Annotated in this window: 36 protein-coding genes and 4 pseudogenes; 19 read left to right on the plus strand and 21 right to left on the minus strand. The window is 71.1% G+C overall.

Annotated elements, in window-relative coordinates; genetic code table 11:
• Positions 1-78: 78 nt before the first annotated feature.
• Together ACWFR1_RS31570 and ACWFR1_RS31575 are read right to left on the minus strand one after the other, a co-directional pair.
• Positions 79-1,005, minus strand: a complete 927-nt coding sequence (locus tag ACWFR1_RS31570; protein ID WP_453557252.1) for a universal stress protein — start codon at positions 1,003-1,005, stop codon at positions 79-81.
• A gap of 181 nt (positions 1,006-1,186) precedes the next feature.
• A complete protein-coding gene (locus ACWFR1_RS31575; RefSeq protein ID WP_453557254.1) occupies positions 1,187-1,978 on the minus strand; it encodes a sigma 54 modulation/S30EA ribosomal C-terminal domain-containing protein in 792 nt (263 codons plus the stop codon).
• Between the two features lie 448 nt (positions 1,979-2,426).
• Here ACWFR1_RS31575 and ACWFR1_RS31580 point away from each other — a divergent pair, with 448 nt between their 5' ends.
• Positions 2,427-4,826: a phosphoketolase family protein gene (locus ACWFR1_RS31580; RefSeq protein ID WP_453557256.1), complete on the plus strand. Its 2,400-nt coding sequence runs from the start codon at positions 2,427-2,429 to the stop codon at positions 4,824-4,826.
• 237 nt (positions 4,827-5,063) lie between these two features.
• Here the strand turns inward: ACWFR1_RS31580 and ACWFR1_RS31585 are convergent, their stop codons facing one another.
• Positions 5,064-5,774, minus strand: coding sequence for a CBS domain-containing protein (locus ACWFR1_RS31585; protein WP_453557318.1), 711 nt, complete (start codon positions 5,772-5,774; stop codon positions 5,064-5,066).
• A 124-nt stretch (positions 5,775-5,898) separates the two neighbouring features.
• Positions 5,899-6,909 (minus strand): zinc-dependent alcohol dehydrogenase, encoded by a 1,011-nt coding sequence (locus ACWFR1_RS31590; RefSeq protein ID WP_453557258.1) that lies wholly within the window; start codon positions 6,907-6,909, stop codon positions 5,899-5,901.
• A 239-nt stretch (positions 6,910-7,148) separates the two neighbouring features.
• Between ACWFR1_RS31590 and gap the strand changes: the two genes are divergently transcribed.
• The 4 genes from gap to ACWFR1_RS31610 all read left to right on the plus strand — a co-directional run bounded on the left by gap (position 7,149) and on the right by ACWFR1_RS31610 (position 13,369).
• Positions 7,149-8,177, plus strand: a complete 1,029-nt coding sequence (gene gap, locus ACWFR1_RS31595; protein WP_453557260.1) for a type I glyceraldehyde-3-phosphate dehydrogenase — start codon at positions 7,149-7,151, stop codon at positions 8,175-8,177.
• A gap of 38 nt (positions 8,178-8,215) precedes the next feature.
• The gene (locus tag ACWFR1_RS31600) at positions 8,216-8,776 is read left to right on the plus strand and encodes an Rv1733c family protein (RefSeq protein ID WP_453557261.1); all 561 of its coding nucleotides are present in this window, start codon (positions 8,216-8,218) and stop codon (positions 8,774-8,776) included.
• Positions 8,777-8,916: 140 nt separating this feature from the next.
• The gene (gene adhE, locus ACWFR1_RS31605; protein ID WP_453557263.1) at positions 8,917-11,577 is read left to right on the plus strand and encodes a bifunctional acetaldehyde-CoA/alcohol dehydrogenase; all 2,661 of its coding nucleotides are present in this window, start codon (positions 8,917-8,919) and stop codon (positions 11,575-11,577) included.
• 67 nt (positions 11,578-11,644) lie between these two features.
• The gene (locus ACWFR1_RS31610; protein ID WP_453557265.1) at positions 11,645-13,369 is read left to right on the plus strand and encodes a GAF domain-containing protein; all 1,725 of its coding nucleotides are present in this window, start codon (positions 11,645-11,647) and stop codon (positions 13,367-13,369) included.
• Between the two features lie 176 nt (positions 13,370-13,545).
• Here the strand turns inward: ACWFR1_RS31610 and ACWFR1_RS31615 are convergent, their stop codons facing one another.
• Together ACWFR1_RS31615 and ACWFR1_RS31620 are read right to left on the minus strand one after the other, a co-directional pair.
• Positions 13,546-14,010 (minus strand): pyridoxamine 5'-phosphate oxidase family protein, encoded by a 465-nt coding sequence (locus ACWFR1_RS31615; RefSeq protein ID WP_453557267.1) that lies wholly within the window; start codon positions 14,008-14,010, stop codon positions 13,546-13,548.
• A gap of 149 nt (positions 14,011-14,159) precedes the next feature.
• The gene (locus tag ACWFR1_RS31620) at positions 14,160-14,486 is read right to left on the minus strand and encodes an STAS domain-containing protein (protein WP_453557269.1); all 327 of its coding nucleotides are present in this window, start codon (positions 14,484-14,486) and stop codon (positions 14,160-14,162) included.
• Positions 14,487-14,870: 384 nt separating this feature from the next.
• Between ACWFR1_RS31620 and ACWFR1_RS31625 the strand changes: the two genes are divergently transcribed.
• Complete coding sequence (locus ACWFR1_RS31625; protein ID WP_453557271.1) at positions 14,871-15,596, plus strand: response regulator; 726 nt, start codon at positions 14,871-14,873, stop codon at positions 15,594-15,596.
• 300 nt (positions 15,597-15,896) lie between these two features.
• Here ACWFR1_RS31625 and ACWFR1_RS31630 read toward each other — a convergent pair whose 3' ends face one another.
• A complete protein-coding gene (locus ACWFR1_RS31630; RefSeq protein ID WP_453557273.1) occupies positions 15,897-16,769 on the minus strand; it encodes a universal stress protein in 873 nt (290 codons plus the stop codon).
• Between the two features lie 344 nt (positions 16,770-17,113).
• On the opposite strand from ACWFR1_RS31630, the gene ACWFR1_RS31635 reads away from it, so the two are divergent.
• The 4 genes and pseudogenes from ACWFR1_RS31635 to ACWFR1_RS31650 all read left to right on the plus strand — a co-directional run bounded on the left by ACWFR1_RS31635 (position 17,114) and on the right by ACWFR1_RS31650 (position 20,903).
• Entirely contained in the window at positions 17,114-17,983 is an 870-nt protein-coding gene (locus tag ACWFR1_RS31635) for a universal stress protein (protein ID WP_453557275.1), read from the plus strand.
• A 312-nt stretch (positions 17,984-18,295) separates the two neighbouring features.
• Positions 18,296-18,577 (plus strand): annotated as a pseudogene (locus ACWFR1_RS31640) (formate acetyltransferase); the annotation flags it as partial.
• Between the two features lie 82 nt (positions 18,578-18,659).
• Positions 18,660-18,890: pseudogene (locus ACWFR1_RS31645) on the plus strand (PEP/pyruvate-binding domain-containing protein); the annotation flags it as partial.
• Between the two features lie 279 nt (positions 18,891-19,169).
• A complete protein-coding gene (locus tag ACWFR1_RS31650; protein WP_453557277.1) occupies positions 19,170-20,903 on the plus strand; it encodes a SulP family inorganic anion transporter in 1,734 nt (577 codons plus the stop codon).
• Between the two features lie 416 nt (positions 20,904-21,319).
• Here the strand turns inward: ACWFR1_RS31650 and ACWFR1_RS31655 are convergent, their stop codons facing one another.
• On the minus strand, positions 21,320-21,913 hold the full coding sequence (locus ACWFR1_RS31655) for a TetR/AcrR family transcriptional regulator (protein WP_453557279.1): 594 nt from the start codon (positions 21,911-21,913) through the stop codon (positions 21,320-21,322).
• A 109-nt stretch (positions 21,914-22,022) separates the two neighbouring features.
• A complete protein-coding gene (locus ACWFR1_RS31660) occupies positions 22,023-22,709 on the minus strand; it encodes an NADPH-dependent F420 reductase (RefSeq protein WP_453557281.1) in 687 nt (228 codons plus the stop codon).
• 396 nt (positions 22,710-23,105) lie between these two features.
• On the opposite strand from ACWFR1_RS31660, the gene ACWFR1_RS31665 reads away from it, so the two are divergent.
• Positions 23,106-25,466, plus strand: coding sequence for an alpha-amylase family glycosyl hydrolase (locus tag ACWFR1_RS31665; protein WP_453557282.1), 2,361 nt, complete (start codon positions 23,106-23,108; stop codon positions 25,464-25,466).
• Between the two features lie 169 nt (positions 25,467-25,635).
• Positions 25,636-26,387, plus strand: a pseudogene (gene ppk2, locus ACWFR1_RS31670) (polyphosphate kinase 2).
• Positions 26,388-26,538: 151 nt separating this feature from the next.
• Here the strand turns inward: ppk2 and ACWFR1_RS31675 are convergent.
• The 3 genes from ACWFR1_RS31675 to ACWFR1_RS31685 all read right to left on the minus strand — a co-directional run bounded on the left by ACWFR1_RS31675 (position 26,539) and on the right by ACWFR1_RS31685 (position 31,497).
• The gene (locus tag ACWFR1_RS31675) at positions 26,539-29,475 is read right to left on the minus strand and encodes an ABC transporter permease (RefSeq protein ID WP_453557284.1); all 2,937 of its coding nucleotides are present in this window, start codon (positions 29,473-29,475) and stop codon (positions 26,539-26,541) included.
• A 2-nt stretch (positions 29,476-29,477) separates the two neighbouring features.
• The gene (locus ACWFR1_RS31680) at positions 29,478-30,224 is read right to left on the minus strand and encodes an ABC transporter ATP-binding protein (RefSeq protein ID WP_453557286.1); all 747 of its coding nucleotides are present in this window, start codon (positions 30,222-30,224) and stop codon (positions 29,478-29,480) included.
• 112 nt (positions 30,225-30,336) lie between these two features.
• Positions 30,337-31,497 carry an MFS transporter gene (locus ACWFR1_RS31685; protein ID WP_453557288.1) on the minus strand — a complete coding sequence of 387 codons (1,161 nt, stop codon included), beginning with the start codon at positions 31,495-31,497 and terminating at the stop codon, positions 30,337-30,339.
• A gap of 300 nt (positions 31,498-31,797) precedes the next feature.
• Here ACWFR1_RS31685 and ACWFR1_RS31690 point away from each other — a divergent pair, with 300 nt between their 5' ends.
• From ACWFR1_RS31690 to fdhF, 3 genes are all read left to right on the plus strand, one after another.
• Positions 31,798-32,055: an SHOCT domain-containing protein gene (locus ACWFR1_RS31690; protein WP_453557320.1), complete on the plus strand. Its 258-nt coding sequence runs from the start codon at positions 31,798-31,800 to the stop codon at positions 32,053-32,055.
• Between the two features lie 89 nt (positions 32,056-32,144).
• The gene (locus tag ACWFR1_RS31695; RefSeq protein ID WP_453557290.1) at positions 32,145-33,803 is read left to right on the plus strand and encodes an NAD(P)H-dependent oxidoreductase subunit E; all 1,659 of its coding nucleotides are present in this window, start codon (positions 32,145-32,147) and stop codon (positions 33,801-33,803) included.
• Entirely contained in the window at positions 33,800-36,493 is a 2,694-nt protein-coding gene (fdhF, locus tag ACWFR1_RS31700; protein ID WP_453557292.1) for a formate dehydrogenase subunit alpha, read from the plus strand. The genes ACWFR1_RS31695 and fdhF overlap by 4 nt, the downstream gene beginning before the upstream one ends.
• Before the next feature lie 10 nt (positions 36,494-36,503).
• Here fdhF and ACWFR1_RS31705 read toward each other — a convergent pair whose 3' ends face one another.
• The 8 genes from ACWFR1_RS31705 to ACWFR1_RS31740 are packed head-to-tail and all read right to left on the minus strand — an operon-like array spanning position 36,504 to position 44,244.
• On the minus strand, positions 36,504-37,358 hold the full coding sequence (locus ACWFR1_RS31705) for a universal stress protein (protein WP_453557294.1): 855 nt from the start codon (positions 37,356-37,358) through the stop codon (positions 36,504-36,506).
• Positions 37,355-38,035, minus strand: coding sequence for a CBS domain-containing protein (locus tag ACWFR1_RS31710; RefSeq protein WP_453557296.1), 681 nt, complete (start codon positions 38,033-38,035; stop codon positions 37,355-37,357). Before ACWFR1_RS31710 ends, ACWFR1_RS31705 begins: the two co-directional genes overlap by 4 nt.
• Positions 38,035-38,304 (minus strand): phosphopantetheine-binding protein, encoded by a 270-nt coding sequence (locus tag ACWFR1_RS31715; protein WP_453557298.1) that lies wholly within the window; start codon positions 38,302-38,304, stop codon positions 38,035-38,037. The genes ACWFR1_RS31710 and ACWFR1_RS31715 overlap by 1 nt, the downstream gene beginning before the upstream one ends.
• Complete coding sequence (locus ACWFR1_RS31720; protein WP_453557300.1) at positions 38,301-39,695, minus strand: dihydrolipoamide acetyltransferase family protein; 1,395 nt, start codon at positions 39,693-39,695, stop codon at positions 38,301-38,303. Before ACWFR1_RS31720 ends, ACWFR1_RS31715 begins: the two co-directional genes overlap by 4 nt.
• A gap of 1 nt (position 39,696) precedes the next feature.
• Positions 39,697-40,707, minus strand: coding sequence for an alpha-ketoacid dehydrogenase subunit beta (locus ACWFR1_RS31725; protein ID WP_453557302.1), 1,011 nt, complete (start codon positions 40,705-40,707; stop codon positions 39,697-39,699).
• Positions 40,704-41,768: a pyruvate dehydrogenase (acetyl-transferring) E1 component subunit alpha gene (pdhA, locus tag ACWFR1_RS31730; protein WP_453557304.1), complete on the minus strand. Its 1,065-nt coding sequence runs from the start codon at positions 41,766-41,768 to the stop codon at positions 40,704-40,706. The genes ACWFR1_RS31725 and pdhA overlap by 4 nt, the downstream gene beginning before the upstream one ends.
• Positions 41,768-43,570 (minus strand): acetate--CoA ligase, encoded by a 1,803-nt coding sequence (acsA, locus tag ACWFR1_RS31735; RefSeq protein ID WP_453557306.1) that lies wholly within the window; start codon positions 43,568-43,570, stop codon positions 41,768-41,770. Before acsA ends, pdhA begins: the two co-directional genes overlap by 1 nt.
• Positions 43,567-44,244, minus strand: a complete 678-nt coding sequence (locus ACWFR1_RS31740) for a CBS domain-containing protein (protein ID WP_453557308.1) — start codon at positions 44,242-44,244, stop codon at positions 43,567-43,569. Before ACWFR1_RS31740 ends, acsA begins: the two co-directional genes overlap by 4 nt.
• Positions 44,245-44,491: 247 nt before the next feature.
• Between ACWFR1_RS31740 and ACWFR1_RS31745 the strand changes: the two are divergent.
• Positions 44,492-44,671: pseudogene (locus ACWFR1_RS31745) on the plus strand (DUF1918 domain-containing protein); the annotation flags it as partial.
• 43 nt (positions 44,672-44,714) lie between these two features.
• Here ACWFR1_RS31745 and ACWFR1_RS31750 read toward each other — a convergent pair.
• The gene (locus ACWFR1_RS31750; protein ID WP_453557310.1) at positions 44,715-45,314 is read right to left on the minus strand and encodes a CBS domain-containing protein; all 600 of its coding nucleotides are present in this window, start codon (positions 45,312-45,314) and stop codon (positions 44,715-44,717) included.
• A 371-nt stretch (positions 45,315-45,685) separates the two neighbouring features.
• On the opposite strand from ACWFR1_RS31750, the gene ACWFR1_RS31755 reads away from it, so the two are divergent.
• The 3 genes from ACWFR1_RS31755 to ACWFR1_RS31765 form a co-directional block, all read left to right on the plus strand.
• Complete coding sequence (locus ACWFR1_RS31755; RefSeq protein ID WP_453557312.1) at positions 45,686-46,585, plus strand: universal stress protein; 900 nt, start codon at positions 45,686-45,688, stop codon at positions 46,583-46,585.
• Entirely contained in the window at positions 46,585-47,292 is a 708-nt protein-coding gene (locus tag ACWFR1_RS31760; protein WP_453557314.1) for a helix-turn-helix domain-containing protein, read from the plus strand. Before ACWFR1_RS31755 ends, ACWFR1_RS31760 begins: the two co-directional genes overlap by 1 nt.
• A gap of 234 nt (positions 47,293-47,526) precedes the next feature.
• Positions 47,527-49,633 (plus strand): heavy metal translocating P-type ATPase (locus ACWFR1_RS31765; protein ID WP_453557316.1); only part of this gene is annotated, 2,107 nt, incomplete at its 3' end.

The raw sequence follows: 49,633 nt of genomic DNA on the forward strand, positions 1-49,633 counted from the left end.
GGCCGCCTCCCCTCAGGGGAAGCGGCCACACCGGGCCCCGGCAGACTCCAGCGAGGTCATGCCGACCGCGAGCGACGGTCAGAGGTGCTGCACCACCGCCACAGGCGCCGCAGCATGGTGCAGCACCGCGTGCGTGACCGGGCCGATGCGCGGGCCGATCGCCGAGCGGCGCACACGCCGTCCCACGACCAGCAGTGAGGCGTCCTTCGAGGCGTCCACGAGGTGGTCAGCCGCCCCGCCCACCACACACTGCTCCATGACGTCGACCTCCGGGAACTTGCCCCGCCACGGCCGCAGCACGTCGGTGAGCACGCTTGCTTCACGCAGTCCCATCGCGACGCCGTGTCCGGGATCGACGGCTTCGGGGTCGTGTCCGAAGACGATCGGTACGTCCCACCCGTGGACGACCCTCAGGGCGGCCCCGCGTGCGGCGGCGGCGGAGAAGGCGAACTCGATCAGCTCGTCGCACGGCCGGGTGAGGTCGAGCCCCAGCACCACATCGAGGTACCGCGCCCGGTCGATCGGGCCGTCCCCGGGCTGCTTCTCGTCCTCGGCCCGCTCGCCGGCCCGCACGACGACGACCGGGCACTCGGCGTGCGCGATGACGGGCAACGACACCGATCCGGCCAGAAGGCCACCCAGGGCGCTCAGCCCTCGTGAACCCAGAACCAGGACCTCCGCCTTGTTCGCCGCGGCGAGCAGCACCTCGACGGGACGGCCGAAGACCTGCTCGACGCTGACCCGCAGACCGGGATGGTTCTCTCGCACCCGCTCGGCCACCTCGCGCGGGACACGCTCGGCCCAGTGCGGGGTGATGGTCGTTTCGCCGGGTGCGGTGTCCGCACCCATGAACGGAGCGTGGGTGAAACCCGGCGACCAGTCCTGCCAGGCGTGGACGATGTGCAGGGGCAGATCCCGCAGCAGCGCCTCTCGGGCAGCCCACAGCGCGGCAGCTTGCGACTCCATCGAGCCGTCCACAGCGGCGATGACCGTACCTTGTGACATGAAATCCTCCATGTGAGGGGGCGTTTCGATCGGGGAAGTAACCGCGGACCAGGCGAAGGCCGGGCCCCTCCGCAGGGGCGCGGTACTTGTCGGCGGTGAACAGGCCGGCTGTTCACGACGGCCGGCAGGGAAGCGAGGGGTGGGGCGGAAGCGGGGTGCTTCCGGCCAGAGGGTGAGAGCTCTACCGGGCCGGGGTGATCAGCCCGTAGTGGCCGTCGTAGCGGTGGTAGAGCACGCTGCCCCGACCGGTGGCCGTGTCGGCGAAGAAGACGAACGGCAGTCCGGTGAGGTTCAGCCGCTGAACGGCCTCGGACACCGTGCTCACAGGCACGGGGACCGTGCTCACGCTCAGCAGCCCCTCGGCCTCCAGCTCCTGGCCCACGGGCCCCAGCGATGCCAGGCGGTGGTGGCCGGTGGGGACGTCGCGGTAGACCACGCTGTCGTACCCGGAGGTCAGATCCGTGAAGACCCAGAAGTCGTAGTCCATGGCCTCCAGGTCGATCACGGCGTCCTCGGGCGTCTGCCGGGTCTGGCTGAACGACTTGTACCGCTCGACGCGGCGCTCCTCGGCCGGCAGGTGCTGACGGTGCGGACGGTGCACGTGGCCCGCGCTGTCCCACCACGCCTCCTGCACGGTGCCGGAGAGCCCGCGCGGCCCGTACCGTCGTGCCCGGGCCAGCCGCACGGTCAGATGCTCCCGCAGGAGGTCGACCGCTTCGAACATGGTGCTCGCGGCCACGTGGGCACGTACCGGCCGGCCGCTCACATCGACCACGGCCTGGGCGATGGCGGGGCGAGCCGCCGAGCAATGGACCGCCTGGGTGAGCTTCACCTGGGCGGCCAGCACCGGCTCGCTCACGTGGCCGAGGGTCGCGAGCACCTTCTCCCGTGCGTAGGTGGCCGCGCCTCGAGGCACCTGTCCTCGGCTGCGGACCTGGACGGCGACTGCCTGGCTGGTCTTGAGACCGCTCATGGGAACTCCTCCTTGATCGCTCTCAGCCTGTCCGGCGCCGACCGCTCCCGGCAGAGCCGACGGGGCTGTCGCCGCGGGGCGACCGGTCCCCCTCACCGCCCATCCATCCGGGACGTACGGGCATCCGCGAAGGGCCGTTCGGTCCAGGGCCAGGCCAGGGAACGGAGCCAGGGACAAGTGCAGGACAGGCACGTGGCCGTGGTCAGCCGGGACAGCGCAAGGGAACTGCTGAAGGGACCCGTCCGGCCCTTACTACGACGCTCTTGCTGTGTCAGCGTCTTGGACGGCAGGACTGTTCACGGCCATGGGGCCCAGGACCCCTGGAACCGCGAGGGGCACGTGCCTCCGGGCGGTCTTGAGGCGGTTCGCGTTCCCGCTACGCGGGACGTCACGCGCTTCGGCCCCGCCGGCCCGCTTGCCGCCCGCGACCACACACGACGGAGGAAGCATGCGAGAGGACGAGCGCTCTGAAGGCGTACCGCTGACCGACGAGGAGCTCGGTGCGCTCGACGCGCACTGGAGGGCCGCCAACTACCTGTCGGTCGGCCAGATCTACTTGATGGACAACCCGCTGCTGAAGAAGCCGCTGGAGCCGGCGCACATCAAGCCGCGCCTGCTCGGGCACTGGGGCACCTCCCCGGGCCTCAACCTCGTGCACACCCACCTCAACCGCGTCATCAAGCGGCACGGCGTCGACGCGCTGTGCGTCTGGGGGCCCGGACACGGCGGGCCGGCCGTCCTCGCCAACTCCTGGCTGGAAGGCAGTTACAGCGAGACCTATCCCGATGTGAGCCGCGACGAGCACGGCATGGCCCGGCTGTTCCGGCAGTTCTCCTTCCCCGGCGGTGTGCCGAGCCATGTGGCGCCCGAGACCCCCGGATCGATCCACGAGGGCGGCGAACTGGGCTACTCCCTGTCGCACGCCTACGGCGCCGCCCTGGACAATCGGGACCTGCTGGTGGCGTGCGTCATCGGCGACGGTGAGGCGGAGACGGGACCGCTCGCCGCCTCCTGGCACTCCAACAAGTTCCTCGACCCCGTCCACGACGGAGCGGTCCTGCCCATCCTCCACCTCAACGGATACAAGATCGCGAACCCCACCGTGCTCGCACGACTGCCGGAAGCGGAACTCGACCAGCTGCTGCGCGGCTACGGCCACGACCCCCTGCACGTCACCGGAGACGACCCGCACCAGGTCCACCGGGCCATGGCGGCGGCCATGGACACGGCTCTGGACCACATCCGGCGCATCCAGCAGCAAGCCCGGACCGGCGCCCCCGTCGGACGGCCGCGCTGGCCGGTGATCGTCCTGCGTACGCCGAAGGGCTGGACCGGACCCGCCACGGTCGACGGCGTCCCCGTCGAGGGCACCTGGCGTGCCCACCAGGTGCCCCTGGCGGGCGTCCGTGACGACGACGGCCATCGGGCCCAACTGGAAGCGTGGCTGCGCTCGTACCGTCCCGAGGAGCTCTTCGACGAGACCGGCCGGCCGAGCCCCCAGGTGCTGGAATGCGTCCCGGAGGGCGTACGGAGGCTCGGTGTGACCCGCCACGCCAACGGCGGCCTGCTCCTGCGGGACCTGCCTCTGCCCCGGCTCGAACGCTTCGCTGTCCCGGTGGACAAGCCCGGCGAGACCCGCCACGAGCCGACCGGGGTACTCGGAGAGCTACTGGAGAACGTCATGGCCGCCACCGGCGAGCGCCGCGATTTCCGCCTCGTCGGTCCCGACGAGACCGCTTCCAACCGCCTCCAGGCCGTGTACGGAGCGAGTGGCAAGGCCTGGCAGGAATCGCTCCTGGCCACCGACGAGCACCTCGACCGGCACGGCCGGGTCATGGAGATCCTCTCCGAGCACACCTGCCAGGGCTGGCTGGAGGGTTACCTGCTGACCGGCCGGCACGGGCTGTTCTCCTGCTACGAAGCCTTCGTCCACATCGTCGACTCCATGGTCAACCAGCACATCAAGTGGCTCAAGACCTCCCGCGCCCTGCACTGGCGCGCACCTGTCGCCTCACTCAACTACCTGCTCACGTCCCACGTGTGGCGCCAGGACCACAACGGCTTCTCCCATCAGGACCCCGGATTCGTCGACCACGTCCTCAACAAGAGCCCCGAGGTCGTCCGCGTCTACCTGCCGCCGGACGCCAACACCCTGCTGACCGTCGCCGACCACGCGCTGCGCAGCCGCGACCAGGTGAACGTGATCGTCGCCGGCAAACAGCCCTGCTTCGACTGGCTCTCCCTCGACGACGCCCGCGCCCACTGCGCCCGCGGAGCCGGCGTGTGGGAATGGGCAGGTACCGAGGACGGGACCCGCGACCCGGACGTCGTCCTGGCCTGCGCCGGTGACGTCCCCACCCAGGAGATCCTCGCGGCGGCCGGCCTCCTGCGGCACCATCTCCCTCAGCTCGTCGTACGTGTGGTGAACGTCGTCGACATGACCCGGCTCATGCCCCACGAGGAACACCCGCACGGCATGACCGACCCGGAATACGACGCCCTGTTCACCCGGGACAAGCCGGTGATCTTCGCTTACCACGGCTACCCCTGGCTCGTGCACCGTCTCTCCTACCGCCGCAGCGGCCACCCGAACCTGCACGTACGCGGCTACAAGGAGGTGGGCACCACCACGACCCCCTTCGACATGGTCGTGCGCAACGACCTCGACCGCTACCGCCTCGTCATGGACGTGATCGACCGCGTGCCCGGCCTTGCCGTACGAGCCGCGGGCGTGCGCCAGACCATGGCCGACGCCCGCACCCGCCACCACGCCTTCATCCGCGAACACGGCACCGACCTGCCCGAAGTCACCGACTGGAGCTGGAGCGACGGCCGGCAGTCGGCATGATCCCACCGCCCGCATCGTGCAGCACTGAATGTCTCGACAGGCCGCCGCAGCACCCCGGCGCGGCTTCACCCGACCCGCGGCACGGACGGAGCCGTCGCCGCCCTGCCTGCGTACAGCCCAGCAGACCCGCCGCCAGACGCCGCGCACCCGAACGGCGGGCGCGGTACGCGTGTAGTGCCGCTCGACCGGCTGCGCGGCAAACGGCCCCGTACCCCTCCGTCCGCCTCCCGGGCATCTTCAAGGAGAAGGGGGCATGCGCGGCGCAGGCGAGTCGTCTCGTCTGTCGGCGGTCAGCCGGTTGACCACGCCGACGACGCCGTCGACCCGCCAGGCGGCCCGGACCAGAGCCGTGATGTTGATCTCCGGTCCGGCGACGCCCTCGATGGTGACGATCCCGTCCCGCACATCGATGTGAAGCCTGCCGGCGTCGTGTGCGGGACCGTGGGGGTCCACGACGCCGGCCACGGCTTCGTGGATCTCCTCGTCGGTGCGCAGGAAGACGCGCAGGAGGTCGCGGCGTGTGGTGATGCCGATGAGACGGTCCTCCTCGTCCACCACGGGCAGCCGGTCGATGTGGCGGCGTTCCATGATGCGCGCCGCGTCGACCACGCGCTGTTCGGGATGCACGGTGACCGCGGGACTGGTCATCAGCCCGCCGGCCGTCAGGGCCGGTCCTGCGGTGGGTCGCGCGTGCGCGATCCGCCTCAGGGCCCGCAGCACGCGGTCCCGGCCGGACCCGGTCCGGCCGCGCGCCGCCTGTCGCCGGGTGAGGTCGGTCTGCGAGACCACGCCCATGACCTTGTCGTCGTCGTCCACCACCGGCAGACCGCTGATGTGGTGGGAAGTAAGCAGGCGGGCCAGCTCCTTGAAGGAAGTGTCGGGGTGTGCCTGGACCACCTCGTCGGTCATCACCTCGCCCACCGTTCGGTGCTTCACCACGGTTCCCATCTCCATTCGCCTGATCAGCTCTTGCCCGCTGCCCACGGCGTCACGGTCTTCGTCCCCAGCAGCGGGGAACGGGTCTCGGGGGCGTGGATGTGAGGGCGTCCACTTCGCGGGAGGCCGGGGTACTTCACATGTCGAAGACGATGCGTGCCCTGACCCGGCCGTCGAGCACCTCGTCGACGCACTCGTTGACGGACGACAGCGGCCGGGTCTCGTAGATCACGCGGGTGCGTCCGGCGGCGTGCAGCTGGAACACCTCGGCCAGGTCCTGGCGGGTTCCCACGATCGAGCCGATGACGGACGTGCCGCCGACGACGGTGGAGAAGATCGGCACCTGGGCGACGCCGTCCGCGGGCAGGGCCACCATGACCAGCTTGCCGCCACGGCGCAGACCGGCCAGGGCGGTCGCGAAGGTTTCCTCGCTCACAGCCAGTGCCAGGGCCGCGTGGGCTCCTCCATGTCGCTGGAGCACCGCTGCCGGGTCCTCCTTGCGGGCGTCGATGAGGATGTCCGCGCCGAGGTCGGCGGCGAGCCGGAGCTTCTCGTCGGAGATGTCGATCGCGGCGACTGTCGCGCCGGCGATCTTGGCGTACTGCACGGCCAGGTGCCCGAGACCGCCGATACCGGAGATCGCCACGAGGTCGGCCGGTCCGATGCCGGCTACCTTCAGGGCCTTGTACGTGGTGACTCCCGCACATGTCAGGGGTGCCGCCTCGCGCGGGTCGACGCCGTCGGGCACGGGCTGCGCGAAGTCGGCGTGGGCGAGCATCTTCTCGGCGTAGGCGCCGTCGGTGCCGTATCCGGTGTTGACCTGCTGTTCGCACAGCGTCTCCCAGCCGGTGAGGCAGTGCTCGCACCGTCCGCAGGCCCAGCCGAGCCACGGCACGGCCACGCGCTGCCCGACCGACAGATGCGTGACGCCCTCGCCGAGTTCCTCGACGATGCCGACGCCCTCGTGTCCGGGGACGAACGGAGGCGTGGGCTTGACCGGCCAGTCGCCGTGCGCGGCGTGGATGTCCGTGTGACACAGCCCGGACGCTTCGACACGGATGCGTACCTGTCCGGGGCCGGGTACGGGATCGGGCCGCTCCTCGATCACCAGCGGTTCTCCCAGGACCTTCACCACTGCTGCCTTCATCGCCTGCTCCTCTTGTGCGTCGCTGCTTCCAGAGTGGTGCGAGGCGCCAGGAGAGGACAGAACCGGTCAGGACCTGTATGGCGGGCCGTTCGGCCCATGATCCGCCGGGCCGCTCGGCACGTGCGGGAGACGAGGGCCCAACGGCCCTGGGGCGTCCCCGTTCGACCCCTGCCGCGGGACAGGCGGGAGCCCGCACGCTGACACCACCTGCATCGGCACCCCTCGGGAAGGCGACGGACATGACCGTACGCATAGGCATCAACGGCTTCGGGCGCATCGGGCGCAACTACCTGCGCTGCGTCATGGAACGTGCGGAGGCCGCCTGCGGCACCCCGGTGGAGGTGGTGGCCGTCAACGACCTCGCTTCGCCGGCCGCGCTGGCCCACCTGCTCACCTACGACTCCACCTACGGCAGGCTCGGCCGCACCGTCGAGCACGACGACGAATCGCTCACGGTGGGCGGGCACCGCATCGCCGTCACGTCCGAGCGCGACCCCGTCGACCTGCCCTGGGCGGCCCTGGGCGTTGACGTGGTCATCGAGGCCACAGGCCGCTTCCGCACCGGGGAGGATGCCGGCCGGCACTTGCAGGCGGGTGCGCGCAAGGTGCTGTTGTCGGTCCCGGGCAAGGGCGTGGACGCCACTCTCGTCATGGGCGTCAACGAGTACACCTATGACCCGTACATGCATCACGTGATCTCCAACGCGTCCTGCACCACCAACTGCGTGGCTCCGATGGTGAAGGTCCTCGACGAGCGCTTCGGGATCGTCAAGGGACTGATGACCACCATCCACGGCTACACCAACGACCAGGTCGTGCTCGACGGTCCGCACAAGGACCTGCGTCGGGGGCGTACGGCCGCGGTGAACATCATTCCGACCAGCACCGGTGCCGCCCGCGCTGTCGGTCTCGTGCTCCCGGAGCTCGCCGGCACCTTGGACGGCATCGCGGTGCGCGTGCCGGTCGAGGACGGTTCGCTGACGGACCTCACCCTCGTCCTGGAGCAGCCGGTGTCCGCGGAGGACGTCAACTACGCTTTCCTCGACGCCGCGGACGGACCACTGAAGGGCATCCTGCGGGTCAGTGACGCCCCGATCGTCTCGCGTGACATCGTCGGCGACCCCGCCTCCTGCATCGTGGACGCCCCGCTGACCCAGGCCCACGGGAACCTGGTCAAGGTGTTCGGCTGGTACGACAACGAGTGGGGCTACACCAACCGTCTGGCCGACCTGACCCAGTACGTCGCCGCCCTTCTCGACCCCCGATGAGAACCGGGCGCCCGGCCGATCGGGAGGAAGGTGCGACGGTGCGCCTCAGGAGGGTGCGGCTGTGGCGGTGGCGCCGTAATGAACTGCGGCACCGTTCCCACGCGGTGGAGGGCTGGATCCTCTTGGTCCTGGGCGTGGCCGCGTTCATCGGTGCGCCTCTGGGCGGCGCGGTGGCAGGGGAGGCCGTACTGGACGGACGGGCCCAGCAGCGGACCGAGCGCTACCTCACCGACGCGGTGCTGGTGGACGACCCCGGCCCCGCGGCCAAGGGCAGCACACGCACCCGGGCCACCGCCCGGTGGACCGCGCCCGACGGCACCGCGCACACAGGCCGAGTGCCGGTCGGAAGCCACCTGAAGCGCGGAGCGCGTGTCCCGGTGTGGACGGACGAGGACGGGGCGATGACCACCGGGCCGGTCGGCCTGGCCGCCGCACGGTTCGATGCCGCGGTAGCCGCACTCGCGGTCACGGTGAGCCTCGGTTTCCCGGTGCTCGCCGCGCACCGGCTCGTGCGACGGCACTGCGAACGGCGCCGCGCTGCCCAGTGGGGCCGGGAATGGGCCAGGGTCGCCCCCGAGTGGGACCGGAAGAACGCCTGACCGGGAGCCCCCGGAGACCATCGGGCCCCTCCCCGGGCCCTTCGGGACCTTCGCCCCGGGCATCTCCGGCGGAAGGCTGTAGCTGACAGGGCGAGCGGACACTCCGTGTCTGCCGATCCCCCTCACCCAGGGAGCTATCCATGACTCAGGTGACCCGTGACCGCAGCGACACCTCCGACGGGGGTGTCCCCTCCGACGCCGGGATCGCCGTGAACTGGTTGGTGGACAACGCCTCCAAGGCGCTCGCCGACTTCGAGTCCCTCACCCAGGAGCAGGTCGACCACATCGTCGCCAAGGCCTCGGTGGCTGCCCTGGACCAGCACACTGCCCTGGCGCGGCTGGCGGTGGAGGAGACCGGCCGGGGCGTCTTCGAAGACAAGGCGGCGAAGAACATGTTCGCCTGCGAGCATGTCACCCACAGCATGTCCCGGACGAAGACGGTCGGCGTCATCGGCCGTGACGACATCAAGGGCATCATCGAGATCGCCGAACCCGTCGGCGTGCTGTGCGCGGTCACCCCGGTCACCAATCCGACGTCCACCACCGTCTTCAAGGCCCTGTTGGCGCTGAAGACGCGTAACCCGGTCGTGTTCGCCTTCCACCCCTCCGCCCAGGCGTGCAGCGCCGAGGCCGCTCGCATCGTGCGGGACGCCGCCGTCGCCGCCGGGGCCCCCGAGTACTGCGTGCAGTGGATCGAGGATCCCTCGATCGAGGCCACCGGCCTCCTCATGCGCCATCCGGGCGTGGCCCTGATCCTCGCGACCGGCGGGAACAGCATGGTCAAGGCCGCCTACTCGGCGGGCAAGCCCGCGGTGGGCGTCGGCGCCGGCAACGTACCGGCCTATGTGCACCGCAGCGCGGACCTGCGCAGGGCGGTCAACGACCTCGTCCTGTCCAAGTCCTTCGACAACGGCATGATCTGCGCGTCCGAACAGGCGGTCATCCTCGACGCCGAGGTGTACGACGAGGCCCTGGCCGAGTTCCGGCGCCTGCACGCGTACGTCGCGACGGCCGAGGAGAAGCGGAGGTTGGAGACCTACCTCTTCCCGCCGGACCCGGTCGGCCGGCAGGGCCGTGTCAACCCGGCGGCCGTGGGCCGGAGTCCCGCCTGGATCGCCGAGCAGGCCGGGTTCGCGGTCCCCGCGGAGACATCGCTCATCCTGGCCGAGGCGAGCCGCGTCGGTCCCGACGAGCCGCTGACGCGGGAGAAGCTCTGCCCGGTCCTCACCGTGCTGCGGGCCGGCTCGACCGAGGAGGGCTTCGACCTCGCCGCCGACATGGTCGCCTTCCACGGACAGGGACACAGCGCGGTGATCCACACCGGCGACCCGGCCCTCGCCGAGCGTTACGGCCGCCGCATGAAGACCGTGCGGATCATCGTCAACTCGCCGTCGTCCCAGGGCGCGATCGGCGGTATCTACAACCGGCTCCTCCCCTCCCTGACCCTGGGCTGCGGCTCCTGGGGCAGCACATCGGTGTCCGACAACGTCTCCGCAGCCCAGCTGCTCAACATCAAGCGCGTCACCACCCGGCAGAACAACCTCCAGTGGTTCAAGGTGCCGCCGAAGATCTACTTCGAGCCGCAGGCCATCCGCTACCTGACCGCGATGCCTGACGTGCACCGCGTCACCGTGGTCACCGATGCCACCATGACCCGCCTCGGTTACGTCGACCGCGTCAGCCGCGTCCTGCGGCAGCGGGAGCAGCCCGTGACCGTCCAGGTCATCGACGACGTCGAACCGGAGCCGAGCATCGACTCCGTACGGCGCGGGGCCGCCCTCATGCGCGACTTCCGCCCGGACACCATCATCGCCCTCGGCGGCGGGTCGCCCATGGACGCGGCGAAGGTGATGTGGCTGCTGTACGAACAGCCGGACGTCGACTTCGCCGACATGCGGCAGAAGTTCTCCGACATCCGCAAGCGCGCCTTCCGCTTCCCGGTGCTCGGTGAGCGGGCGCGGCTGGTCTGCGTCCCCACCACTTCGGGCACTGGCGCCGAGGTCACCCCGTTCGCGGTGATCTCCGATCCGGCGACCGGCAAGAAGTATCCGCTGGCCGACTACGCCCTGACCCCCAGTGTCGCGATCGTCGACCCGGTGCTCACCGCGGACCTGCCCTCCTCGCTCGCCGCCGACAGCGGCTTCGACGCCCTCACGCACGCCACCGAGGCGTACGTCTCGGTCTACGCCAACGACTTCACTGACGGCCCGGCGCTGCATGCCATCAAGCTGATCTTCGAGAACCTGGAAGCCGCGGTCACCGGCCAGGACGCACAGCGATCCCGCGCCCGGGAGAAGATGCACAACGCGGGCACCATCGCCGGCATGGCCTTCGGCAACGCGTTCCTCGGCATCGTCCACGCCATGTCCCACACCCTGGGCGCCACCTTCCACGTCGCCCACGGGCGGACCAACGCGATCCTGCTGCCCCACGTGATCCGCTACAACGGCACCGTTCCCGCCAAACTGACGGGATGGCCCAAGTACGAGAGCTACCGGGCGCCCGAGCGCTTCCAGGACATCGCCCGCACCCTGGGGCTGCCGGCCTCGACCGCCGCCGAAGGCGTCGCCTCTTACGCCGCCGCCGTGGAACGCCTTCGCGACGCCGTCGGTATCGAGCCGTCCTTCCGCGCCCTGGGCATCGACGAGACGGCCTTCATCACGGCTCTTCCCGAGCAGGCGTTGAACGCCTACGAGGACCAGTGCGCGCCCGCCAACCCGCGCATGCCGATGCTGGACGACATGGAGGACATCATGCGAGCCGCCTACTACGCCGGACCCCGGCCACTGCCCTTGAGCTGACGCTCCGGGCCACCCGATCGGCCGTTAGGCTGTCACGGTACGGGCGGGTGATCGACGAGGAGACCCAGTGGGTGTGGACGAGCCGCTGTCGCGGATGCCCCAGATGCGGCTCGACGAGCTGCTGGAGGAACTGCAGGCGCGCATCAACGCCGCACGCGGCACCCGGGACCGGGTGCACAGCCTGTTGGAGGCGGTCGTCTCGGTCGGCCGCGAACTGGACCTCTCACAGGTGCTGCGGCGCATCGTGGAAGCCGCCGCGCTGCTCGTCGAAGCCCAGTACGCGGCGCTTGGAGTGATCGGGCCCGATGGCCGCTCCCTGTCGCAGTTCCTCACCGTCGGCCTGACCGAGGAAGAGATCGCGAAGATCGGCCCCCTGCCGGCCGGACACGGCATCCTGGGCGAGCTCATCCGCAAACCCGAGCCGCTGCGCCTGACGGACCTCGGCGCCCATGAGGCGTCCTACGGCTTCCCCGCCCACCACCCGCCCATGCGGACCTTCCTGGGTGTGCCCATCCGGGTGCGCGACGAGGTCTTCGGCAACCTCTATCTGACCGACAAGCACGGTGGCATGGACTTCGACGCCGAGGACGAGTCGGTCATCTCCACGCTGTCCGTCGCCGCCGGAGTCGCCATCGACAACGCCCGGCTGTACGAGGCGTCGCAGCGGCAGCAGCGCTGGCTCCGGGCAAGCGCGGAGATCACCAACAGCCTCCTCTCCGGCAGCCCGCGGCTGGCGGTGCTGGAGCTCATCGCCCGCCGCGCCCAGGAGATCACCGGGGCCGGGCTCGCCGACGTCTCCGTGCCCGTCGCCGGGACGGACGACCTCGTCGTCGAGCTGGCCGTCGGAGCGGACAACACCACCCGCAGCGGGCTGGTGGTCCCGATCGAGGGCACCCTTTCCGGCGCCGCGTACATGGCCGGCGCGCCCGTGACCACCGTCGACCTCCCACAGGACGACCGGTACACCGCTGGCCCCCGCCGCTTCGACGGACTGGGCCCCGCGGTCGCTGTGCCCCTGGGCACAGCCGCCAAGGACACCCGCGGTGTCCTGCTGCTGGCCCGGCACCAAGGAGACCCGGTCTTCACCGAAGCAGAGCTGGAGCCGCTGCTGGCCTTCGCCGGACAGGCCGCGCTCGCCCTGGAGCTGGCCGAACGCCGCAGCGACGCCGAGCAGCTCGCCCTCCTGGAGGACCGCGACCGCATCGCCCGTGACCTCCACGACCTGGCCATCCAGCGGTTGTTCGCGACCGGCATGACCCTGCAGAGCGCGGCGCGACTCGTGCAGCACGAGGGCGCCGCCGAACGGGTCTCGCGGGCCGTCGGGGACCTCGACGAAACCATCAAGATCATTCGCTCCACGATCTTCGGCCTGCGCGCCCGCGAGGAGGACACCGGGCCGAGCCTGCGCGCACGGGTCGCACGCACCGTGGGCGAGACGGCGACCACGCTCGGATTCCCGCCCCGTCTGAGCATGGAGGGCCTGCTCGACACGGACGTACCGCCGCAGGTGGCCGATCACGTCGCGGCAACCCTGACCGAAATGCTCAGCAACGCCGCCCGCCACGCCCACGCCACCCGGGTCGAGGTCACCCTCCAGGCCACCTCCGAAGAAGTCGTCCTCACCGTCACGGACAACGGCCGTGGCATCCCCGCCGACGGCAGACGCAGCGGCCTGAGCAACCTCGAGGAGCGGGCCCGCAGCGTGGGCGGCGCCCTGGAGATCGTCTGCCCTGAGGAGGGCGGCAGCCGGCTGGTGTGGCGCGCGCCTCTCGTCTCCGGCCCCGCTGAGTGACCGCCGGTTCCTCAGCCGGAGCGCATCCGACCCTCCCGGGTGGGACCGGGGCCGGTGGTCCGTCTGCCGGCCTCCCGCCGTTCTGAGCGGGCACCGTGCAGCGGGTGCCCGCAGTCCCGGTGGTGGGGGGCGTGTGCCGTCGCGGAACTCGGCTGTCCGGCGCGACCGATGCGCCCCTACACAGTGAGCTGCAAGCCCGTCACCAGGTCCGGCCGGATGCGCAACGCGGTTTTCGTGGCGGGGTGTTGCGCCCATGGGCGCAGACGGGCGGCGAAACGCGCGAGTTCCCTCTCGTCGGTGACCCGGCGGGCGTATCCGGTGACCACCACGCTCCAGCCGAGGTGCGTCTCGGGGTCGATGACGTCAGCCTCGTAAGCCACCACGACACCTGCGGCCTGGGTAGGCGTCACGATGGAGGCGAGCGTGGCACCGTCGTGCAACTGGACGATGACGTCCTCGCCGTCCATGACGTGGTTGACCGGGCGGATGGCCGGCAGGGCCTGATGCGTGAAGACGATGCGCCCGAGCGAGATGCTGCCGAGCAGCCGCAGGGCCTCGGCACGGCCGAGCTGTCCCATTCGTCGCGGCGCCACCGCCTCACGGCGGTCGTCCACCGTGGTACGCGCGGCTTCGTCCTTCATCGTGCTCACCTTCTGCTCCGGCTCGGCCCCGGACGGCTTCGCCGCTTCCGGCCAGCGTCTCCCCTTACCCGCTGGCTCGGTAGGGCCGAACGGACCTTCTCGGCCGTGCCGGTTGCCGGCGGTTCCGAAGGCTGGATCTCCGCGACGGGTCACGCGAAGGAGCAGGGCACAGCGCGGTCCACGCCCAGGGTGCGGATGACACGGGCGGGAAGCCGCTGGATGTGGCACAGGCGTAAACGCACACCGGCCGCTACGCACCGGCGGTGCATGCGCAGGAACAGCGCCACGCCGGAACTGTCGCAGAAGGTGACGTCTGCCAGGTCGAGCAGCAGTTCACACTCGGTCTGCCGTGCCAGGCGGGTCAGCTCCGCCTCGATGTGCGCAACGGTGTACAGGTCCAGCTCCCCGGCCAGGGCGACTGCCGTCGTACTGGGGTCCAGCGGGGCCGTGATCAGGCTGATCGGGAGCGTCGTCATGGCGGCTGACCTGCTTTCTTGATCCAGGCGTGTCCCGGGGCCTGAGTGCCCCGGCCGTGCCGGCGCCGGAAGTCCATCAGTGCGCGAGCGTGGACAGCAGGTCCAGCGGGCCCGTACTCAGAGGGCCGAACGTCCCTCGCCGGCGATGCCCCGGCACAGCGAGAACACGTGGCCGAACGGTGAGGAGGGCGACGGGTGCCGTTCACCCGGCTCGTGATCGTCGGCCACAGGATGTGCAGTGGGAACCTGCGACATCGGATACGGGCATTTCCGGACCCTGGCCGGGTATGAGGGCCATCCGGCCCTGGGCGATGGTCCCGCTCGCGCGGCACGATGCGTGGGGAGCCCTCAGGGGCGGAGAACTCGGCGAACACGGAGTGTGTGATGACGGACAGCAGGGGCGGCCTCACCGAGAAGGAGCCGGTCAGGGTCTTCCTCCTTGACGACCATGAGGTGGTGCGTCGCGGTGTGCACGACCTCCTGGATGCCGAGCCCGATCTGACGGTGGTCGGTGAGGCGGGCACGGCGGAGCAGGCGCTGGCGCGGGTGCCCGCCCTGCGCCCGCAGGTCGCCGTTCTCGACGTGCGCCTGCCGGACGGGGACGGCGTGAGCGTGTGCCGGGAGCTTCGCTCGCGCATGCCCGACCTGGCCTGCCTGATGCTGACGTCGTTCGACGACGAGGAGGCGCTGCTCGACGCGATCATGGCCGGTGCGTCCGGCTACGTCCTCAAGCAGATCACGGGCACCGATCTGGTCACGGCCGTGCGTACGGTCGCCTCCGGCCAGTCCATGCTGGACCCCGGCGCCACGGCCCGGGTCATGGCCCGGCTTCGTGGCGGGTCCCCCCAGGAGGAGCAGCGGCAGGGGCTGCCCGGACTGACCGAGCGGGAGCGGGAGATCCTCGCTCTGGTGGGGGAGGGACTGACCAACAGGGAGATCGGCAAGCGGCTGTATCTGGCGGAGAAGACGGTCAAGAACAACATTTCCCGGCTGCTCGCCAAGTTGGGTGTCGAACGCCGGGTGCAGGCCGCCGTCATCGCCACCCAGGCACTGGCTGCCCGGGTGGACCAGGGCGGTGCGGCTGGGCGGGAGGGCCGCCCGCGAGGCTGAGCGCCGGTCCCACACGCGGATGCGAACCGGTGAAACAGCCCCTGCCTGGTGCTCCGCCAGAGCTGAGCAGGGGCCGCGGTCGGCATCTCCCGGTGAACGCAGAAGGGGCTCGGCAACAGGCCGCCGGGCCCCTTCTACGTACTGGTCGACGATGACACCGACATCCCGGGGCTGCGTGTGACCCAGGTAACCGAGTGCCTGTTGGTTCGTTGGCGGGCCTCGGACGAATTCACCTCCGGGCGGTGCCGTTCCCGTGGTGGGGGACCGGTCGTGTAACCGGTCCTCACCACGAGGAGGCTGTCAGTCGTGCGGTACGACGGCGACGGGGCAGGGGGCATGATGCAGGGCGGCGTGCGCGACCGAACCGATGCGGGTACCGACGGGCGCGCGGCGCGTCCGTCGGCCGACCACGAGCAGCTGCGCGTCCGACACGGCGGACAGCAGTACCTGTCCCGCGCTGCCGATCTCGACGTGCTCGGTCACCGGGACGTCGGGAAACCGTGTCCGCCACGGGGCGAGTGCCTCCGCCAGGGCCTTCTTCTCGAACGGCTCCAGCCCACCGGCCGCGTCCGCGAGGAGCATCGAGCCGGGGCTGTAGGCGAAGACCGGCGGCAGGCTCCAGGCCCGTACCGCACGCAGGACCGCGCCGCGTGCTGCCGCCTCCTCGAAGGCGAAGCCGAGCACCGCGTCGCTGTCCTCCGGCGTGCCCTGCTGGCCCACGACGATCTCGCCACCCTCCGCACGGGGCGTCTGCCCGTCGAGGGCGCGCACGGAAACCACGGGCCGTTTCGCCGTGGCGATCACCTGCTGACCGTAGGAGCCGAGGAGGAAGCCGACGAACGCCCCGTGCCCCCGTGAACCCAGCACCAGCATCTCGGCCGTTTCGGCCTCCTTCAGCAGAGCGGCGACGGCGGTGTCCTGGACCACTTCGGAGGTGACCGTGAGAGCCGGGTGGCGGTCGGCGACGTGTGTCTCGGCCTCGCGGAGCACAGCACGGGCCGACTTGGCCTGTGTCTCCCTGTCCTGGACGACGGGGACGTCCAGGGGCTGCCAGAGCCAGGCGTGCACGATACGCAGCGGCATTCCGCGCAGTTCGGCTTCGCGTGCCGCCCAGTCCGCCGCTGCGAGGCTTTCCGCGGAACCGTCCACTCCTACGGTGATGGCGTCGGTCATGAGGGTGCCTCCATACGGTTCGAAGGGCATGGCCGCTTCGGCCGTGCTTCCTGTCCTCAGCCTCCCTGAGGAGGCGGTGGTCCGCCGAGGGCCCATCGGCCCTGTCTCCCGGCCGTTCGGGTCACGCCGCCGTGGCCGTCCGCCCGGGGGAGTGCGCCGTGAGGCCTCCTGGCCCACAGCAGGGACCTCCGGCCCCCTGCGCGCGTCGCCCCGGCCGATCACTGTGGAGGGACAGGCCCCGTCCAGCAGCGCCCCGGAGTGCCGGACGGTGCTCCTCGGGCCTCTGAAGTCAGCCCTCATACGCCGCGTGCGGCCCGCCCGGCCGCCAGACCCACGGAGTCCCCATGTCCCGTACCATCACCGCCGGCCTCGACGGATCCCCGGAAAGCCTCGCCGCCACGCAGTGGGCCGCCCAGGAGGCGTTGCGACGTGCCGTGCCGCTGCGACTGCTCCGTGTCTGGAGCATCGACGAGGATCCCCGTACCCGTGTGGTCGACCCGGCGACGGCACGGGAATGGGGCGAGCGCACGCTCGCCATCGCCGAAAGGCGGCTACGGCGCCGCCACCCGGGTCTGGACGTCGAGACGGCGTGCGTGGCCGGTGACCCGGTGGAGGAGCTGTGCGGTGCTGCCGAGGAAGCGGAACTGCTGGTGCTCGGCTCCCGCGGTCTCGGTGGCCTGGCCGGATTTCTCACAGGGTCGGTGTCCCTGGCGGTGCTCGCCCGCACGCGGCGCCCGGTCGTTCTCGTCCGCCCGCACGACCTTCTGGAGCCCGAGGAGGAACGTACGGGGGAGGTGGTCCTCGGTCTGGACGTGACCGCCGCCGGCGACGAGCTGCTCGCCTTCGGCTTCGCCGCCGCAGACCGGTACGGCTGCGGACTGCGCGTGGTGCACCGGTGGGCCGTTCCGGCGCTCTACGGACCCGACATGCTCGACGCACTGCCGCTGCTCCTGACGGAGATCGCCGAAGACACGCGACGGGCGCTCGACGAGGCACTGGCCCCCTGGACCGAGAAGTTCCCGGACGTGGCGGTGGTGCGCGACTGCCGCCAGGGCAGGCCGGCGCAGGACCTGATGGAGCTGTCGCACGACGCCCGGCTCGTCGTCGTCGGCCGCAAGGCCCGCCGGGCACGGATCGGCACCCACATCGGGGCCGTCACCCACGCGGTCCTGCATCACTGCCTGGCGCCGGTCGCGGTCGTACCCCACGACTGAACGGACCCGACCCCGGAGCGCCGCACCGACACCGCCCGTCCGGCATCGGCCCCGGACGGCTCGGGCAGCCGTGCCGACCGAGCGGCTGCCTCCCCTCTCTCAGCGACGGCTCCGCGCGGCCCGTGAGGGAGGGCGAAAGGTCCCTCGCACTGCCGGGACCACCGGCCCTTTCCACCCGGAACGACAAGGCCGGACAGCGGCTTCGCACGACCCTTGCGGCCCTCGGCCGGTGGCAGGCGGCCGACGAACATCGGAGGTGAGGCCGGGCCGCCTCGCCCGCCTCGCAGGCCGCCGTCCCTTGGAGATGACGACATGACCGTGACCGTCCAGCCCCCCGCCGACACCAGCACGCCGTGGCGCGGCTTCACCGGTGAGGAGTGGCAGCGGGAGATCGACGTCCGTTCCTTCATCCAGGACAACTACACCCCTTACGAAGGCGGTGCCGCGTTCCTGGCCGGTCCCACGGACCGGACGCTCGCCGTGTGGAAAGCCGTCGCCGCTCTCTTCCCCGAGGAGCGCCGCAAGGGCATCCTCGACGTCGACACGGCGACGCCCTCCACCATCACTGCCCACGCGCCCGGCTACATCGACCGCGGCTGTCAAGCACGCCCGGGTGAAGGTTCGCCGGGACCACACCGGGCTCGCCGTCGACTACGAGGTCGAGGGTGACTACCCGACGGTCACCACGGACGCCTGCCGGGTCTTCCTGGAGACCGGGGAGCCACCCCCGGAACTGGAACGCCAGATCGGTGAGCGCCTCGCCGCCCTGGAACGCACCGCCGGGCGACGGCTCGGCCAGGTGGACGACGCTCTGCTGCTCTCCGTACGTTCCGGTGCCCGGGTCTCCACGCCGGGCACCATGGAGACCATCCTCGACATCGGCCTCAACGACCTGTCCGTCCTGGGCCGGCCCGTCGCACCTACAGCGAGGGGGGTGGCCGACTTTGCCGCGTTCCTCGCCCCGGTCGGGGCCGCCGGGGAGGGCGAGGACGGCATCGCCCGGCTGTGCACCTTGTCCGGTGCGCTGGTGCTGTCCCGGGCCACCGCGGGTTCCCCACGGGTTCGGGAATGTCGGGCAGGCGTAGCGTCCGTCCGGAAGCGGTGGGTGGCGGCGTGGTGGGGCCTTCGGTCCTCGCGGCCGTGACAGAGTCGGTGGGATCTTGAAGCGGCGGGGGAGAGGAGCCTCATGTCGCAGCACGCCCGCCCCAGTGATTCGGGGTGGCGCCGTTGGGTACCCGGCGCGCCTGGAACCGCTGTACTCGCCCGTTACGAGCGCTCCTGGCTGCGCGGCGACCTGCTGGCGGGTGTGACCGTCGTGGCGTATCTCGTGCCGCAGGTCATGGCGTACGCGACTGTGGCGGGGCTGCCGCCCGTCGCCGGCCTGTGGGCGATTCTGCCCGCTCTGGTGCTGTACGCGCTGCTCGGCTCGTCACGGATGCTGTCGGTCGGGCCGGAGTCGACGACCGCGCTGATGACCGCGACGGTGGTCGCGCCGATCGCCGCCGGGGACCCTGGGCGATATGCCGTACTGGCGGCAGCGCTGGCGGTCGCGGTCGGGCTGCTGTGCCTGGTGGCGTGGGCGGCCAGGCTCGGCTTCGTCGCCGATCTCCTCTCGCGGCCGGTCCTGGTCGGCTATCTCGCCGGTGTGGCGCTGATCATGATTGTGGATCAGCTGCCGAAGATGACAGGCGTGAGCACCACTGGGTCGGGCTTCCTTCCGCAACTGGTGTCCTTCGCGCAGAACCTGTCCCAGGTCCAGCCCGCCACCATCGCCGTCGCTGTCACCGCCCTCGTCCTCCTCTTCGCGCTTCCGCTCTTCCTGCATGCGGTGCCTGGGCCGCTGGTGGTGGTCGGGCTCGGAACCGTGGCAGTGGCGGCGTTCGGCCTGGAAGAGCACGGCGTCGCCGTGATCGGAGACGTGCCGGCGGGGCTGCCCCACCCGGCTCTGCCGGACTTCGACGAGCTGTCTCGGCTGATGGTTCCGGCGCTCGGCCTCCTCCTCGTGGGCTACACGGATGTCATCCTCACCGCACGTGCCTTCGCCACCAGCGACGAGGTCGGGCGCCTGGACGCCAACCAGGAGTTGTTCGCCCTGGGCGCCGCGAACCTCGGCGCGGGTGTCCTGAGCGGATTTCCGGTGAGCAGCAGTGCCAGCCGCACTGCGCTGGCGGACTCCACAGGCGCGCGAAGTCAGGTGTACTCGCTGACCGCCGGCGCGGCCGTTCTCGCCGTACTGCTGTTCCTCAGCCCGTTGCTGAGTCTCACTCCGGTTGCCGTGTTGGGCGCCCTCGTCATCTATGCCGCCGTCAAGATGATCGACCTGGCAGGCTTCCGGCGGCTGGCCTCCTTCCGGCGCAGGGAACTCCTGCTGGCCGTCGGCTGTCTGTGCGGCGTGCTGTCCCTGGGCATTCTGTACGGGGTGCTGGTGGCGGTCGGTCTGTCGGTGGCCGAGCTTCTGACGCGGGTCGCGCGCCCGCACGATGCTGTTCAGGGGCTGGTGCCCGGCGTGGCCGGCATGCACGACGTCGACGACTATCCGGAGGCCCGTACGATTCCTGGGCTGCTCGTCTACCGATACGACTCGCCGCTGTTCTTCGCCAACGCGGAGAACTTCCGGCGCCGTGCACTCGCCGCCGTCGCGGAGCAGTCCGGGCCCGTCCACTGGTTCCTGCTCAACACCGAGGCCAATGTGGAGGTGGACATCACCGCGCTGGACTCCGTCGATGAGCTGCGTCGCGAACTCTCCAGGCGCGGCATCACGTTCGCGATGGCACGTGTGAAGCAGGACCTGCGCGACGATCTCGATGCCTATGGGCTGACCGAATCGGTCGGTGCCGATCTGATCTTCCCCACACTGCCCACGGCGGTGGCCGCGTACCGGAACTGGCACCGCGCCCGCGAAGACGGTTCTCCTGATTAGGAGTCACCGCCCCTCAGCCACTACTGCGCAGCCCAGTGAGGCTCGCGGGGTTATCCGTGCTACCACCCGGGGCAAGCCGAACCCGCTTCACTCGGACCGTAGCTGGCGAACCCGGACGGTGCCCCGCCGCCCTCGAACGCGGCGTTGTTCGCGTACTCCGGTGGCGACGAGGATCGGGCGGTCGCTGTTCATGCCTTCCCTATGAAGCCCCGGACGAGCGGATGGCTACGGCCACCCAGTTCCGCCCGGGGGCCGAAGGGTCCAAGCCGCGGTCAGGTGTCCGCCGCGACACGCGCGCGTCGCCGGACCGCTGTGGCTGTCAGGGTGCCGGCGCCCCGCTCGTGTCGGAGCACCCCATGGTCACGACAGCGATACGGGGGCCCGCGTCGGGTGCCGGGCGCGGTGCTGCTGGAGTTCTATCGGCCGGCTGGGCGCAGTCCGGCCAGCACCAGGTCGACGGCGGTTTCGGCCCAGCCGGTGCTGCTGGCGCGGCCGGCCATGTAGTCGGCGTAAAAGGGGCCGAGGAGTGCGGAGACGGCTGCTTCGAGATCGACGTCGCCGCGGATCTCGCCTTGGGCGTGCGCACGGTCGAGGACCTCGCGCAGCAGGGCCCGTCTGGGCAGGACGGTGCGTTCGCGCAGCAGGCTGAGGAGCTCGGGGGTGTGGCTCTCTTCGGCGAGGCAGGTACCGATCAGCGCCATCCCGCGAACGCGCTCAACGGTGGCGGCGAAGTCATCGAGGATGGCGGTCAGGTCGGCGCGAGTGTCTCCGCTCGCGGGTGGGGCGTCGGTCATGCGCAGCGCCGCGAGTGCCGCAGTGAGGAGGTCCGCCTTGGTCTTCCAGCGCAGGTGGATGGTGGACTTGCTCACCTGCGCGGCAGCGGCGACCTGGCTGAGACTCATCCGGGTGTAGCCGTGCGAGGCCAGCAGTTCCAGCGCCGCCTGAAGAATGGCGGCGTCCTTCTCGGCCGATCGCGGCCGTCCTGCACTCTTGGTCTCTGCGTCACCCATCCGGTCAGGATAAGCGAATCCGTACCGAGTGGTTCGGTACGGATTCACTTCGCCACGGAAGGCGATCGGGATCCGCTGCCGCATCGCCGCGCGGTGTCCTCACGTCGGTTCACGCGCCGGCGATGTGGAAGTTGAAGTCGGCGTGGCCGACCGCCCCCCACAGGCGCAGCCAGATCGGCAGCAGCATCTCGGTGCCGCGGGCGGTGCTGATGTCGCCGAGGTCGATGACGCTGCTCTCCGGCCAGCCGAAGGAGATCAGCAGGTCGGTGACGGCCTGCTTGGCGCCGGCGTCGTTGCCGGAGACGAAGACGGTGTGCTCGCCCGTGACGCGTGACGGCTGGACCATGATCTGGCAGTTCATGGTGTTGAGGGTCTTGACGACCTTGGTCTCTGGGAAGGCCCGCTGGATCTGCTCGCCGAGGCTGTCGGTGTTGACCGGGTTGAGCGACGGGGGTATGCCCTGCGAGAAGTCCAGCGGATTGGCGATGTCGATGAGCACCTTGCCCGCCAGGTTCGCGGCGCCCGCCGTTTCCAGGGCCTGGAGGCTGCCGTCGCCTGCGGTGGTGTTGACCAGCGTCTCGCCGAAGGCGGCCGCGTCGGCGAACGTCTCCAGACGGATCCGGTCGTGGACGCCGAGCCACTCGGCGAAGGGCGGGTTGCCGTAGCCGTCGGGCTCGGTCCGGGACAGGGTGGCCTGGGGATCACGGGTGCCGATGACGACCTCGTGACCGAGGGAGGCCAGCTTGGCGGCGATCGTCCGGCCGACGATGCCGGTGCCGAGAACTGCGTAACGCATGGGAGAGGGCCTTTCGAGGGCGGGGGACATCGCGACGGAGTCGCCTGGTGTGCACTCAAATCTAAACCGAGTGGTTCGGTATTACAAACCTGATGCGCTGACGCCGTGGAGGTGGCGGGCGCAGAAGCCATTCCGCGGAACCGCGGGGCCGCCGTGTCGATCGCGGTGCATGGCGAGAGAGGGGCACCTCGCGGGCCGGTCGAGCGCCGCCGACCTGGGCGTCCGCGCTCCGCCTTCGCGGAAACCGTCCGTGCCTCAACTCCTGCTGTCCGAGCTCTTTACGCCCCCCTATGGCTGCACTAGCTTGCGGAAAGATTCAGCAACAGTTTTCAGTCATCGGCGTCGGGACGGCGTCGATGGTCTCCCCTGCCTGCCTTCTCGCCTTCAGGAGCCGCCTTGTCCTCGTTCATCCCTGCCCGCCCGGGAAGAAGGCGCCGCCTCGCAGCCCTCGCCGCCGCGGCCGTGCTGTCCGCCACCCTCGCCGGCCCCGGCGCACCCGCCGCCCTCGTCGCCCCGGCCGCGGCGGCCACCGGCGGACAGCTGGGTGCCCACTACGACGCGACCGGCGCCAACATCGTGTTCCGCATCCACTCCTCGGCGGCCACCCGCATCGAGCTCGACCTCTACCGGACGGCGTCGGGCAGCCAGGAGGCCGCGGGCCTCACGCTCACCAAGGACTCCGCCACGAACGTCTGGTCGGTGACCGTGCCGGTGGCCACGATCCAGGGCCAGTACGGCATCACCGGCCCGGTCTACTACGGCTACCGCGCCTGGGGCCCGAACTGGCCGTACGACGCGACCTGGACGAAGGGCTCATCGGCCGGTTTCATCTCCGACGTGGACGCGGCCGGTAACCGGTACAACCCGAACAAGCTGCTGACCGATCCGTACGCGCTGGAGCTCAGCCACGACCCGTTCACCCCGGGCGGCCCGTCGAGGTCCGTCTATGGCACCGGTCCGCAGTACCGCGCCGTGGACAACGGCTCGGTGGCGCCCAAGGGCATTGTGCTGGCTGACGACACCACCGCCACCGGCAGCAAGCCGACCCGGGCCCTGAAGGACGACATCGTCTACGAGGTCCAGGTCCGCGGCCTGACCATGAACGACCCGTCGGTGCCCTCCGGCTCCCAGGGCACCTACAAGGGCGCGGCGCTGAAGGCGTCGGCGCTGGCCGCGCTCGGTGTGACGGCGGTGGAGTTCCTGCCCGTGCAGGAGACCCAGAACGACACCAACGACGTCGATGCGACCGGCACGGCCGGCGACAACTACTGGGGCTACGAGACGATCAACTTCTTTGCCCCCGACCGCCGTTACGCCGCGGACAAGAGCCCGGGCGGCCCCACCCGCGAGTTCAAGGAGATGGTCAAGGCCTACCACGACGCCGGGATCAAGGTCTTCACTGACGTGGTGTACAACCACGCCGCCGAAGGCGGGCCGTGGAACGCGGGCGACAAGAACACCTACAGCCTGCTGAACATGCGTGGCCTGGACAACCCGACCTACTACTCGCTCACCAGCGACAAGCAGGCTTCCTGGGACAACACCGGGGTCAACGGCAACCTCAACACCTACAACCCCACGACCCGCAACCTCATCGTCGACTCCCTCGCCCACTGGAAGGACACCCTCGGCGTCGACGGCTTCCGCTTCGACCTGGCTCCCGTCCTCGGCAACACCTGCCAGCACGGCTGCTTCCAGTACAGCCGCACCGACCCGAACACCGCCCTCAACCAGATCACCGCGGCCATGCCCGGCCGCCCCGCGGGCGGCGGCACCGGGACGGACTGGATCGCCGAACCCTGGGCGCTGGGCGCCGGCACCTACCAGGTCGGCAACTTCCCCGCCGGCTGGTCCGAGTGGAACGACAAGTACCGCGACACCCTGCGCCGCGACCAGAACGCCATGGGCAGCGAAAACGTCACTCCGACCGACCTGGCCACCCGCCTGGCCGGCTCCTCCGACCTTTACCAGGCGGCCGGCCGCAAGCCCGCCGCCTCTGTCAACTTCGTGGTCGCGCACGACGGCTTCACTCTCAAGGACCTGTACTCCTGCAACGGGAAGAACAACAGGCAGGCCTGGCCGTACGGGACGTCGGACGGGGGATCGGACTACAACATCTCCTGGGACCAGGGGAGTAATGCCGCCGACCAGCGCAAGGCGGCCCGCAACGGCTTCGCCCTGCTCATGCTCTCGGCCGGCGTCCCGATGATGACCGGCGGCGACGAGTACCTGCGCTCGATCCAGTGCAACAACAACCCCTACAACCTCGACTCCTCCGCCAACTGGCTCACCACCGCCTGGAGCGGCGACCAGTCCACCTTCCGTACCTATGCCCAGCGCGTGATCGCCTTCCGCAAGGCCCACCCGGCCCTGCGCCCGGCGAACTTCTACGGCGCCGCCGACGGCAACGGCAACGGCATGGGCCAGCTGGACTGGTTCACCCCCTCGGGCAGTGCGCCCGACGGCACCTACTGGGGAAACCCCGACAACCACGCCCTCGCCTGGCGCTACGACGGCACCGAACTCGGCGACTCCAGCAGCGCGATCTACGTCGGCTACAACGGATGGTCCGGCGACGTCGACTTCACCCTCCCGTCACCGGGCGTGGGCAAGAACTGGTACCGCGTCACCGATACCGCCAACTGGGCCGAAGGCGCGAACCAGGTCGCCCAGCCCGGCAGCGAGGCGCTGATCGGCGGCGCGGGAACCGTCTACCGGCTGCACGGCCGCGCCGCCCTCGTCCTGATCGCCAAGTAGCCCGGGACCATCCGGCCGGTCTCACCGCTGCTCGAAGCTGCTGAGCTGCGGTGGGACCAGAGCGATCTGGGCCGACACCGGACACGGACCGGAAGGGGATCACGGGGCGGCTACCGCGGTGTATGCGTAGCGTCGACGATGGGCATCGTTGTCGAAGCGTGGAGGCGGTATGTCGGAACGGAAAGGGCTGTCGCGGGCTCGCTACGAGCGCGAGCTGCTCCGGCTGCAGACGGAACTGGTCAAACTCCAGGAGTGGGTCAAGGCGGAGGGCGCTCGGCTCGTTGTCGTGTTCGAAGGCAGGGACGCGGCGGGCAAGGGACCCCCGGGTCGCTCGGATTGTGGCCTTGCCCAAGCCCACCGAGCGCGAGCGCACTCAGTGGTACTTTCAGCGCTACATTGCCCGTCTGCCCGCCGCGGGTGAAATCGCGCTGTTCGATCGGAGCTGGTACAACCGGGCCGGTGTCGAGCACGTGATGGGATTCTGCACGAAGGAGGAGCATCAGCGATTCCTTCATCAGTGCCCGATCTTCGAGCGGATGCTGGTCGAGGACGGGGTACTGGTTCTCAGTGAGTGACGCCGTGCAGGAGCAACGATTCCGCCAGCGGCTGAAGGATCCGGTACGGCGTTGGAAGCTCTCCCCGATGGATCTTCACTCGCTCACCCGTTGGGAGGCGTACTCCCGGGCGAAGGACGCAATGATGGTCCACACGGACATCACGGAGGCGCCGTGGTACGTCGTCGAGAGCGATGACAAGCGCAGGGCGCGGATCAACATGATCTCTCACCTTCTCTCTTCCGTTCCGTACAGCGATGTCTCACCGCCACCTCTCGAGCTGCCGCCCCGGCCGGCGTCCACCGGCTACGTGCGCCCGCCGCGTGATCTGCAGTCCTATGTTCCTGACCGCGCCGCGGGCCTGTGAGCCGGCCGGGCCGTGAGCTGCGTGCCGGTGACCCGCCTGTCACCTGGGACGGGGACGCATGACGAGGTGGCCGTTCCCCGGGAAGCGAACCTGGTGATCACGATGCTTCACCACCGCAGGGTGGCTCGGAGGGGCGTTCAGGAGCTGCTCGTCATTCGGTGACTCGTACCGCGAGTGCCGGGCGGATGGCGGCCGCGCGCCGCGCCGGCCCGATCGTGGCGAGGAGCGACGCGGCGAAGGTGGCTCCCGCCAGACCGCAGATACTCGTCCATTCGACCGGGAATCCGCCTTCGAGGCCCTCGAATGCGGCACTGTTGCTGTACATCAGCCAGGTGGTGAGGACGCCCAGCAGCGATCCGAGGACGATTCCTTCCACGGCGATGAACGAGCTCTCCCACAGGAAGGACCGTCGGACGGTCCGTGCCCGGAAGCCGAGGGCCCGCAGGATGCCTATCGTGCGGCGGCGTTCGCGTACGGCTCGGACCATGACGACGCCGAGGCCGGTGATGCCCACGCCGAGGCCGAGGGCGAGGAAGCCCTGCATGAGGCGGAAGAAGGCGGTACTGGAGTCGAACTGCTGACGGATGTCCGACTCAATGGGTGTGGCGACCAGGCTGGACGAGAGCTGCTCGCCCTGCAGTTGGGTCGCCAGGGCGTCGGGGGAGGTTCCGGGGCCGGTTCTCACCAGGGCGGAGGCGTTCTGGGCCTGTGTGCCGAACAGCTCGCGCGTCGCCCGCTCGCTCAACACCACGGGGTAGGTGGTCGAACTGGCCCCGGTGCCCGGGTAGAAGACCAGCCCGTTGCTGAGCACGCCGGCGATGACCTTCTGTTCGCTGCGGCCCGTGCGGGGGTCGGTCAGGGTGAGTGTGTCCCCGGGGTCGTAGTAGTCGCCGGCCGGGCCGCCGGTGCTGCCGAAGAAGCCGTCGAGCACGACGTAGCCGGGGTCGGAGGCGAGGGCCTTCCACACCGCGGCGTCGTTGGTCAGGCCGGGCAGGCGCTCCCGGAACGTGATGCCGGTGATCGCTCCGTCGGGTACGCCGACGACGGCGGTGTCCAGCGGTCGGGGGCTGCGGTGTCCCGGATCGGTGGCCCGTCCTGAGGCGTTGAGCAGTGGTGTCACGGCGGCGATCCCGGCGGCCGACGGGCCGCCGCGGAGATCGGCAAGGAGTCGGTCGCCGGCGACCTGCGGGTTGTAGTCCAGTCTCAGGGAGTACCCGGCGGTGGCATCGGCGACGACTCCGTCGACGCCGGCGCGGATGATGCCCGAGATCTCTGTCAGGAGGACGAGGACGAACACGATCAGGGTGTACATCACCAGCGTCGCGCCGGTCCTGAACCGCTTGGCCAACGGGTAGGCGACGGCGAGCCGCGCCGCCAGGCCGCCCTCCGTCGGGCGTTCGAGGAGCCGTCGTACGGGTCGCAGCAGCGTTTTCTGGTTGTCGCTGACGAGTACCACCGCGGAGAAGGCGGCCAGGGCCCCCTGGATGATGTACACGGACATCGAGGGCGTGTCGAAGATCCGGGGGCGTATGACAGGTGCCAGGAGCGTCCAGGCGAGAACGGCTCCCGCGACCAGGGTGGTGACCGTGTGACGGGGGAGAACCCGCCGGAGCGCTGGAGCGGCGAAGGCGAGCGTGAGCGCCGGCATGAGATACGTCGCGTCGGGCTGGCTGCGTGCCACGGCCGGGACGGCCACGAGCGCGCACAGGACGGCCAGGGTGCTGGAGACCGCGAGCAGCCGACGGCGTGGCCCCTGTCCTGGTGTGGCGGGGAGGTCGCGTATCGCGGCGATGATGTTGAACCTGCTGATGCGCACGCTGGTGGCCAGGATGGCGGCGAAGGCGATGAGCAGGCCCATGGCCAGTCCGTTGAGGACGCTCGTGGGGGTGACGGCGAACGCGATGCGGATGCTGCTTCCGCCGACCGACCAGCCCTGGAAGATCTGCGCGGCCACCACGGCGACGCCCCAGCCGACCGCGAGCCCGATGGCCACGCCCGGCAGCGCGGACAGCAACGCGTAGGTCGCCCCTTCGAGTGTGAAGGACCCGACCAGCCGCGAGCGCTTCATCCCCACGGCCCGCACCATGCCCATCTGGGACTTCCGCTCCTCGCCGAGCATCACGAAGATGTTCACCAGGAGCAGCGCGCCCGCGATGATGCTGAAACTGCCGATCATGAGGAACAGTGCGCCGAGGGAGTCCCCGGCCTGTCTGGCGTCGCGCAGGACCGTCTGCTTCGGCGTCTCGATCTCCGTCTGCCCTGCGAGCGGGCCCAGCGCCTGCCGGATGTCGGCTGTCACCTGGTCGGTCAGGGCCTCGCCGCTCTCGACGCCGCCGCGGTTGGAGACGAAGGTGACCGAGTACGGCTCCACACCGGCGGACCGGGCCGCGGCGTCCAGGGTCCCCGGTGCCAGGAACACGTCGCGGTTCAGCCTGCCGCCCAGGCCCACACCGGCCAGGCCCTCCTCCGGCACCACACGCTCGACCCGGTACGTCCCCGCCACTCCGAACAGGTACAGCGTGACCGGATCCCCCGCCTTCACGCTCAGGGAGCGGGCCAGCGGCTCGTTCACCACGACCTGGCCGGGCTTCGGATTCGGTCCGCCGAGCCCGGAGTCCCCACCCGCTGCTCCGAACCGCACCGCCTTGTCGAAGTCCATCTGCCAGGCGAGGACGCGTGGCTCGGCGACCGCGCGGTCGCCGGCACCACTGACCGCCGATGCCTGGGTGGCCTGGGCGTTGAGCACTCCGTCGATGTCGGGGTCGCCCGCCAGGGAGGCCATCCGTTCCGTCACGGCGCGCCCGGTCGGGCCGGGAGGCGCAATCACACGCTCGTCCACGGGCCCCAGGGTCCGGTACGCCTCCTGCCGTACGGAGAAGTTCAGGGTGTCGCCGACGACCAGGGCCCCGATGACGATCGCCGTTCCGAGCATCGAGCCGCCGATCACCAGCGCTGCCTCGGTGCGACGGCGGGCGACCTGCCGGAAGGCCAGCCGCCGTGACACCGGCTGCCGGACGGCGACCAGCACCAGGGCCCCGAGTGCGAGCGCCAAGGCGGCGAGCAGTGGGATGAGCAGATTCGGGTACATGGTCAGCCCAAGGGGGCGTCGGGGATCGGGGCTCGGGCCGTGACGGTCTGGCGGACGTCGTCGACCAGCTGCCCGTCGTGCATCCGGATGAGCCGGGGGACGCGGGCGCCGATGGCGCTGTCGTGGGTGACCAGGACGATCGTCTGGCCCTCGTCCCGGTTGAGCTCGCACAGCAGGTCCATGACCTGCTCGGCCATCGCGCTGTCGAGGTTGCCCGTCGGTTCGTCCGCCCACACGAGGGCCGGGCGTCCCGCGAGGGCGCGGGCGATGGTCACCCGCTGCTGTTCACCCCCGGACATCTCGCTCGGCCGGTGCTCGACCCGGTGGCCGAGGCCCACCCGGTCGAGCATGTCCAGCGCCCTGCGACGCGCTTCACGCGTCCGGGTGCCCACGAGGAGCAGGGGCAGTTCGACGTTCTCCACCGCGGAGAACACGGGGATGAGGTTGAACGCCTGGAAGACGAAGCCCATGGTGTGCGCCCGGTGCTCCGTGCGCGCCGCGTCCGACATCGCGAACAGGTCGTGGCCGTCGACCTCCACCCGACCGGCGTCGATGTCGTCGAGCCCGGACAGACAGTTCAGGAGCGTGGTCTTCCCGGAGCCGGACGGTCCCATGACCGCCACCATCTCCCCGTGACGTACGACGAGATCCAGGTCGAGCAGGGCCGTGACCTCCACGGAGCCCGTCCGGTAGATCTTGCGTACCCCGGTGGCGACGAGGAGTCCCGCGTCGGCGTTCATGTCTTCCATACCAACCTCCGGAAGGAACCGGCGGCTACGGCCACCCAGGCCCGGAAACGGGGCCGAACGGCCCAATCGCCGGGTCACCGCGAGGCCCGCATGAGCGGTCTCGCAGCCGAGGTCAGGTGTCTGCGGCCGCCCGGGCGCGTCGCCGGACAGCGGTGGCGGCCAGGGTTCCCGCGCCGGTCGCGGTGACGGCGAGGAGGACGAATCCCCACGTGTAGTCGTGCGCGACGCTGTCGACCGCTCCCATCACGAGGGGTGGGAAGAAGCCTCCGAGACCGCCCGCCGCCCCGACGACTCCCGTCACCGAGCCGACCCGCTCGGCCGGAACCAGACGGGCGACGAGCGCGAAGACAGCCCCGGACCCGGCCCCAAGGCCGGCGGCCATGCCGAGGAAGGCCGCTGTTCCCAGGGGGACCAGGTCCGTCTCGAACGCCGCGATCAGGGCGCACACCGCAACGAGCCCGTACGAGATCGTCAGCACGGGTACGGGGTGGATACGGTCCGACAACCAGCCACCAAGCGGCCGCATGGCCACAGCGAGGACGACGAATCCCGCGGTCCTCAGTGCCGCGTCGGAGCGGCCGAGCTCATAAGCCCTGGTGAGGTACGTCGGCAGGTAGACGCTGAACGCGACGAATCCTCCGAAGGAGACGGCGTACAGGAACGCCAGCTGCCAGGTGGCCGGTGTACGCATGGCCAGTGCCGTGCGCGAGAACAGCGACCCCGGCGCCGTCGCGCGCCCCGGCCTGTCGCGGAGCAGGAACCAGGCCACCCCGGCGTACACGGCGAGGCAGGCGGCCACGAGATCGAAGGGGAAGGCAGGCCCGACGGCGTCGGCGAGCTGGACGGTGGTGAACGCCGACAGGGCCGTACCGCCGGTGCCGATCCCGAAGATGCCGAGAGCGACGCCCCGCCGTGCGGGTGGATACCAGGCGTTGACGAAGGGGACGCCGACGGCGAAGGCCGTTCCTCCGAGCCCGAGGAGGAAGCCGCCTGCGAGTACCTCGGCCAACGAGTCGGCCAGGTGACCCAGGTACAGCACGGGGAGGATCGTCAGGGCCGCGACGAGGGGGAAGACCCGGCGTGCTCCCCAGCGGTCGGTCAGCGCCCCCGCCGGGATCCGGCCGAGCGCGCCGACCACCACGGGCACGGCGACCACCAGTGACTGCTCGAAGGAACTGAGGCCCAGGTCGTCCCGCAGCCGTGGGCCGAGCGGGCCCAACAGCGCCCATGCCCAGAAACAGAGGGTGAACCCGACGGTGGCCAGGAGCAGCATCTGCCACGGTCGCGGCGCATCCCCGACAGGCGGGATCCCCGAGTTCCGGACCATGGTGGCCTCCCGGCGGTGATCCTCGTGGGCGGCGTGAGCCCTGCTCGTTCCCCACTCTCCACCCTCCGGCCGTCTGGCTCCCGGCTCCAGGGGCCGCCTTGTTCTCTTCCGTGCCCGTCCGGCCCCCTGCCAGGGACCGGACGGCCCTGTGCTGTGCGTCCTGGGCCGGCGCACGGTGGTGGCGGACAGACCGGAGGCAGGGGCGTCCGGTTCCTGCCGGCCCGACCGTCGGGAGTGTGAGTGGCGATGATGTTCTGGTACGGCGACGGCATGAGCGGATGGGGATGGTTCGCCATGTCGGCCGGGATGGTGCTTTTCTGGGGCCTTCTCATCACCGTCGCGGTGATGCTCCTCCGCACCCTGGCACGCCCTGCGGAACGGCCGTCGGGGTCTCGGCCCGCGACGTCGGCCGAGCAGATCCTCGGCGAGCGACTGGCGCGTGGCGAGATCGACGAGGAGGAGTACCGCCGGCGCCTGACCGCCCTCCGCAGCGCGGAACCGTGATCCCCGTGACCGGCCGGGATGCGCGTGGGGGCGTGGCCGGTCACTCTGGGATCATGGCCGGTCGGATACCTAGGGAGCCAGGCGGGCGGATGGATGCGCTCCGTGAGCTGACCGCACGGCACGGAGGTCGTCGGGGGCAGCTGCCGGCGGCGCTGGAGCGCGCCAGATCGAGTACCGCCGAAGGGCCCGGGGCATGGGCGCCCCAGGTCGCGGAGGCAGCCGGACTGCCGGCCGCCGCAGGGCTCGGCCCCGCCACCTTCTTCGCCGATCTCGCCGCCCCACGCGGTGAGCGGCACGTGCGGGTGTGCACCGCGACGGCGTGCTTCGCCGCGCGGGGCGGGGAGCATCTCGCGGAGGTCGAGCGGGCTCTCGGTGTGGTGGCGGGCACGGCAGACGAGACGGGCTCGACCTCGTTGCAGACCGTGCACTGCCTCGGCTACTGCTACGCGGGTCCCGCCGCCCTCGACGGCACCCTTCCCCGTACGGGCCCGGACCTGGCCGACCAACTCCAGGGGCGGGCGGAACCACACGCACCGGACATCCCCGCGACCGACACCACCGGGGCGCCCGTCCTGCTTGCCGGGATCGTGGCAGGGCACTCCGCCTGGGGCGTGTGGCGCGAGGCCGTGGCCGGGCTGCGACCCGAGGACGTACGGGCGGAGATCGTAGTCTCAGGGCTGCGCGGGCGCGGCGGCGCCGGCTTCCCGGTGGCCGACAAGTGGGCCGCGGCGGCGGGAAGGCCGGACACGGTCGTCGTCGCCAACGGGGACGAGGGGGACCCGGGCTCGTACGCCGACCGGTTGCTCATGGAGGAGGATCCGGGTCGCGTCCTCACGGGACTCGCCCTGGCCTGCTTCGCCTGCGGCGCCCGGCGTGGGATCGTCCTGGTGCGCTCCGAGTACCCGAAAGCCATGGCCCGGCTCCGGCAAGAGGTGGAGCGTGCGACGGAGAGGGGGGACCTGGCGCCCTCGGTGGAGGAAGCCGGTCCGCTGCCGTTCGTCGAGATCGTCGAAGGAGCCGGTTCCTATGTCGCGGGCGAGGAGACCGCGCTCATCGCCCGCCTCGAAGGCGCTCGCGGCTGCGCACGCCCCCGGCCTCCCTACCCCACGGACCATGGCTTGTGGGACATGCCGACGGTGGTCAACAACGTGGAGACCCTGGCTACCGTGCCCTGGATCGTCGCCCACGGCGGAGCCTCCTACGCCCGACGCGGGGTTCCGCACGAGACCGGTACCAAACTGGTCTGCCTGTCCGAACGGTTCGCCCGACCCGGAGCCTACGAGGTCGAACTCGGCTCTCCTGTAGAAGAGATCGTCACCAGGTTCGGCGGTGGCCTCAAGGACGGCCGCGAGCTCGTCGCCCTCCAGATCGGCGGGCCCCTCGGTGGCTTCCTCGCCGGGACCGCCCTCGATGTCCCCCTCACCACGGCAGCGCTCGCCGGGCACGGCGCCGCCCTGGGGCACGCCGGCATGGTCGCCTTCGACGCCACCGTCGACCCGCACGAACTCCTCCGGCACATCTGGGAGTTCGCCGCCGACGAGAGCTGCGGAGCCTGCTCGCCCTGCCGGATCGGCACTCGGCGAGGGCTCGCACTCGCGCAGCGCCGGGCCGGGCCGGGGGAGTACTACCAGCAACTGGCACGGCTGATGGGCGAAGCGAGCCTCTGCGCCTTCGGTCGTCGTGTCCCCGCCGCCGTCCGCAGCTTGGCCCGCGCTTACGGGCCGCCCCTGGAGGGATGGGACCGATGACCCGTCTCAAGGTCGACGGCGTACCGGTCGAACTGCCCGCCGGGGCCTCACTGCTCGACGCGGTACGTGCCGCCGGAACCGAACTGCCCACCCTCTGTCACGACGACCGACTCCGGCCGGCCGGCTCCTGCCGGACCTGTCTGGTCCGCGCCGACGGGCGGACGGTCGCCGCCTGCGTCACGCCCGCCACGTCGGGGCTCACCGTCGACACCGCCGACGAGGGCGTGCGCAGCCTGCGCCGGGACGCCGTCGCCCTGATCGCCTCGGCGCTCCCACCGCACGCGCTCGACGACGGCGCGCACAGTGAACTGGCTCAAGCGTGCCGGACCTTGGGGATCCCCGCGGGCACGGCGGCCGGTGATCCCGTGCGCGGGCGGGACGAGAGCCACCCGTACGTCCATCTCGACCGCGACCTGTGCATCGCGTGCGGGCGCTGCGTCCGCATGTGCGCGGACGTCCAGGGCACCTTCGCGCTCACCCTCACCGGGCGCGGTGCCGACACGGTCGTCGCCCCGGGAACCGGCGGCCCCTGGGCCGGCTCCGACTGCGTGTCCTGCGGCGGCTGCGTCGACACCTGTCCGACGGGGGCGATCACCCAGCCCGGCCCCGGTCAGGGCCTCACCTCACGGCAGGCTCCCCATGACCGCGTACGCACCACCTGCGGCTACTGCGGAGTCGGCTGCGCCCTCGACGTCGTCGTCCGCGAGGACCGTGTCGCCGCCGTGCTTCCCGCCCGGGACGGGCCCGTCAACCGGGGCCACGCCTGTGTCAAGGGCCGCTTCGCGTACGGATACCTCGGCTCCGCCGAACGTCTCACCGAGCCCCTCGTCCGCGAGAGCGGCGAACTACGACCGGCGACCTGGGAGGAGGCGGTGACCCGGATCGCCGACGGCCTGCGCGCGGCCGTCCTCGACGGCGGACCCGACTCGGTCGCCGCGATCTCCTCCGCCCGTGCCACCAACGAGGAGAACTACCTCGTCCAGAAGTTCCTGCGGACCGCGATCGGCACCAACAACGTCGACAACTGCTCCCGCCTCTGCCACGCCCCTTCCGCCGCCGGACTCACCGCCTCCTTCGGACGCGCCGGCGGCACCGACCCCTTCGACGACGTCGAGACCGCCGACTGCCTCCTGGTCGTCGGCGCCAATCCCGTCGAAGCCCACCCCGTCGTCGGCGCCCGCCTCCTCCAGCGGGCGCTCGCGGGTGCCTCCCTGATCGTGGCCGACCCCCGTGCCGTGGGCCTCGCCCGTCATGCCGACGTGCACCTGCGTCCGCGCCCCGGTACGAACGTCGCCCTCTTCCACGGCCTCGCCCACGTCCTCGTCGACGAAGGCCTGACCGATGCCGGCTTCCTCCGCGACCGTGCCACCGGACTGGACGAACTCGCCGACCTGCTGGCCGACTACCCGCCCGAGCGGGTCGCCGAGATCACCGGAGTCCCTGCCGACGACATCAGGAGAGCCGCCCGACTCTACGGCCGTGCCGAACGTCCGGCCGTCCTGTACGGGCTCGGGGTCACCGAGCACCTGCACGGCACCGACGGTGTCCGGACCCTGGCGAACCTCCCCATCCTGCGCGGAGCCGTCGGAGGCACCGGCCGCGGGTTCGGCATCAGCCCCCTGCGCGGCCAGAACAACGTCCAGGGAGCCTCCGACATGGGTGCCCTGCCCGATCTGCTCCCCGGCTACGGCCGGGTCACCGACCCCGAGGCCCGCGCCCGCGCCGAGTTGGTGTGGGGCCGACCGGTCCCACCGGAACCAGGGTTGCGCATCCCCGAGATGTTCGCAGCGGCCCGGGAAGGCCGCCTGCGGGCACTGTGGATCATCGGCGAGGACGTGTGCGCGACCGACCCCGACAGCCGGCGCGTGGCCGAGGCCCTCGACGCCTGCCCGCTGGTCGTCGTCAACGAGCTCTTCCTCGGCGAGACCGCCCACCATGCCGACGTCGTCCTGCCCGTGGCCTCCTGGCTGGAGAAGGACGGGACCTTCGTCAACTTCGACCGCCGCTTCCAGCGCGTACGGCCGGCGGTGAAACCGCCGGGCACGGCACGCTCCGACTTCGAGGTCGTGCACGCCGTCGCCGATGCCCTCGGTGCCGACCTGGGCTGCCCCACCCCAGCGGCGGCCCTGGCCGAGTGCGGACGTGTGACACCTCTCTTCGCGGGCCTCTCACACGAGCGGCTCGACCGGGAGGCGGCCGTGCCCTGGCCCTGCCCCGAGCCGGACCGGCCGGGCGAAAGGACTCTGTACGCCGACGAGTTCGCCACTCCTGACGGGCGCGCCCATCTGTCGGCGGCCCCCTATCTGCCACCCGGCGAAGAACCGGACCAGGACTATCCGCTGGTGCTCGTCACCGGGCGCCGATGGGCCCACTACAACTCCGGGAGCATGACCCGGCGAGGCGGCAACCTTCTTCTCGACGCGTACGACCGCCTGGACCTGCATCCGGCGGACGCCGCGCGGTTCGGTGTGCGGGACGGCACTCCGGTCACCGTCGAGAGCCGTCACGGACAGGCGCGACTCGTCGCCCGCGTAGGGATGGAGCTCGCTCCCGGGCAGGTCTTCTGCGCGTTCCACTTCCCGGCCAGTGGCGTCAACTCCCTCACCTCGGAGCACGCCGACACCGTGACCTCGTGTCCGGAGTACAAGGTCACGGCGGTACGGCTGCGTCCGACGGAGCCCGGGAACTGACCGGCACCGATCAGTCGTGGGGAACGAGGGCCACGGGCACCGGGCTGTGGTGCAGGACGGCGTGGGCCACGCTGCCGATGTGCGCGCCGAGCGTCGCATGGCGGGTACGCCGGCCCACCACCACGAGGGAGGCCTCCCGGGCGGCCGCCACCAGTTCGAGTCCGGCCGATCCGACCGCCACGCGGGCGACCGCCTCGACGTCGGGATACTTCGCCCGCCACGGATCCAGCATGTCCTCCACCGACCGCTTGATCTCCGGCACCATGGAGAGCCTGAAGTCCGGGACCATCGCGGGCCCCATTCCCGCATGCAGCGGGAGCTGCTGCACGTACACGACGAGGACCTGGGTGTGCCGTCGCGCGGCTTCCTCGAAGGCGAAGCCCAGCACGGAGTCCACGGGCTGCCGGACGTCCGCCCCGACCACGACGGGTTCCCGTGGAGTGCTGCCGCTGACGGCCCGTACGAGTACGACGGGACGCTCGACGACACCGGCGACTGTCAGGCCGACCGAGCCGAGCAGGTATCCGGCCACGCTGCCGAGCGCCCGCGAGCCGAGGACCAGCAGATCGCTGTCCTCGGCCGCGGCGACGAGACCCGGCACGGGCCCTGAGGACAGAAGCTGTGACGTCACCCTCAGGCCGGGATGGCGCTCACGCAGTTCACCGGCGGTGCGCGCCATCATCTCCCTGGCCCACGGCTCCTCGGATTCCCACTCCACGAGCGACAGAGCGGACTCCGGCACCGGTTCCTTCGCGTGCACCAGATGCACGTCCGTGCCGCGCAGCAGCGCCTCCTCGGCGGCCCACTCCGCGGCTGCCGTCGCTTGTTCCGTGCCGTCCAGGCCGACCACGATGCTCCGCGTCATGATCGTCCACCTCCTCGTCCCGTGTCGTCGACGTCGTACGTGAGACGGGTGCAGGACACCGAGATCACGCCGTCCACCGTGGCGCACATGCGCTCGATCGCCGGGATCATGCCCCTGAAGGGCAGCCTCCCGCTGAGCTCCACCCGCCCGTCGTGCACGTCGACGGCGAGGGCGGCCGGTTCGAGGCGCAGTGTGTCGCCGAGCACGTCCTCGACGATCTCCCGTCGGATGTCGTCGTCCTCGCGGAGGAAGATGGCCAACAGGTCACGGCGGCTCACGATGCCCACCAGCCGGTCGTCGCCGTCGACGACGACGAGCCGTTTCACCCCCTGGACCTCCATCAGTCGCGCCGTCTCCGCCACGGTCCACTCGGTGCGGGCGCACACGGCGGGTGCGGACATCAACTCCTCGGCCCGCGTCCCCTCGGCCTTCGCCCGCTCCCACGCCTCCAGGTCCGGAACGGCCGGCAGGCCACTCGGTGCGGCGGCCTGATCGGCGGCCTTGCGCAGGAGATCGCCTTCTGACACGACCCCGACCACCCGGCCCTCGCCGTCCACTACGGGAACGGCGGTCACCCTGTGCTGCGAGAGCGTGCGGACGATCTCCTTGAACGGGGCGTCGCCGCGGACGCTCACCACCTCACGGGTCATCAGCTCGCTGATCCTGCGGTGACGCATCATCCGCTCCTTTCCTGTGCGGACGCACGTGCCTCCGCCGCCAGGCGAGCGGCGCAGCCGTCCCAGGTGTCGAGGGCCGGATAGTCGTCCTCGGTGAGTTCCGTGCCGCCGAGTTCGGCGAGGGCTTCGACGAACTCGAGGAAGTCCAGCGAATCCAGCTCGAACGCGTCCCGCAGGGACACGCCGGGATCGAGCCCGGTGAAGTCGGCGTCGGGGACGACACGCTGCACGGCTTGCCGGACGAACTCCTTCGCCTGGTCGCGGTTCACAGTTCCTCCGGTTGTTGCAGGAGCTTGTCCATGGTGGTGAGGAGGCGCGCGCCGGTGGCGCCGTCGGCGGCTCGGTGGTCGGCGGACAGCGTGGCCGTCACCACGGGACGTACTCCCAGCAGACCGTTCACGGCCACCGGCCGTTCGACGATCCGGCCGAGGCCGACGAGCGCGACCTGCGGCGGGTAGACGACGCCGAACACGGCCTCGACACCCTGGTCGCCGAGGTTCGTGACGGTGAGACTGGGGTCGGCGGTCTCGGACGCCCGGAGCCGTCCGCCCCGTGCCCGCGCCACCAGGTCCTTGAGCGCGGCCATCATCTCGGCCACGGAGAGCGTGTCCGCGTGGGCGAGGGCCGGGGCGGCAAGGCCACCACCCCGCAGGGAGACGGCGACGCCCAGGCGTACGTCCTCCGCCGGGACGAAGCCGTCGTCGACCCAGTGCCCGTTGAGCTCGGGCACCTTCCGCGCTGCCAGCGCGACGGCCTTGAGCATGAGTGCGGCGGGCACCAGACGGGCGGACAAAGGCAGTTCGCGGTTGCGGGAGCGCATCCACTCCAGGGCCGCTGCCATGTCCACGGTCGTGGAGAGGTAGAAGTGCGGTATTTCCCGCTTGGATCGGCTCATGAGCCGGGCGGTCGCCGCCTGTGCCGCATTCGGGGCGGCCGGCCGCGATGCGCCCTCGGCTGCCGCAGCGGAACGAACGTCCTCGGCACGGACGGTGCCGCTCCGACCCGTGCCGGTCACCTCGGCGATGTCGACGCCGAGTTCCGTGGCCAGCCGCCGCGCGAGCGGTGAGGACCTCACGAGTTGCGGAGCCTGACGCTCCCCGGGCGAGTCGTCGCTGCGCATCGGCCTCGGCAGCCGTGTCGTCGGCGCGGTCTTCGCTCCGGGCCGGGAATCGCTCCGCTTCCGTCGCTCCGGCTCCGTGGCCGACTGTCGCCCGGTCGCGGTGCGAGTGGACTCTGCCGGGCCGGCGGTCTTGCCGTGTTCCGGGGCTCGTGCAGGTTCCGGTTCCGCATGCTCCACGTCCGTGCGGGTGATCCTGCCTCCCGGGCCCGAACCGTGGACGGTGGCGAGGTCGACGTGCCGGTCCTGGGCGAGTCGGCGGACCAGTGGCGTCGACGGGGGCCGGTCTGGGGTGGGTCTGCTTTCGGTGGTCGTGCCGATGCGTGCCAGCGGGGTGCCCACTGGCACGGTGGTGCCCTCGTCGATGAGGAGGGTGTCGACCGTACCGCTCTCGAAGCACTCCACCTCGATCGTGGACTTGGCGGTCTCGACGACCGCGATGATGTCGCCGCGCGCCACCCGGTCACCGGGATGCACCAGCCACTGGGAGAGCGTGCCCTCGTCCATGTCGGCGCCGAGGGAGGGCATCGTGAACTCGGCCATGTCAGCTCACCACCCGACGCGCCGCCGCCGCGATCCCGGCCGGCTGGGGGAGTGCCGCATCCTCCAGCTGACGGGCGTAGGGGATGGGGACCTCCGCGCTGCACACCCGCTCGACGGGCGCGTCGAGTTCGAAGAACGCCTGCTCGCAGATGCGGGACTCGATCTCGGCGGACAGACTGCCGCTGCGCCAGCCCTCGTCGACCACGACGGCCCGGTGGGTCCGCCGGACCGAGCCGACGAACGTGGCGTCGTCCAGGGGCCTCAGCGTGCGCAGGTCGACGACCTCCGCGCTGATCCCCTCGCCTGCCAGTTCCTCCGCGGCTTCGAGGGCCTTGGACACGCAACCACCGTACGCGACGACCGTGACGTCGGTGCCCTCGCGGCGGACGGCCGCGCGGTCCAGGTCGACCTGATGGACCGCCGGGTCGAGCGTTCCGGACGCGTTGTAGAGGCTGCCGTGCTCGAAGAACATCACCGGATCAGGGTCGGCCAGCGCGGCGGACAGCATGTGGCGGGCGTCGTCGACCGTGGCCGGAGCCAGGACGCGGAGGCCGGGGATGTGCGCGTACCAGCCTTCGAGGCTGTGGGAGTGCTGGGCGGCCAACTGCCGTCCCGCGCCGGTCGTCATGCGGATCACCAGCGGCACACCGAGCTGTCCGCCGGACATGTGCCGCAGGGTGGCGGCGTTGTTGAGGATCTGGTCGAGGGCCAGCAGGCTGAAGTTGACCGTCATGATCTCCACGACCGGCCTCAGTCCGGCCAGCGCGGCGCCGATGCCGGCTCCGACGAACGCGGATTCCGACAAGGGCGTGTCCCGGACCCGCTCCGGGCCGAACTCCTCCAGCAGGCCCAGGCTCACCCCGAAGCAGCCGCCGTAGCGGCCCACGTCCTCACCCATCAGGAACACCCGGTCGTCCGAGGCCAGGGCCTCGCGCAGTCCCTCGCGCAGGGCCTCCCTGTAGGTGACGGTGTCGTCGTCGGGATGGGCCCGGGGTCGCGTACGCGTGCTCATGCCTGAGCCTCCTCGTGTCGGCCGGTGACATGCAGCAGCAGATCCTCGGCCGGCTCCTCGGGAGCCTGTTCGGCCGCCCGGACGGCGTGGTCGATCTCCTCGGCGACCTGGCGCTCCAGATCGTCCAGCGCGGCGGTGTCGAGGAGGCCGGCCGTACGCATGCCCTCGGCGAGACCGGTGACGGGGTCGTGCCGCTTCCACTCCTCGACCTCGTCCTTCGGCCGGTACCGGTCCGGGTCGTACATCGAGTGCGCGCGGAACCGGTACGTCCGCATCTCCAGGAAGTGCGGCCCGCTGCCGGCGCGCATGGACTCGACCGCCCCGCGCGCCGCCTTCTCCACGGCGTGCACGTCCATGCCGTCGACGGCCCAGGCCGCCATGCCGTACGACGCCGCCCGCATCGCCAGGTCCGTCTGGGCGTGTTCGCGGGCGAGGGCCGTCCCCATCGCGTACAGGTTGTTCTCGCAGACGAAGAGCACGGGCAGTCCCCAGAGCGCCGCCAGATTGGCGGTCTCGTGGAACTCGCCCTCGGCGAAGGCCCCGTCACCGAAGAAGCAGCAGGTGACCCGGGGCTCGCCGCGCAACCGGTCGGCGAGCGCCAGGCCCGCCGCGAGCGGCAGTCCGCCGCCCACGATCGCGTTGCCGCCGTAGAAGCGGCGATCGGCGTCGAAGAGGTGCATGGACCCGCCGCGGCCGTGGCTGCACCCGGTGGTCTTCCCGTACATCTCCGCCATCACGGCCTCGGGCGGTATCCCACGGGCCAGGGCGTGGCCGTGCTCGCGGTACGTGGAGACGACCGCGTCCCGCTCGTCGAGAGCCTGGTGGACGCCGACCGCCACCGCCTCCTCGCCGATGTAGAGGTGGACGAAGCCCCGGATCGCCGCCGCGCTGTACAGCTCGACGCACCGTTCCTCGAACCGCCGGATGAGCAGCATCCGCCGCAGCAGGTCCAGGTCGTGGGCCGTCGCAGGTGTGCGGGAGGGCGTCGCGGGCCCCTGTGTGCGACGGGGGCGCTTCGCCTTCGGTGTTCCGGCGGACGTACCGCCGTGGGCGGTGGCCATCACGGCTCCTTCTCGGAGAGCTCGGCCGTCCCGGCCGGTCCGGGTGTCTCCAGCGTCGACACGTCGCCCTCGGGCAGGCCCAGTTCGCGGGCCCGCAGCAGGCGGCGCATCACCTTTCCACTGCGGGTGTGGGGCAGATCCTCGACGAACTCGATCTCCCGGGGGGCGACGGCAGGGCCGAGGCGCCGGCGGGCGAATGCCAGGACGTCGCGCCGTAGTTCGGTGTCGGGCGGATACTCGGGGCGCGGCAGCACGAACGCCTTGACTATCGCGCCGGCCAGCGGGTCAGGGCGTCCGATGACACCGGCCTCGGCGACGGCCGGATGCTCCATGAGCGCGCTCTCCACCTCGAACGGCCCGATGAGGTGCCCCGCGGACTTGATGACGTCGTCGGCGCGGCCCACGAACCAGTACCAGCCGCCGGTGTCGCGGCTGACGAGGTCGCCGGTCAGGTACCAACCGTCGGCGAAGCACGCCTCGTAACGGTGCGGCTCGTGCAGGTAGGCCCGGAACATCGACGGCCAGCCCGCCCGCAGGGCGAGCTCGCCTTGGGCGCCCGGTTCCTGGAGGACGTGGACCCGCCCGTTGGTGATCCCGGCCCGGCCGTCCTCGCCGCATGCCAGGACGGCGGCCTCGACGCCGGGAATCGGTCGGCCCATCGAACCGGGCCGCACGGGATCGGCCGGGAAGTTGGCGATCATGATGGCACCGGTCTCGGTCTGCCACCACGTGTCGTGGACCGGAAGCCCGAGAGCCTCCCGGCCCCAGTGCACGGCCTCGGGGTTCAGTGGCTCTCCGACGCTCGCGACGAACCGGAGCGACGAGAGGTCGTGCCGCGCGGCGGGCGTCGGCTCGCCGCCGCGTGGTGCGGCCCGCATGAGCATGCGGAGCGCGGTGGGCGCCGTGTACCAGACGGTGACGTGCTGGTCGGCGAGGATTCGGTACCAGCGCTCCGGGGCGAAGTCCCCTTCGTCGACGACGGTCGTCACCCCGTGGGTGAGCGGGGCGATGATGCCGTACGACATGCCGGTGACCCAGCCGGGGTCGGCGGTGCACCAGAAGACGTCGCCCTCGTGCAGGTCCAGTGCGTAGGCGGCGGTGACGTGATGGGCGAGGACGGCCTCGTGTACGTGTACCGCGCCCTTGGGGGTGCCTGTCGTGCCGCTGGTGAAGTGCAGCAGCGCCGGCTCCGCCGGATCGGTCGGGCCTACTGTGTACGTGTCCGGCGCGGAGGCTGTGAGGGCGGGGAAGGACAGGGTGTCGGGGGGCGGGTCGGCCCCGGGGTCGAGAAGCAGGACGTGCCGCAGGTGCGGAAGACGGGACCGTACCGGGGCCACCTTGCGTTCGTACAGCTCCCGGGTCGTGACCAGCGCCCGGGCGTTTCCCAGCTTCATGCGCAGTGCGACGGGTTCGGGCCCGAAGGCGCTGAACAGGGGACACACGACTCGGCCGGCCCGCAGCGTGCCGAGGACGGTGCTGTACAGCTCAGACCGGCGGCCGAGGAGGGTGAACACCCGCTCGCCGCGTTCCAGTCCGAGCGTCTCCAGAACGTGCGCGAAGCGGGAGCTCTCGGCTGCGAGCGCGGCGAAGCTGACCGTCCGGACGGATCCGTCGCGGGCGATGCAGCGCAACGCGACCTGTTCGCCGTGGCCCTCGTGCAGGTGCCGGTCGACCGCCTCGTACCCGATGTTGATGCCGCCGTCCGGCAGCCCGGCGAGCCGGGACCGCTCCCATCGCCAGGAGAAGACGGCCCGGGCGCTGTCGTATTCGGGCATGACCGGCGTCACCCGCAGGGCGTTCATCGCGGTGGCTCCACGTCGAGCGCGAGGTTGTCGTAGGTGTACTCGATCGATTCGTGCAGGGCGACGACACCGTCGACCGAACGGCAGAGCCGCACGATCACGCGGATGTCGGCCCGCTCGGCGACCCGCCCCGTCAGCCTGACGACTCCGTCGTCGACGCCCACGCGGATCGTGTCGGGGGCCAGGCGCAGAGTGTCGGCCAGGACGTCGTGCTCGATCTCGTCACGGATCGCGGTGTCACTGCGCAGGAAGGGCCGCAGCAGGTCGCTTCGGCTGATGATCCCGACGAGTCGACCGGTCTCGTCGGTCACGGGCAGTCTCTTCACAGCCTTGCGCTGCATCGTCCGGGCCGTCTCGACGAGATTCCAGTTCGCCTGTGCCGTGACGGCCGGCGAGGTCATCAGCTGGGCGGCCGTCTCCCCATCGGGCAGCCCTCGCTCCTGGGACAGCAGCCGGACGCCCGCCCAACGGCCCTCCAGGTCGGGGAGCTCGGCGGTGGAACGCAGCAGGTCGGCCTCCGAGACCACACCGAGCAGGCGTCGGTCGGCGTCGACGACCGGGACCGCCGAGACATCGTGTTCGGCGAAGAGCCGGGCGATCTCCTTGAACGGGGTCTCTGGGGCTGCGGTGACCACGTCGTGGGTCATCACCTCGAAAACCGTGCGGTGCTGCATGACGGTCCTCCTTCACGGGACGCGGCCGCCCCAGTTCTCACTCTGCTGCGCGAAGCCCACCCGGGGCAGTGCCGAATGGTCCCCTTCGGGGACTTTCGGCCCCTATGGCGGCCGGCCGGCCGGGACGCACGGTGGAGAAGGCGAGAGAGCCCGTCTCGGGAGGACCGAGGCCGGGCGCTCGTACCGGGAGGCGAGAACCATGACCGCGACCGGAGCACGACAAGGCCAGGAGAAGCCCCGCGCCGGGTTGTGGGCTCGCGTCGGTGACCGGCTGATCGTGGGTGGTGCCACGGTCGGGGACGAGGGGCGTGACGGTGAGATCGTCGGGCTCCACCATCCGGACGGCACTCCGCCCTTCGATGTCCGATGGTCGGACACGGGCAGGGTCACCGAGGTGTTTCCGGGCCCGGACGCGCGTGTCCAGCACTTTCCGCCGCACGGCACGAGAGAGGCCGGACCCGTGAAGGCCGCTAAGCGGTCGTGAACTCCGCCGTCGCAGCCACCACGCCAGGCACCGACCGGGTCAGGCGCAGGGCCAGAGCCGCAGTAACGGACTCCGGCAGGCGTCCGGCGAGCTTCACCGCGCCATCCTCGACCCGTACGGTCAGCGACGCGTCACCTTCGGGGATCAGATGCGTGAGGAGCTCATGGCGCACGTCCTCGGCGAGTTCGGCGTCGGAGCGAAGGTAGATCTTGAGCAGGTCGCCCCGGCTGACGACACCGACCGGACGGCCGTCCTCGTCCACCACGGGAAGCCGCTTGAGGTGGCCGCGCGCCATCAGCCGCGCGGCCCCGGCGATCGTGGCACCGCGCGGAACCGTGACGGGCGGAGCCGACATCAGGCTGCCCGCCGTCACCGGTCCCGCGTCGTCCCGGGCCTCTCCCGGAACCTTGCCGAGCACGTCCGCCTCGGACACCACACCGACCACTCGTCCCTCGGCCGACAGCACGGGGACTGCGCTCACTCCCCAGCGCCGCATGGACCGGACGATCTCCTTGACCGGTGCGTCGAGCCTGGCGGAGACCACCGCGTGGGTCATCACGTCGTCGACGTCACGTGGGTGCTTCATGACCGGCCTCCGGTACTCCGGCGCCCCGAGTCCTGTTGCTCCGAGGGTGTCGCCTCAGGGCGGCGGACGACAAGGGCCGAAAGGGGCACGTCGGGACCCGGGCAGCACTGGCACGGACCGTCTGCCGATGCTTTCCTGAAAGTGAGGAGGGGGCCCGCCGGAGGGACGCGGGGAAGCGGCTTCGAGCCGCGCACCGCGCGATCAGGATCCGCGAGAAGCGGATGGGCCCCTCCTCCCGTCGTGCCCCCGCGGCGTCACCACGCCCGGTCCGGGCGGGCCGCGCCCGGGACCGACCGGCCCTATGCGGTCACTTCCGTCCGGTGCGAGCGTGACAGCAGACCACCACACGACCCGGAAAGGCGGTGGGCACGATGGAATCGCCTCTGGTGGTAGGGGTCGACGGGTCCGATGCCAGTCTCACGGCCTTGGACTGGGCCGTCGACGAAGCGGTACGGCACGGGCTTCCCCTGCGCATCGTCCATGCCTCCCTGTGGGAACGGTACGAGGGAGTCGTGCCGGCCTGGACCACGGACCGGCCCTCGGGCCAGGTCCTCGCCGAGAACATCGTCGGCACCGCGGCCGAACGCGCCCGGCGCCGGGCACCCGACCTCCCCCTGACCACGGACGTCCTCGCCGAGGACGCGTCCAGCGCGCTGCTCAAGGAGGGGCGGGAGGGCACGATCCTCGTCGTCGGGGCACGCGGGCGCGGCGAGTTCGCCGACCTTCTGCTCGGATCCGTCGGCCTCGTCGTGGCCGCCCGAGCCCACTGCCCGGTCGTCGTCGCCCGTGGGGACCGGCAGGCCCTGGAAGCACGCCACGGGCGCGTCCTGCTCGGCGTCGGCGAGCACGACCTGGATTCGCCGGCCGTGCGGTTCGCCTTCCGTGAGGCGGCCGTCCGGGACGCGGAACTCGACGTCGTCCGCACCTGGCGACGGCAGGCCCATGGACCGGCCGACCACCTGCTGATGAGGCGCGCCGGGGCGGCCTACTTCACGGAAGGGGCTTCCGAACTGCTCGACAAGGCCCTTGAGGCCGCTGCGTCCGAGCACCCCCAGGTGCGCCTGCGCAGGAGCTCGGTCGAGGGCCACGCCCACAAGATACTGACCGAGCGCTCAGCCTCCGCCGACCTGCTGGTCGTCGGCGCCAGGCGCCGGGACGGGCTCGTCGGCCTGGAGCTCGGCAGGGTCGCCCACCGCGCCCTGCACCACGCCTCGTGTCCGGTCGCTGTCGTTCCGCAGCGGCGTCCGGAAGCCACGGAAGGAGACCGGTGATGAACACGGCCGGTGACCCGCATCCTTCGCACGCCACGAGCGACCTCGGCCGCCGCGTCGCATCCAGGCGCACCCGACTCGGCCTGTCGTGGGAGGACGTGGCCGAACGGGCCGGCTCGACGCCCGGCTACATCGCTTACGTGGAGGAGCGCGTGGCCACGCCAGGGATCGAGTTCCTGGTCCGGCTTGCGGACGCTCTGGAGACCACGGTCCAGGATCTCACCGGGTACACGGCGGACCTCGCGCCCGGAGGAGCCCGCGCCGGGGATCGGGCCCGGATGGAGGACATCGGCGAGGCCGAGTGCTGGGAGCTGCTCGACGGTCACGGCGTCGGTCGGATCGCGCTCGAAGGACGGGACGGGCTGATGGTGATCCCCGTGAACTACCAGGTCGTCGACGGGGACATCGTCTTCATGACCGCTGAGGACTCGCCCCTCGCACGCGCCTCTGCGTCCGGCGCGGAGGTCGCCTTCGAGGAGGACCACCTGGACGAGGCCTTCAGCCAGGGCTGGAGCGTGCTCCTTGTGGGTCCGGCGCGAACGGTGTCGGACGAGATCTTTGTACGGAGGATCAAGGATGCCGTCCACTCGGAACCGTGGGCCGGGGACGGGCGGGACACCGTGGTGACCCTCTCACCGCGCCGAGTGACCGGGCGGCGCATCCAGGTGCCCGGCGCGCCCGGCGCGCCGCCCGTACCCGCTGACTAGACGGTTCCTCCGACCGGACCACGCCGGTCATGCAGCCACTTCTGGGCGCGCTCCTGAGGCCTGCCCGGGGAGATCCGGGTCTCGGCCCCGCCGCGCTGGTGCATGGGAGGAGCCGAAGTGCCGCGTCGGGCGGCGCGCCGGCCGACGGCGTTCAGGCCTCGCCCGGCAGAGGTGGCCGACGTGGATGCTGCGCGGGAGGCTGGATGTGCAGGGCGTGCGAGGAGGCGAGTGGCCATGCCTGTCGCGGACGTGATCGTCGTCGTGGTTGCCGTCGGCCTCATCGCCGTGTTGGGCCGGTACTTCTTCGGCCCGCGCAAGGCCGGCACGGTGCGCGTGGAGGACGGCGTGCAGCGGGTCGACGTGACCGTGCGGGGCGGCTACAGCCCGAACCTGATCAAGGTCCGCCAGGGCACGCCGGTCGAGATGGTCTTCGACCGGCAGGAGGCCGGCGAATGCACTTCCCGCGTCGTGTTCCCCGATCTCAGGGTCGGGGCCGGCCTACCCGCCCACACCCGCACGACCGTGCGGCTGAGCCCTGACCGGCCCGGCACCTACGGGTTCGCCTGCGGCATGAACATGATCCACGGGACCCTCGTCGTCGAACCCGCCGACGGCGGAGCACCGGAACCGGGCGCGGTGTCCGGCGGAGAAGCGGCGCCGAGCGCGGGGGAGACGTCGGCCGAGGACGCCGAGGCGGCCGACATCGCCGAGCGCCAGGCGGAGATCAAGGACCTGACCCGCCGAGTCGTCGTGGGTGCCGTGCTCACCGCGCCGGTGCTGTTCGCCGTCATGGCGCACGAGCTGTTCGGCGCCGACTGGGTGCCTGGCTGGATGCTGAACCACTGGGTCCAGCTCGCACTGATCACGCCGGTGATGCTCTACACCGGCTGGCCCGTGCACTTCATCGGCTGGCTGGCTCTGCGCCACCGGTCGGCGGACATGAACTCCCTGATCACTCTGGGCACGAGCGCCGCCTACGGGTTCAGCCTGCTCGTCACCCTCGCTCCCGGGCTGCTCCCCGAGGACGTACGAGAGGTGTACTTCGAAGCGGTCGGCGTCATCCTGACGCTCATCCTGCTGGGCCGTCTTCTGGAGGCCCGCGCCAAGGCCGGCACGGGCGAGGCCATCCGCGCACTCATCGGCCTGCAGGCCCGCACCGCACGCGTCCTACGCGGCGGCACCGAGACCGCGATACCCGTCGAGGAGGTGGTCGTCGGGGACGAGATCGTCATCCGCCCCGGGGAGAAGATCCCGGTCGACGCCGAAGTCCTGTCGGGCTCGTCCGCCGTGGACGAGTCGATGGTGACGGGCGAACCGATGCCGGTCACCAAGCGCGCGGGCGACGGTGTCATCGGCGCCACCGTCAACACCACCGGTTCCCTGCGGGTGCGCGCGGCCAAGGTCGGCGCGGACACCATGCTCGCCCAGATCATCCGGCTGGTGCGGCAGGCCCAGGCGTCCAAGGCGCCGATCCAGCGCCTCGCCGACGCGATCTCCGCCTACTTCGTCCCCGCCGTCATCGCCATCGCGATAGCGACGTTCGCACTCTGGTACACGATCGGACCCGCGCCGGCGCTCACCCTCGCCCTCGTCTCCGCCGTCGCCGTCCTCATCATCGCCTGTCCCTGCGCCCTCGGCCTGGCCACCCCGCTCTCGGTCATGGTCGGCACCGGCAAGGGCGCGCAGGCGGGCATCCTCATCCGCTCCGCCGAAGCCCTGGAAACCGCCCACGAACTCGACACCATCGTCCTGGACAAGACCGGCACGGTCACCATCGGCAAGCCGGTCCTCACCGACATCCGCCCCGCCGCAGGAGCAGACGAAGTCGAACTCCTGCGGCTGGTCGCCGCCGCCGAGACCGACAGCGAACACCCCCTCGCCCAGGCCATCGTCTCCGGCGCCCGCGACCGTGGCCTTCGGCCGCCGACCGCGACCAGCTTCGAATCCATCACCGGAAAGGGCGTCCGCGCCACCGTGAACGGCACGTCCGTCATGGTCGGTACCGCCCGCTTCCTCCACGACACCGGCGTCGACACCTCCCCTCTCGACGCCGTCGCCGCGGACCTCGCGGCCGAGGGCAAGACGCCCGTCCTCGCCGCTGTCGACGGCCGCCCCGCCGGGGTGCTCGCCGTCGCCGACACCGTCAAGAACGACTCCGCCCAGGCCATCGCGGCCTTGCGACAGCTGGACGCCGAGGTCGTCATGCTCACCGGCGACAACGCCCGCACCGCCGCCGCCATCGCCGCTCAGGTCGGCATCCCCCGGGTCCTGGCCGAGGTACTGCCCGAGCACAAGACCGATGAGATCCGCCGACTCCAGGCCGAGGGCCGGACCGTCGCCA

Source organism: Streptomyces sp. NPDC055103 (assembly GCF_053607625.1).

What these genes read in the sequence shown, in the direction of transcription:
- ACWFR1_RS31620 (WP_453557269.1), bottom strand. Translation starts at nt 14,486, where the DNA reads ATGACGACGCTCCCGATCAGCCTGATCACGGCCCCGCTGGACCCCAGT.
- ACWFR1_RS31570 (WP_453557252.1), bottom strand. Translation starts at nt 1,005, where the DNA reads ATGTCACAAGGTACGGTCATCGCCGCTGTGGACGGCTCGATGGAGTCG.
- ACWFR1_RS31635 (WP_453557275.1), top strand. Translation starts at nt 17,114, where the DNA reads ATGTCCCGTACCATCACCGCCGGCCTCGACGGATCCCCGGAAAGCCTC.
- ACWFR1_RS31740 (WP_453557308.1), bottom strand. Translation starts at nt 44,244, where the DNA reads ATGCAGCACCGCACGGTTTTCGAGGTGATGACCCACGACGTGGTCACC.
- ACWFR1_RS31725 (WP_453557302.1), bottom strand. Translation starts at nt 40,707, where the DNA reads ATGAGCACGCGTACGCGACCCCGGGCCCATCCCGACGACGACACCGTC.
- ACWFR1_RS31615 (WP_453557267.1), bottom strand. Translation starts at nt 14,010, where the DNA reads ATGAAGGACGAAGCCGCGCGTACCACGGTGGACGACCGCCGTGAGGCG.
- ACWFR1_RS31680 (WP_453557286.1), bottom strand. Translation starts at nt 30,224, where the DNA reads ATGGAAGACATGAACGCCGACGCGGGACTCCTCGTCGCCACCGGGGTA.
- acsA (WP_453557306.1), bottom strand. Translation starts at nt 43,570, where the DNA reads ATGAACGCCCTGCGGGTGACGCCGGTCATGCCCGAATACGACAGCGCC.
- ACWFR1_RS31720 (WP_453557300.1), bottom strand. Translation starts at nt 39,695, where the DNA reads ATGGCCGAGTTCACGATGCCCTCCCTCGGCGCCGACATGGACGAGGGC.
- ACWFR1_RS31695 (WP_453557290.1), top strand. Translation starts at nt 32,145, where the DNA reads ATGGATGCGCTCCGTGAGCTGACCGCACGGCACGGAGGTCGTCGGGGG.
- ACWFR1_RS31755 (WP_453557312.1), top strand. Translation starts at nt 45,686, where the DNA reads ATGGAATCGCCTCTGGTGGTAGGGGTCGACGGGTCCGATGCCAGTCTC.
- ACWFR1_RS31650 (WP_453557277.1), top strand. Translation starts at nt 19,170, where the DNA reads ATGTCGCAGCACGCCCGCCCCAGTGATTCGGGGTGGCGCCGTTGGGTA.
- ACWFR1_RS31585 (WP_453557318.1), bottom strand. Translation starts at nt 5,774, where the DNA reads ATGGGAACCGTGGTGAAGCACCGAACGGTGGGCGAGGTGATGACCGAC.
- ACWFR1_RS31675 (WP_453557284.1), bottom strand. Translation starts at nt 29,475, where the DNA reads ATGTACCCGAATCTGCTCATCCCACTGCTCGCCGCCTTGGCGCTCGCA.
- ACWFR1_RS31705 (WP_453557294.1), bottom strand. Translation starts at nt 37,358, where the DNA reads ATGACGCGGAGCATCGTGGTCGGCCTGGACGGCACGGAACAAGCGACG.
- gap (WP_453557260.1), top strand. Translation starts at nt 7,149, where the DNA reads ATGACCGTACGCATAGGCATCAACGGCTTCGGGCGCATCGGGCGCAAC.
- ACWFR1_RS31655 (WP_453557279.1), bottom strand. Translation starts at nt 21,913, where the DNA reads ATGGGTGACGCAGAGACCAAGAGTGCAGGACGGCCGCGATCGGCCGAG.
- ACWFR1_RS31685 (WP_453557288.1), bottom strand. Translation starts at nt 31,497, where the DNA reads ATGCTGCTCCTGGCCACCGTCGGGTTCACCCTCTGTTTCTGGGCATGG.
- ACWFR1_RS31760 (WP_453557314.1), top strand. Translation starts at nt 46,585, where the DNA reads ATGAACACGGCCGGTGACCCGCATCCTTCGCACGCCACGAGCGACCTC.
- ACWFR1_RS31710 (WP_453557296.1), bottom strand. Translation starts at nt 38,035, where the DNA reads ATGCGTCACCGCAGGATCAGCGAGCTGATGACCCGTGAGGTGGTGAGC.
- pdhA (WP_453557304.1), bottom strand. Translation starts at nt 41,768, where the DNA reads ATGGCCACCGCCCACGGCGGTACGTCCGCCGGAACACCGAAGGCGAAG.
- ACWFR1_RS31580 (WP_453557256.1), top strand. Translation starts at nt 2,427, where the DNA reads ATGCGAGAGGACGAGCGCTCTGAAGGCGTACCGCTGACCGACGAGGAG.
- ACWFR1_RS31625 (WP_453557271.1), top strand. Translation starts at nt 14,871, where the DNA reads ATGACGGACAGCAGGGGCGGCCTCACCGAGAAGGAGCCGGTCAGGGTC.
- ACWFR1_RS31590 (WP_453557258.1), bottom strand. Translation starts at nt 6,909, where the DNA reads ATGAAGGCAGCAGTGGTGAAGGTCCTGGGAGAACCGCTGGTGATCGAG.
- adhE (WP_453557263.1), top strand. Translation starts at nt 8,917, where the DNA reads ATGACTCAGGTGACCCGTGACCGCAGCGACACCTCCGACGGGGGTGTC.
- ACWFR1_RS31630 (WP_453557273.1), bottom strand. Translation starts at nt 16,769, where the DNA reads ATGACCGACGCCATCACCGTAGGAGTGGACGGTTCCGCGGAAAGCCTC.
- ACWFR1_RS31750 (WP_453557310.1), bottom strand. Translation starts at nt 45,314, where the DNA reads ATGAAGCACCCACGTGACGTCGACGACGTGATGACCCACGCGGTGGTC.
- fdhF (WP_453557292.1), top strand. Translation starts at nt 33,800, where the DNA reads ATGACCCGTCTCAAGGTCGACGGCGTACCGGTCGAACTGCCCGCCGGG.
- ACWFR1_RS31690 (WP_453557320.1), top strand. Translation starts at nt 31,798, where the DNA reads ATGATGTTCTGGTACGGCGACGGCATGAGCGGATGGGGATGGTTCGCC.
- ACWFR1_RS31575 (WP_453557254.1), bottom strand. Translation starts at nt 1,978, where the DNA reads ATGAGCGGTCTCAAGACCAGCCAGGCAGTCGCCGTCCAGGTCCGCAGC.
- ACWFR1_RS31660 (WP_453557281.1), bottom strand. Translation starts at nt 22,709, where the DNA reads ATGCGTTACGCAGTTCTCGGCACCGGCATCGTCGGCCGGACGATCGCC.